We start from the raw sequence: 56,996 nt of genomic DNA, 5'->3' as shown, positions 1-56,996 counted from the left end.
GCGACCGGCGACGGCATCACCGCCGATCCGGTGCAGAACTTCTTCCTGGAGCGCTATGCCGCCGCCTATCGGCTGGAACTGGCCGCCTTCATCGCGGCGGCGACGGGCCAGGGCGCGCCGAAGCCCGATCTCGAGGACGGGTTGCGCGCCCAGCGCCTGGCCGACGCGGCCACCGAGGCGGTTCGAACCGGCCTGCCCGTCCGCCTTTGAAACGCGCAACGGTCGCGCCATGAAAAAGGCCCCGGCGAGGATCCGCCGGGGCCTTATTTTTTGTCATGGCCACATTGAAGGCGCTCGCAATTCCGTGCTTCAGGTGTCGCCGCGTCGCAGCTCGGCCGCCGCGACGCACAGCGCCATCGCCAGGCACAGCGTGCCCGACAGCGAGCGGAACGCGCCGAGATCCGCCTCCACCACCTCGATCACCGCCTTCGCCGACTGAATCAGCGGGGAGAAGGGCGAGTCCGTGACGGCAAGCACCGGCACGCCCCGCGCCGCCGCCTGGTTGGCCACATCCACCGTCAGCGCCGTATAGGGCGTGAAGCTGACCACGATCACCAGGTCTTGCGGCCCGGCCGCATGGGCCTGCTCGGGACCGAGCGAGGCAAGATTGTCGACAAGGACCGCCGGCATGCCGAGCTTCGACAGCGCATAGGCCATGTAGGAACTCACCGGGAATGCCCGGCGCTGGCCGACCAGGTAGATCACCCGCGCCCCCGCCATCAGCCGCGCCGCCTTGTCCATCGCCTCCGGCGACAGCGTGTTGCGCAAGCGCAGCAGAGAGGCGACCGCCGTGTCGACGAAATCGGAAAACAGCGCCTGGGCATCGTGATTGTCGCCGGACCTCCGGCGCAACACCTCGAGCCGCTCGTCGTAATCCGGCCAGCGCTCGCGCAGCCGGGCGCGGAACACGTCCTGGAATTCCGAGAACCCCTGGAAGCCGAGCGACTGGGCAAAGCGCACCAGCGTCGAGGGCTGCACGTCGGCCTGTTCGGCGATCACCGCCACCGTTCCGAAGGTGACATCGTCCGGCCTGTCCACCGCGAAGGCGGCGACCTGCGCCAGCCGCTTGGGCATCGACGGCCGGCGCTCGATGAGAAGCGCCCTCAGGCTGTCATAGTCGCGCGGCGGTCCTGCATCCTCGCTCATCGAGCATTCCTTCCGGTCGATGGACACATGCCGGGAGCGCCCGCGTTCAGCGGCCCGGCCTCCAGTTCAAGGGTGCGTGCGGCCGCGTCACGCGACAACAGACCGGCGCCACCCGATTTCAGCTTGACATTGCCTTGCTGTAAATGGAATAAAAATTCCATATATAAATTTTTGGAACATGTCATTCTGAATTTTCCGGACCGACAGCGCGGCCTCCCCGGGAGAGGGGGCGGATGCCGGTCAGAGGAGGACAGTCGACCGCGACGAATGCCGCGGCGATGAAACACCCGCCTGGAGGAACAGGGGCGGGAAGACCCGCGTCCGGCCCGCCGGGCGTGGCGACAATCGGACATTGGGAGGAAGATCATGAAGCGTTTGTTCACCAGCATGCTCACCGCCGCCGCGGCGGTCGGGTTCATCGCCGCTGCCGGCACCGCGCCGGCCGCAGCCCAGGACGACATCAATATCATTGTCGTCAGCCACGGTCAGGCCTCCGATCCGTTCTGGTCGGTCGTCAAGAACGGCGTCGCCCAGGCCGGCAAGGACATGGGCGTTTCCGTCGACTACCGCGCGCCGGAGACCTTCGACATGGTGGCGATGGCCCAGCTCATCGACGCCGCCGTCAATCAGGAGCCGGCCGGTCTCGTCGTCTCCATTCCCGATGCGGACGCGCTTGGCGATTCGATCCGCAAGGCGGTCTCCGCCGGCATTCCGGTCATCTCGATGAATTCCGGCTCGGATGTCTCCGCCGGCCTCGGCGCGGCGCTTCACGTCGGGCAGGAGGAATATGATGCCGGCAAGAAGGCTGGCGAGAAGCTGAAGGAGATGGGTGGCAAGAAGGCGGTCTGCGTCAATCACGAGGTCGGCAACGTCTCGCTCGATCAGCGCTGCGAAGGCTTTGCGGAAGGCTTCGGCGGGGCGGTCAGCGTGCTGCCCACGACCAATGATCCGGCCGAGATCCTGTCCAAGGTGAAGGCGGCGCTCGCCTCCGACGGCGACATCGACACGGTCATGGCGCTCGGCGCCGGTCTCGCCGGCGAGCCGGCGGTGCAGGCGGTCAAGGACAGCGGCCTCGTCGGCAAGGTCAATGTCGCCACCTTCGACCTTTCGGCCAACTTCCTGCAGTCCGTCGCCGACGGCGACGCAGCCTTCGCCATCGATCAGCAGCAGTACCTGCAGGGTTATCTGCCCGTCGTCTTCCTGGCGAACAACGCCCGCTACGGCCTCATGCCCGGCGGCAACGTGCCTTCCGGCCCGAACCTGATCACCAAGGACAAGGCCGCCCAGGTCGTCGAGCTTTCGGCCAAGGGCATCCGCTGACGACAGCCTTGCGAAGCGGGTGCGCGCTGCCATGCGCGCGCCCGCCGCATTGCGAGACAGGCGGCCGGCGGCAACGCCACGCGCGCTCCGCCGGCACGCCCCCAGCTCCACAATCGTGAAAGGCACGTCGTCATGAGCGACGGACTGACGCAAGACCCGCCGCGCCGAGAGACCGCCGACGAGCGGCTCCGGCAAACGGGCCTGATCACGCGGCTGCTGCGCCGCCCCGAACTTGGCGCCCTGGCCGGCCTCGTTCTTGTCACCCTGTTCTTCATGCTGACGGCAAGCCCGGCGATGTTCTCGCTGGCCGGAGTGATGAACTTCATGGCTCCCGCCGCCCAGCTCGGCATTCTCGCCATCGGCGCCGCCCTGCTCATGGTCGGCGGCGAGTTCGACCTGTCAGTCGGCTCCATGGTCGCCTTCGCCGGCCTGGCCTTCGGCACGGTGCTCGTCACCTGGGATATGCCGCTCATCGTCGCCATCTTCGCGACGCTGGTCTTCGCCGCCGGCATCGGTGCGATCAACGGCCAGATCGTGCTGCGCACCGGCCTGCCGTCCTTCATCGTGACGCTGGCCTTCCTGTTCATCCTGCGCGGTCTCACCCTCGTCGGCCTGAAATGGGCGACCGGCGGGGCGACCCAGTTGCGCGGCATCAAGGACGCCGCCGGCGACGGCTTCGTCATGGAGCTGTTTTCCGGCGAGGCTTTCGAAGGGCTCTTCGCCCGGCTGGCCGAGGCCGGCTGGATCGACACCTTCAAGAACGGGACACCCAAGGTCACCGGCGTTCCGGTGGAAATCCTCTGGTTCACCGGAATCGCGCTGATCGCCACCTGGGTGCTTTTGCGCACCCGCTTCGGCAACTGGATCTTCGCCTCCGGTGGCGATGCCAATTCGGCGCGCAACTCCGGCGTTCCCGTCAAGAGGGTGAAGACGATCCTGTTCATGACGACGGCGATGTGCGCCGGGCTCGTCGCCATCCTCACCGTTCTCGACGCCGGCTCGACCGATGCCCGGCGGGGGTTCCAGAAGGAGTTCGAGGCGATCATCGCCGCGGTGATCGGCGGTTGCCTGCTCACCGGTGGCTACGGCTCCGCCATCGGCGCCTTCCTCGGCGCGATCATTTTCGGCATGGTGCTCATCGGCCTCACCTACACACAGATCGACCAGGACTGGTATCTCGTCTTCCTTGGCGGGATGCTGCTCATCGCCGTGCTCTTCAACAACTTCATCCGCAAGCGCGCAACGGGGGAGCGGTGACCATGGCACAGGCAGCAACCAGCCCCGAGGCCGCCGCCCCGCTCATCGAGGTGCGCGATCTCGTCAAGCACTTCGGCTCGGTCATCGCTCTTGGCGGCGTGTCGATGAAGGTCCACGCCGGCGAGGTCCTGTGCCTGCTCGGCGACAATGGCGCCGGCAAGTCGACGCTGATCAAGACGCTGTCGGGCGTCCATAGCCCGAGCGACGGCGCGTTCCTCGTCGAAGGGCGCCCGGTTTCGTTTTCGAGCCCCCGCGACGCACTCGATGCGGGCATCGCCACAGTCTATCAGGATCTGGCGATGATCCCGCTGATGTCGATCACCCGCAACTTCTTCATGGGGCGTGAGCCATTGAAGGGCTTCCCGCCGTTCCGCCACATGGACATGACCCACGCGGACGCGGTGACACGCGAGGAAATGCACCGCATCGGCATCGATGTGCGCGACCCCCAGCAGGCGGTGGGAACCCTGTCGGGCGGCGAACGCCAGTGCGTCGCCATCGCCCGCGCGGTCTATTTCGGCGCCAAGGTGCTGATCCTTGACGAGCCGACGTCGGCGCTTGGCGTTGCCCAGACATCGATGGTGCTGAAGTACATAGGCCAGGTGCGGGCCAAGGGTCTGGGGGTGATCTTCATCACCCACAACGTCCGCCATGCCTATGCGGTCGGCAACCGCTTCACCGTGCTCAACCGTGGCAGGACGCTCGGCACCCACGCCAAGGGCGAGATCACCATCGACGAACTGCAAAACCTGATGGCAGGCGGCAAGGAGCTGCAGGATCTCGGCACGGAGCTTGGCGGCACCGTCTGAGGCACACGGGTTTCAACGTCAAACGGCCCGGGCTGACTGTCCGGGCCGTTTCATTTTCGCGCCGCGCAGGGCGGCGTCAGTCCGCCCAATAGACGCCGGTCAGGTCGTTCGCCTGGATCGGCGCGTTGACCCACATGCCCTTGAGCTTGGCGTTCCACACGCCCGCCTTGGCAAGCTGGAAAAGATAGACGTTCACCGCGTCATCGGTGATGAGCCGCTGCGCCGCGCCAAAGAGCTGGTAGCGCGCCTTGGTGTCGGTGGTCGCTGCGAGTTCGTCCATCACACGCCCGAAGTCGGCGCCGTCATACTGGAAATAATAGTCCTTGCGGCCATAGATACCGATGTCCATAGGCTCTGTGTGGGACACGATGGTGAAATCGAAGTCCTTGCCCTTGAACACTTCCGTCAGCCACTGCGCCCATTCGAGTGGAACGATCTCCAACTCGATGCCGATCTTCTTGAGATCGGAGGCGATGAGCTCCCCGCCCCGGCGCGCGTAGGTCGGCGGCGGCAGCTTCAGCGTTGCCTTGAAGCCGTTCGGATATCCCGCCTCCGCCAGCAGCGCCTTCGCCTTCTTCAGGTCCAGCGGATAGCGGCCGGTCAGATCCACATAGGCGGGATGATGCGGAGCGAAATGCGTGCCGATCGGCGTGCCGTTGCCGAACATCGCCCCGTCGATGATCGCCTGCCGGTCGACCGCGTGCGAGATCGCCCGCCGCACCCGCACATCCGCGAGCGGACCGGCCTTGTTGTTCATGGCCAGGATCGTCTCGCCCTCGGTGGTGCCCACCGCCACGGTAAAGCGCGGGTCGGCCTCCAGAATCGGCAGGTTCTCGGTCGCCTGGAAATTCGGAAAGGCGTCGATGTCCTCTGCCATCAGCGCGGCCAGCTCGGCCGCCGGATCGGCGATGAACTTGATCGTTGCCGTCTCGAGGTGCGCCGGCGTTCCCCAGTAGCCGGGATAGCGCGCCATCTCGACCCTGTCGCCCCGCACCCAGCGGGAGAAGGCGAAGGGGCCGGTGCCGACCGGCTCGGACTTGTTGGTGTCCGCGCTCTCCGGCGCCACGATTGCCGCGTCGCCCCAGCCGAGATTGAAGAGGAATGCGCCGTCGGGCTGCTTCAACGTCACCTTCAGCGTCGCCGGATCGACCGCCTCGACACTGTCGATATGCGCGAACAGCGGCTTCTGCGCATTGGTGCTGCCCTCGCCACGTGCCCGGTCGAGCGAGAATTTCGCGTCGCTCGCCTCGAAGCTTGTGCCGTCATGGAAGGTGACACCGCTGCGCAGCTTGAAGGTGTAGACCAGCCCGTCCTCGGAGACAGACCAGCTTTCGGCCAGCCATGGCTGGACCGCGCCTGTCGAATCGATCCGCGTCAGGCCTTCGAAAATATTGGCATAGGTGATCTCGTCGATCGCCGCCGCCGCGCCCGCCGTCGGGTCGAGATGCGGCGGCTCAAGCCGCACGCCGATCCTGACGTCCGTGCGTGCCGCCGCGGCCGGGCCGACGTTTCCAAGCGACAGGCCAACGACCGCCAGCATCGCGCCGGCGGCCAGCACGCCGCGTCGGTTCCAGTGTCCGAACATGTTTGAGGACCTCCCCCTTTTCGAGATCGCCTGCCGATCCGGCCAGTGCCGTCCGACCTACCGCTGCCCTCCCTCGGGCGCGATTTGAGGAGAGCCTAGCCGCTGGCGCGCGCGAGCGCCACATGTCACCCCGCACATGGTGCGCGCCGGCGAAAGGCGCGCCAAGCCGGCGTCGTCATGTTAGGACTGCCGCGCTGAACACGCGCGTAGGGAAAGGAAGCGAGGTGGCACCGGAACGACCAGGCGGCAAGGCCGGCCTCCCCGGGCGGTCGGGCGGTGCGAGGACGCAGCCCGGCCCCGGCGCGCCCGCGCTTGCCGGCATCGCCGGCCGCCAGCGCCTTGTCAGGCGCGCGCGTCTCGCCGTGCCGCTGCTGCTCGTGGCCGCCGCCCTGGCCGGTGCCGTCATCGTCGCGCTGGAAGAGCCCCCCTCGCCGCCGCCCGCGGCCCCGGCTCTTCCGCCAGACCCGATGGCGGCGCTGACGCCCGCGGCCCGCGACACCCTGCTTGCCCCGACCCTTGAAAAGCCGGCGCGCTTCAGGCGCGTCTACGGCGGCCACCCCCGCGCGCTGTGCGAGGCAATCACCGGCCTCGGCATCCCGATGTCCGACTGGCGACCCGATCCCTTCGTCGCCGGAAGCTGGTACTGCGCCAGCGAACTGGTCACCATCGGGCGCACCGGCGCGGACGGTTCCCGCTCGACGCTCTTCGTCAACCTGCGCGGCCCGGGCGAAACGGAGCTCGGCACAGTGCGGATCAAGCTCAACGGCGAGAACCCGCAAAGCGTTCCGGCAGCGCGCGCCTCGCTGCTGCGCATTCTCGACGCCGTCGGGCGACGTTACGGCTGGCCCTGGCCGCCCTCGCTGCGCGCGGCCATCGAACGCAACACTGCGGCGGAAGCCGTGCAATACGGCATGGTCTCCCGCGTCCTGCCAGAGGACGCCGGCCTGACCGGCGACGGCACGAACACCGTGCGTCTCAATGTCATCGTCGATTTCCCGACCGGTGATTTCGTCGCCCCGGCGGAGATGTTCGCGCCCTTCCCCTGGGACCCGGAAGAGCCGCCCCGCCGTCGCAACATACCGACCGGCGGGGCGACGCTTAATCCCGTCAGGCCCCCGGAAGCGGAATGAAGTCCTCCGCGTCGCCCGGCACCGTGTCAAAGCGCATCCGCTTCCAGTCTTCCTTGGCCTGCTCGATCCGCTCCTTCGAGGAGGAAACGAAATTCCACCAGATGTGGCGCGGTCCGTCCATCGGCTCGCCACCGAGGATGAGGAAGCGCGCCGCCCCCGGCCCTTCGGCCGTCACGGTGATGCGGTCGCCGGGGCGGAAGACGAGAAGCTGACCCGCCTCGAACCGCTCGCCGGAGATCTCGACCGTGCCGCTGACGGTGAAGATACCCCGTTCCTCATGGGTCGCATCGACCGGAAAGCGCCGGCCCGGCTCCAGCGAGACGTCGGCGTAGATCGTCTCCGAGGCAGTGGCCACCGGTGAACGGGCACCGTAGAGCTCGCCGGCTATCACGCGCACGCTGACGCCGTCGTCGCGCAGCATCGGCAGGTCGCCACGCCCGACGTGCTCGAACACCGGCGACTGCTCCTCCTTGTCCTTCGGCAGCGCCACCCAGCTCTGGATGCCGAACAGCTTGCGCGCCATCGCCTTGCGCGCCGGATCCTCGCGCTCGGAATGGACGATGCCCGAGCCCGCCGTCATCCAGTTGAGATCGCCCGGATGGATCGCCAGATCCGACCCCAGGCTGTCGCGATGATGGATCTCGCCCTCGAAGAGATAGGTCACCGTGGCAAGGCCGATATGGGGATGCGGACGCACGTCGATGCCGCCGGTGTGCAGGAACTCAGCCGGGCCCATCTGGTCGAAGAAGATGAAGGGGCCGACCATCTGGCGCTTGGGCGAGGGCAGCGCCCGGCGCACCTCGAAACCGCCGAGATCGCGCGCCCTCGGCACGATCACCATGTCGATGAGATCGCAGGCGCCGGCATCGCCGGGCTGCGGGTCGAGATCTGGCATCCAGGTCATGGCTGGCCTCGCTCCGTTTTCGCCGCCGCGGCGGCCGCGCGCTCGGCGCAGGTGGAATCTTGCGGACAATCCCGCCCGCCTGGCAAGCCGCCCGCCCGGTGTCGCGCCCTTGTCATTGAAAGACGTGACCGTCCCCGACAAGATAAGCCACAAGCCGCCGCCCGCCAGTGATCTCCGCGCGACGGTGCGTTTCCGCCTCCGCAACAATCGGCAGAGCGGGGGCGCAATGTCAGCCCAGTCCGGCGCGACAGAAACGCGCCGGATCAGACATGATGTCAGGTAAAGCGATCCATGCTCAACGTCCTTCTCATCACCGCCGACCAGTGGCGTGGCGACTGTCTCGGCCTTGCGGGCCACCCCGTGGTGAAGACCCCGAACATTGACGCGCTGGGTCGCGAAGCTGTCTGGTTCTCGCGCCACTATTGCCAGGCGGCCCCCTGCTCGCCGGCGCGGGCCTGCCTCTACACCGGGCTCTACCAGATGACCAACCGGGTGGTGCGCAACGGCACGCCGCTCGACGCCCGCCACGACACCATCGCACTCGCCGCCCGGCGTGCCGGTTACGATCCGACGCTCTTCGGCTACACCGACCAGTCCGTCGATCCGCGCACCGTCACCGGCGACGATCCCTGGCTCAGGACCTACGAGGGCATTCTGCCCGGCATGAGCGTGCGCGTGCGCGTGCCGGAGGACCACGCCCCCTGGCTTTCCTGGCTCGCCGCCCGCGGCCACCGGCTGCCTTCCCCACCGCAGGACATCTGGCTGCCGGTCGACGGCCCGGCCGACCCTCCCTCCGCCCGCCCCGCCCGCTACGGCAAGGATGAAACGGAGACCGCCTTCCTGGTCGACGAGTTCCTGCGTTGGCTCGACGAAATGGAAAGCGCCCCGCCCTCTCGGGCGAAGGCCGGTGCGCGGCCCTGGTTCGCACATCTGAGCTTCATCCGGCCGCATCCGCCCTTCATCGCGCCCGAGCCTTATGCCTCCATGTACGATCCGGGCGAGGGGCCGGACTTCCTCGGCGCGGCAACGCCGGAGGAGGCCGCCGCGCTTCACCCGTTCCTGGCCTATTCCCTCGAGCGCCTCGACAAGGCCGACCTCGTCTGGGGCGCGCGAGGGCGGGCCCGCGACTGGAGCGAGGCGGACCGCCGGCGCATCCGCGCCACCTATTGGGGCATGGTCTCGGAGGTCGACGCGCAGATCGGTCGCATCGTCGATGGGCTGAAGGCGAAGGGAGAGTGGGAGAACACGCTGATCGTGCTGACCGCCGACCACGGCGAGATGATGGGCGACCACCAGCTTTTCTCCAAGCTCGGCTTCTACGATCAGGCCTACCACATCCCACTCATCGTCCGCGATCCACGCCGGCCCGCCGGCCACGGGCGCAAGGTCTCCGCCTTCACGGAATCCGTCGATGTCATGCCCAGCGTTCTGGAGGCAATCGGCGCCGAGTGTCCGAACTGGCTCGACGGCGCACCGCTGACGCCGTTCCTGGAAGGCGGGGCACCAGCCGAATGGCGCGATGCGGTGCACTGGGAATACGATTTCCGCGAGGTCGCGACCCGTGAGGCGGAGGAAGGCCTGGGCGTGCCGCTCGATGCCTCGGCCATGAGCGTCATCCGCGACGAGGACGTGAAATACGTCCATTTCGCCGGCCTGCCGCCGTTGCTCTTCGACCTTGCGGCCGACCCGCATGAAGCCCGCAACGTCGCCGACGATCCGGCCTACACCTCGCTTCGCCTGCACTATGCGGAAAAGATGCTCTCCTGGCGCGCGCGCCACCTCGACCGGCGGTTGACCGGGCTGGAGCTGACCGAGAACGGTCCCGTCGACGGACGGGCCCGCTGAGGCCCGCCCGCCTTCAGACGAAGAGCAGCACCGCGCCGCCGGCGACGAGGGCGGCGCGCAGCAGCACATTGAACGGAGCGATGACGCCGAAGGAGATCGCCGACAGCGCCGCGCCCACCTTGACCGCCGCGACAAGCGCGTGGCCGGGCTCCGCCGCGAGCCCGATCAGCGCCGGATTGGCGATCATGCCGAGCGGCACCAGATAGAGCCCGAGGCCAAGCGCCATCGCCGACATCGCGACCTTCAGCCAGTTTTCCCCGACCATGCCGGCGGCAATGAAGACCGCTCCGCAGACCGGCGGCGTGATCGTCGACAGCAGCGCGTACCAGAACACGAAGAGATGGGCGAGAAGCGGCGGCAGGCCGAGGTGCGACAGCGCCGGCCCGGCGACGGAAACGCAGATCACATAGGCCGCCGTCGTCGGCACCTCCATGCCCAGGATCAGGCAGGCAATCGCCGTCAGCACCAGCGCCGGCCACAGGTAGCCACCCGAACCGGAGAGAATGAGCGAGGTGATCTTCACCCCGAGGCCGGTGAGGCCGAGCACGCCGACGATGATCGACGCGCACAGGATGATCGAGGCAATGGTCGCGATCTGCCGGCCGGCGTTGGTGCAGGCCTCCTCGAGCCGACGCGCCGTACGCCGGACGTCGAAGGTCAGCCGGCCATCGAGCAACAGCAGCAGCGCACCGGCGAGGATCGCCAGCGAGGCGGCGTATTGCGGTGTCACCTTCAGCCAGAACATGCCCCACAGCAGAATCGTGAAGGGAACGAGAAAGAAGGCCGAGGTGATGGCCACCGCGCGCGCCGCCGGCCGATCCTCCGGCGCAAGCCCCTTCAGCGCATAGCGCAGCGAATAAGCGTCGATGCCAACCCACACGGCGACGAAATAGAGCAGCGCCGGCAGGATCGCCGCCATCATGATGTCGGAATAGGGCGTGCCGGTCAGCTCCACCATGACGAAGGCCCCCGCCCCCATCAGCGGCGGCATGATCTGCCCGCCCGAGGACGCCACCGCCTCCACCGCGCCGGCAAGCGCGCGCGGATAGCCGAGCCTGGTCATCGCCGGCAGCGTGATCGCCCCTGTCGAGGCGACATTGGCGGAGGCTGAGCCGGAGATCGAGCCGAACAGCGCCGAGGACAGCACCGCGACCTTGGCGGCCCCGCCGCGCAGCCGGCCGGCGGCGGCCGCCGCCACGTTCATGAAGCCCTGCCCGGCCTCACCCGCGTTCAGCACCGCGCCGAAGATGACGAAGATCGCGACAACGGAGACCGAAACGCCGGTGAGCTTGCCCCAAAGCCCGCCCTCGGCAATCGTCAGCGTGCCGAAGAGGCTCGCCATGGGAAGCCCGGGATGACCGAACTCGCCCGGAATACCCTGCCCCCAGACCGCATAGGCAAGCGCAAGTGCGGCAACGAGCGGCAGCGGCCAGCCGATGGCCCGCCTGGCCATCTCCAGCGTCACCGCGATCAGCACCAGCGCCACGCCCATCTGGAAATCGCTGGACAGATAGCCGTACTGGTCGCCCAGCGCCTCGGCGTTCCACGCAACCCAGCCGGCTGCGGCGATCCCGAGAACGGCGATCGGCGGCCCGCTCCAGCGCTCGAAGGCGGACTTCGGCGCGAACAGCAGCACGAAAGGCACCGCCAGCGCCATATGCAGCGGCCGGCTGACGAGATTGGGGACGAGGCCGGAGAACACGAGCCACAGGTGAAACGCGATCGACACCGCGCCAAGCGCGGTCCAGATCAGTCGGGCTTTCAGGGTCATTCAGGCCTCGACAGCAGAGTCAGGAAACAGGAAATGCGCCCGGACGCGGGGCTCCGCAGGGGGGAGGATGGCTCCCTTGCGCGGGACAAGCTGAAGAACCGGCGCAGGCCTGCGGCCCGCGCCGGACAAAAGCTTGATCACGGAAGCCTTTACTTGGCCGCCTCGCCAACGGCGATGCCCTTTTCCGTGTAGTAGCGCAGCGCGCCGGGATGAACCTTGCCCGGAATCGCGGCCACCATCTCCGGCGTCACGCCCTTCCACCACGGCGCGTCATCCGCCATCTTCGCCTTCTCATCCCAGAAGGTCTTCGTAAGCTCATAGGCGGTGTCGTCGTCCATCGCCGTGGTTGCGAAGGCGATCACATCGAGCGACGTGGTGGCGACAGGCGCGTCCTGCCCCGGATAGGTGCCGGCGGGAATGACCAGCCTGGTGCGCTTGGTCTCGGCGATCTGCGCGTCCGAGAGCGGGAGAAGGACAATGCCGGTGCCGGCGGCCGCCTCGATGACGTTCGGCGCCGGATAGGAGCCGGCGGTGACGAAGCCGTCGATCTGGCCGTTCTTCAGCGCCGCGCCCGCGTTGGACAGCTCCACGTTGGCGAGGTTCACCTTGTCCTTGAGGCCGAAGAGGTCGAGATACTTGGCCCCTTCCGTCGCGCCGAAGCTGCCCTTGCCGACGAGGATGGTCTTGCCTTCCATGCCGGCGAAATCGGTCACGCCGGTGTCGGCGCGCATGACGAAATGCATGGTCAGCGAGGGGATCGGGAACAGCGCGCGGATCTCGTCGAACTTCGGGTTTCCCTTGCCCTCGAACATCGCCTTGCCGCCTTGCGCCAGGCGCACGAGCGCCGGCGGCGAGGTGAAGACATAGTTGCCCGGGCGCACCGCCGCTTCCATGACGTTCTGCACCGACCCCTGGCTTTCCTCGAGCGTCAGGATGATGCCGCCATTGGTGCCGGCCTTGATCGCCTCCGCGATCTGCACCCCCATCTGGTAGTAGGACGATCCGGCCGAGGCCGACTTGTAGGTCACGCGGGTCTCGGCGGCGGCCGAGGAAAGCGGAATGAGCGCGGCAAGTCCAGCCACCGCGATTTTGCTCCAGAACGTCATGATACCTCCCCGACTGTTCTTCCTGCGTGCCGGCGCGGCGGATCCTCCGTCCGCCCGGCCTTCGTCTTTCCGGGTCAGCGCCCGGCTGCCGGCTCCAGCGAGTCCCCGGCGGGAGGCAGAGATTAATCCGCCTGTCCGCAGCTTGCACGCCCGAAGATTACGGAAAATTGCGGAGGGACGGCGGCAACCGGTGCAACCGGCAAACCGCTCGGGAAGCAGCGGGCCGCCGGACGGCGCATCGCTCCCCCTGCTCTGCCCCCTTTCCCACTCCGCCCTTCCCCTATAGCCTTGCGGCGACAATGCAGATTCCCTCCGGAGCCCCTTGCCGCCGATGCTGGTTCTTGCCGCCAAACGCCTCGCCAGCCTCGTCGCGACGCTGATCGTCGCGAGCTTCGTCATCTTCTTCGTGCTGGAGATCCTGCCGGGCGACCCGGCCGAGGTGATGCTCGGCATCAACGCCCAGGAAGACACGCTCGCCGCGCTTCGCTCGGAGTTCGGCCTCGACCGGCCGCCGCTGGAGCGCTACGCCGACTGGCTTGCCGGGTTTGCCAGCGGCGATCTCGGCCAGAGCTACACCTACGCCGTGCCGGTTTCAGAGCTCATCGCCGGGCGCATCGCCGTCTCGCTTCCACTCGCGCTGCTGGCGCTGGCCCTGTCGACGGCGATCGCCTTTCCCGTCGGGGTCTACGCGGCGGCGCGGCGCGGACGCTGGCAGGACGGCGGCATCATGGCGCTCACACAGATCGGCATCGCCGTGCCGAACTTCTGGTTCGCCATGCTGCTCGTCTATGTCTTCGCCGTGGTGTTGCGGATGGTTCCATCGGGCGGCTTCCCCGGTTGGGAGGCGGGCCTCGCCCCGGCGCTGACCGCCCTGGCGCTTCCCGCCATCGCCCTGGCCCTGCCGCAGGCGGCGATCCTCGCCCGTGTCATGCGCTCGGCGCTGATCGACGCGCTGCACGAGGACTATGTACGCACCGCAAGGGCCAAGGGGCTGACACGCACGGCCGTGCTGTGGCGCCACGCCCTGCGCAATGCCCTGATCCCCGTGCTGACGATCCTCGGCCTGCAGTTTTCCTTTCTGATCGCCGGCACCATCATCATCGAGAATGTCTTCTACCTGCCCGGCCTCGGGCGGCTGGTCTTCCAGGCCATCGGCCAACGCGACCTGATCGTGGTCAGAAGCGTCGTCCTGCTGCTGGTGGCGACCGTCATCGCCGTCACCTTCCTGGTCGACATGACCTACGCGCTGGCAGATCCACGGCTGCGGAGGAAACCGCGATGAACACCGAGACCCCCGGCACGGCCCGCAAGGGACCGCTCGCGCGCGTGCTGGCCCATCGCGCGCTCGTCACCGGCGGCGCCATCGTCGCGCTGGTGACCTTCGCCGCGCTGCTGTCGCTGGTCTGGACGCCCTATCCCATCGACGTCCTGTCCGTGCCCGACCGGCTGCAGGGACCGTCGATGGCGCACCCTCTGGGCACCGACCAGTTCGGCCGCGACATGCTCTCCATGCTGATGGTGGGGGCGCGCACCTCCATCGCCGTCGCGCTCGTCGCCGTCGGCATCGGCATCGCCGTCGGCGTCCCGCTTGGGCTTCTCGCCGCCTCGCGCGGCGGCCTGCTCGACGAGGCGCTGATGCGGGCAAATGACCTCGTCTTCGCCTTCCCCGCCCTGCTTTCGGCGGTGATGATCACCGCCATCCTCGGTCCCGGTGCCATGAACGCGGTGATCGCCATTGGCATCTTCAACGTGCCGGTCTTCGCCCGTGTCGCCCGCGGCGGGGCGCTGTCGCTGAAGTCGCGCGAGTTCATTCTCGCCGCCAGGGTCGCCGGCAAGGGCGAGACCCGCATCCTCGCCGAACACGTCCTGCCGAATATCGCCAACCTGCTGATCGTGCAGGGCACGATCCAGTTCTCCCTCGGCATCCTCGCGGAAGCCGGATTGTCCTATGTCGGCCTCGGCGCGCAACCGCCGCTCGCCTCCTGGGGGCGGATGCTGAACGAGGCGCAGACCATGATGGCGCTCGCCCCCTCGCTTGCCCTCTATCCGGGGCTGGCCATCGTCGTCACCGTGCTCGGACTCAACCTGATGGGCGACGGATTGCGCGACCTGCTCGACCCCCGGCTGAAACGGCGGGTGGCATGACCATGCTTCTCAAGGCAGAAAACCTCGCCCTTTCGATCCACGGCACACCGATCCTGAAGGGCGTCAGCTTCGAGATCGCCCGGGGCGAGACGCTCGGCCTCGTCGGCGAGAGCGGCTCGGGCAAGTCGATGACGGCGCTCGCCGCCATGCAGCTGCTCCCGCAGGGGACGACAGCCTCCGGTCGCCTGGCGCTCGACGGCACGGACGTGCTCACGCTGCCCGAAGCGGCACTCTGCCGCCTGCGCGGCCGCCGCGTCGGCATGGTGTTTCAGGAACCGATGACGGCGCTCAATCCGGTGAAGACCATCGGCGAGCAGATCGCCGAGGGCCTCGTCTGGCACCTTCGCCTGTCGAAGCAGGAGGCCGGCCGGCGCGTCGCCCGCCTGCTTGACCGGGTCGGCCTCGCGGGCGCGGGCGTCACCTCCAGCCGTTTTCCGCACCAGCTTTCGGGCGGCCAGCGCCAGCGCGTGGTCATCGCCATGGCGATTGCCTGCGAGCCCGACCTGCTCATCGCCGACGAGCCCACGACCGCGCTCGACGTCACCATCCAGGCGCAGATCCTGGCGTTGATTGCAGAAATCGCGGCCGAGCGGAAAATGGGCTGTCTGCTCATCAGCCACGACCTTGCCGTCGTCGCGCAGATGGCAGACCGGGTCGCGATCATGAAGGATGGCGCACTGGTGGAGAGCGGGCCGACGGCGGCGCTCTTCGCCAATCTTCGCCATCCCTATTCGCTGGCGCTGATGGAAGCGTCCTCCCACGTGCCCGAACGGCCGGCAACGCCGGAGCGCGACGAAAGCGCTGCGCCGCTGGTCAGCGTCCGGGCGCTCGTGCGCCGCTACGCCCGGCCGCGCGAAAGCCTGTTCGCCCGCCCCGGCACCTTCACCGCCGTTGATGGCGTCAGCTTCGACATCCACCCCGGCGAAAGCATCGGCCTGGTCGGGGAATCGGGCTGCGGCAAATCCACCCTTGCCCGCGCGCTGCTTGGCCTCGAGCCACCCGACGGCGGCGAGATCCGCGTGGAGGGAGCCGATCCGCATCGCGTCCGCGGCCCGGCGGCACGGGCGCTTCGACGCTCGATCCAGGTCGTTTTCCAGGATCCCTATGGCAGCTTCGATCCACGCCACCGCGTCGGGCGCATCGTCGGCGAGCCGTTGCATCTGCTGCGAGAGGACCTCTCGCGGGCCGAACGCGCAGGGCGGGTGCGGCAAGCGCTGACCGAGGTCGGCCTGGCGGGGGACGATGCGGAGAAGTTCCCGCACGAATTTTCCGGGGGCCAGCGCCAGCGCATCGCCATTGCCCGCGCGCTGGTGACCCGCCCCCGCCTGATCGTCGCCGACGAGCCGGTCTCCGCGCTCGACGTGTCGATCCGCGCCCAGGTTCTCGACCTCCTCGCCGACCTGCGCGCCCGCCACGGCCTCGCCTATCTCTTCATCAGCCACGATCTCGGCGTGGTGCGCGCCATCACCGACGAGGTGCTGGTGATGAACGGCGGCAAGATCGTCGAGCGCGGCCGCACGTCCGATGTGCTGGACCATCCGCGCCATCCCTACACGCGCATGCTGGTGGCCGCCGCCCCCAGCCTTTCCTCCGCCCTTGCCGCAAGGGCCCGGCGCGAGGCGGAGCCGTGAACGAAACAAGGCCGGGAAGGTCGCCCCTCCCGGCCTGTCCGCAAGCCTCCGACCGGCTTAGAAGCTGATCGCCAGCCGTGCCTTCACCGTGCTCTGCGAAAGCCCCGAGCCGAACTGTCCTGCGTAGGAGAGCCCCGCCCTCGCCCGGCTGCCGATCAGCGCGTCGGCGCCGATCTCGACAAGGCCGACATCGCCGGCCACCGGCGTACCCGTGACATCGAAGGCACCGCCGCCGGCAAACGCCATGCGCGCTGTCGGCGAGACATCGCCGAAGGCATGCTGCCAGCCGACCATGCCGCGGGCCATCAGGTCGAGATCGCCGAAGGAGAGCGGCGTCGAAGCGCGCAGGCCGACGGTGGTGAAGGTGACGCTGTCGTTCGCACCGGCAACGCTCAGCGCCGCCGATCCGCCGGTTTCGGAGAAGCCGTCGGTGCGCATCTGCACGAAGGCGAGATTGGCGAAGGGCTCGAACACCGCCGCCTCGACACGCGCCTCATAGGCAAGTTCTCCGAAGGCCTGGAACGTGCGGGCCGAGTGGTCCGCGCTCAGCGTCTCGACAAGGCCCGGTGCGACGACCGAACGGCTGGACTTCATCGTGTGCCAGCTGAAGGCGGCACCGCCGCGCAGCGCCGCGCCGTTCCACATACCGCCGCCGTAGACGCCGACATGCGCCGTCTCGGTGTTGCCGCTCGACGAGCGCGCGGAAACATCGAAGGTCGAGCGGGTGAAGCCGCCCATCACACCGATCCGCAGGCTGTCGCTCACCTCGCCGTCGATGCCGGCGACGAACCCGCCCGTGGTCTGCGTCATCCGCGCGGCGTTGCCGTTGGCGGAGGTGGACGACCAGCCGCCGAGCGCCGTGCCCCACAGACCGGACCCCGCACGGGCCGGCGTTGCCGCCGCGCCATGGGTGGCAACAACCGCGTTCGGCGCGGAGGTTTCGGCGAAGGCCGCGCGGATGCGGTCATTGGCGGCAGAGCGCAACAGCAGGCTGTCGTTGATCAGCGCCGTGCGGACGGAGGCGTGCATCTCGCCCGACAGTGCGTCAAACGTTGCCCGCGCCGAGGTGTCGCTCGCCTGGCGGGCAACCGCGTCGTAGACCACATTGCCGACGCCCAGAGCCTCGACCGCATTGGCCGTCCGCTGCTGATTGCCGGTCGCCGCGATGCTGTCGAAGGAGGCCGTGTTGCGCAGCACGTCCAGATGCACCGCGTTCGGATCATAGGCAAGCGTGAGGTCAAGGAACGGCAGGTTCTGCGTCAGGTTGCCGAAGGTTCCGGACACGCCGCCCGTCGCCGTCAGGATCGTGTAGCGCTGGCCCACGCCATAGCTGCCCACGGCCTTGGTGATGTCGACGGTCGCCCCGCCAAGGGTCGCGGCTCCGCCGACCTCGACCCGGTCCCCCGCGCCGGTAGCGTCGATCTCGACCTTGAAAATCGAGCCGGAGGAGAAGGAAAGATCACCGGCGACCTTGAGCGTGCCGATGGAGTTGCCCGGCGCCAGAACGGCGCCATTGTCGAGCGCCAGCGCACCCAGCGTTCCCGCGCCGCCGATCTGACCACCGGAACCGAGCAACACGGTGCCGGCAAGGCTTGCGCTTGCGTGATCCGCATCGCCCACGACCAGCCAACCACCGTCGACGCGGGTGGTTCCCGTGTAGGTGTTCTGCCCGTTGAGGACCAGAGCACCGGTGCCGGACTTTGTGAGCCCGCCCGTGCCGGAGATCACGCCATCGAAGCGGGTGTTCGCGGACTGGTCGACGCCGAGCGAGGACCCGCCCAGCGCGATCGCCCCGCCGGTGCCCGAAAGCCGCGACGCCGCAAGATCGAAGCCGCCAAGATCCAGAGTGCCGCCATTGACCTCATAGGCGGTGTTCTGCACGAAGCCGCCGGCAAGCGTACGCGTGAGGCGTCCCGCCTCCACCACGGTGCCGCCGGCGTAGCTGTTCGCAGCCTCAAGGGAGAGCGTGCCCGCCCCTTCCTTGACGAGAACGCCCACGCCCGAAATGCCCTGCGCGAGCGACACGGTGTTCGCCGCCTCCTCGACCTCGATCCGGCCAACGGCGTCGAGGCCCACCTTGCGATCGAGTTCGGTCATGGCCGTGCCGGCGATCCGCAGCCGGCCGTTGACCAGCCGCAGGTCCGCCGAGGCAAGGCCGAGCGCCGCGTCCTCATCGACGATCACGGTGCCGTTGTCGCTGACCACGGTCTCGCCGATGAAGGTGTGATCGTCGATGCAGTACTCCTGGATCGACGCTTGCAGCCCCGCATCCTGGCTCGAGCAGTCGAGCAGGGTCTTCTTCTCCGCCTCGCTGAGGCCGGTGAGGATCGGGTTGCCGTCCGCGTCCGAAATCTGCCCGAGGTAGACGTCCGTGCGCCTGTTGTTGCGGGTCAGGTGAAACACCCCACCCGCCTCGTCGAACGTGTTGGCCGCGGCTCCCCAGATGATGCGCTTCTTCGCGCCGTCCGGCGTGAGATCCTGCAGCACCGGACCGACCCAACGCACCGTGTGGGCGACGAGTTCATGATCGGAAAGCTGACGCGAGCCGTCGTTGCTGAAGGCCGTTTCGGTCAGGACGCCGGTGTAGGAATCGTTCGGATCGTCGTCGAGCACCATCCACTTGCCGAACGGCCGCGCGGCGATGAAATGATCGATCTTGACGTGATCCCAGCTCGTCCAGGTGTTGGTGTGATCCTCGCCCTTGGAGGTCCATGTGGTGCGCCCGTCGCCAGCCTCGATGGGCTGAAACAGCTCCCGCTCACTCTCGTTCTGAAGCAGGATGTAGTCCTTCTTCAGAACATTCATGGTCACGGGCAGGTTGGCGTCGACCGCATATGTCTCGTCTTCGAAGGTCAGGCCCTTGCCGGCCATGTCCTTGGCGATGATCTCTTCCCATTGACGCCAGCTCAGCTGCCCCGCATCGCTGGCACCGGGATAGTCCGCGCGATGCGCGTCGAAATAGTCGGCGATCACCTGGCGGTACTTCTCGGACCCGCTCGCCCCGCTCCGCATGTCGGCGACATAAGCCTGAAACTCGGCCTCGCGGCCCTCGGGCGTGTACTGCCCGGCCAGGTCCTTCCAAAGCTGGGAACTGCCACCGTCCATCAGGACGCGGGCAAACAGATAGGAAGCCTGCTCGGCCGAGTGCAAGCCGCGCTCCGAGACGTCGCCGGCATTGAAATCACCTACGATCAGCAAAGGATTCGTCACGCCCTTGGCGATCGCGTTCAACCCCTTGGCCTCGGCAACACGCACCGCCGGCTCGTCGTGATAGTCGAAATGGACGGAGCCGACCCCCATCTTCGGCATGCCCTTTTGCGCATCCAGCGCCGCATAGCCGATGAAGCGGTCGTATCCGCTGCCAGGCACGAGATCCTTCAAGGATCCGACGCTGCCCTGAAGTCGGGACAGAACGGAGGCATCGTCACGCTGGCTGGCGTCGTAGGTGCCAAGGCCGAGGCTTGGCAGCAGCGCCAGGAGCGCGCTGCGATAGGCACCCGACGTGCTCTCCTGGAGGCCGATCACATCATAGTCGCCGTTCAGGAAGAAGTCAGACATCCGGGTCGGGTCAGCACGCAGGCCGCTGTTGGACCCATCCCCCCAGGTATTGAAGGTCAGGACGCGAATGCCGTCCTTCTGCGCGTCCTGGGCACCGGCCGCACCACTCAGTGCGCCGAGAACGGCGACGCTGCACAAGAGATGCGCCATGGCGGCACGCAGCACCCGCCCGCCGTTGCCGTTGCGGCGCGCAACAACCATACCGCGTTCAGTTTCGATTGATTTTCCAGCACCACGCAAACGCCTCGTCTCACCCAGGTTACTCATAACTACGCCTTCCCGATTATGTCTGCCTCACAACAAAAAATGTTGCTTTACGGACATTATTGAAGGCTCTTGTCAGTTTGATAACAATTTCGACGAGACATCGGACAAAAAAAATGCGACAGTACATAACGCCCATAAAAGAAGATGACGCCCGGATTATTCGATATGGATACGCAACGTAAGTACCGAACAGAAGGAAACAAAAAGGAGAATAGAAAATCATTCATCGAACAATACATTGAAGAAAATGGATTCATCTCGGTGGATGAGATAACGAAATTGTTCTCGGTCACAACTCAAACAGCACGCCGTGACATCATGGCGCTTGAGGCACTGGGGAAGGTACGCAGGCTCCATGGCGGAGCGGCACTCGCGGCCCCCGTGACGCCCCTAACACTACGGGAAAGGCGCCTGCAGCAGGCCCCCCAGAAACTGAAGATCGCCGCGAGCATCGCGGAGCTGGTGCCGGACGGCGCCGCCATCTTCATCGACACCGGCACCACCTGCGAGGCGGTCGCCCAGGCGCTTCTGGTGCGTCGCGACCTTCGTGTGGTGACCTACAGCCTGCGCGTGGCCTCGATCCTGAGCGAAAACTCGGACTTCGCGCTTGCCATCCCCGGCGGCTTCGTGCGCCCGGTGGACGGCGGGCTGTTCCAGGAAAACACCGACGAATTCATCCGCCAGTTCCGGTTTGATCACGCGGTGGTCTCCGTGAGCGGCATCGATGCGGAAGGCAATCTCTATGATGACGATCAGGCCGAGGTCGCGGCCGTCGCGGCCGCCCTTGGTCGCTCGGATCATCGCATCCTCGCCGTCGACAGCAGCAAGTTCGGCAAGCGCGCGCTCGTGCGCCTCGGCAGCCTCGACATGGTGACCACGCTTGTCACTGACAAATGGCCTGATGACGCTCTGCGCCGGCGTGCGCGTGCGTCCGGCGTAGCGGTTCTAGCCTGAAGTCGCCTTTCCCGTATCCCGATCACCGGACAGCACGCATGACGCAACCGCAGGCACTTCCCCTTCGTCTCGGCATCGACTGGGGCGGCACCAAGATGGAGGTGATCGCGCTCGACGCCGCTTCCGGCCGGGAGCTCTTCCGCAAGCGCGTCGCCACCCCGCGCGACGATTATCCCGGCTGTATCAGTGTCGTGCGCGATCTCGTGGCGGCCGCGGAATCCGCGATCGGAACAACCGGCACCCTTGGCCTCGGCATACCGGGATCGCTGTCTCCCGCGACCGGCCTCGTCAAGAACGCCAATTCCACCTGGATGAACGGCAAGCCGCTGGACCGCGATCTCGAGCAGGCCCTCGCCCGTCCGGTGCGCATCCAGAACGATGCCAATTGCCTCGCCGTTTCCGAGGCGACCGACGGCGCCGGCGCCGGCGCCCATCTGGTTCACGCCATCATCATCGGCACGGGTTGCGGCTCGGGGATCGCCATCGACGGGCGCGCCCATCGCGGCGCCAATGGCATCGGCGGGGAATGGGGCAACATTCCCCTGCCCTGGATGCGCGAGGACGAATTTCCCGGGCCCGACTGCTGGACCGGCCATCGCGGCACCATCGACCGGCTGTGTTCGGGCTCCGGCTTCCAGTGGGATTACACGCAGGCAAGCGGCGAGACGCTGACCGGCCGCGAGATCGTGGCGCTGGCGCGCGACGGCAACGTCCAGGCAGCCGCAAGCCTGGCGCGCTACATCTCCCGCCTCGGCCGCGCCATGGCCATGGCCGCCAACCTGATCGACCCGGATGTCTTCGTGCTGGGCGGAGGCATGTCCAACGTGGACGAGCTTTACGAGCGCCTGCCCGCGGCGATGGCGCCCTTCATCTTTTCCGACCGCTACGAGGTGCCGATCCGCAAGGCCGCCCATGGCGACAGCTCCGGCGTACGCGGCGCGGCCTGGCTCTGGAACGACTGAGCGCACCTCGCCGAGCGCCGCGCGGAGCCTATATTCCAGGAGCGAACAGGGTTTCATCCATCATGGGAGGACACCGTGCCAAGCCCGCTCCTTCGCCGTTTCGCCGGACCGCGCCGCATGCTGCTTGCCGCCGCAGCACTCTTCGCCCTCGCAGCCCCGGCGCAGGCTGAGCCGCGCGACTACCGCATTGATCCGGAGCATTTCTCCATCGTCTTCAATGCCGTGCATATCGGCTACGCGCCGACCTGGGGCCTGTTCCTGAAGGGGGCGGGCACCTTCACCTTCGACGAGGAGACAAGGACACTCTCCAGGCTGAAGGTCGAGATCGAGACCGGCAGCGTCTTTTCCAACAACCAGGCGCGCGACGAGCACCTGCGCTCACCCGATTTCCTCGACGCCAAGGCCCATCCGCTCGCGACCTTCGTCATGAGCGAGGCCCGTCCCACCGGCGAACGCACCGGCAAGGTCACTGGCGATCTGACCCTGCGCGGGGTGACGAAGCCGGTCACGCTGGATGTCACCTGGAACAAGTCCGGCCCCTACCCGTTTGGCGGCACCTATGTGACAGGCATCAGCGCCCGCACCGCGATCAAACGCTCCGACTTCGGCTCGACCTACGCGCTGGAGAACGATCTCGTCGGCGACGAGGTGGAGATCCGCATCGATCTGGAGGCAATCCGGCAATAGTCCCGCCACCCGCCAGTCGGCGGGAGACGGGGCCGGTTGCTCATCACACCCGGTTGAGCAGGCGAGCGCGGATGGTGCCGGGAAGCTCGCGGATCGCCTCCAGAAGTTCCACCGCATTTGCGACGGGACCGTCCGCATCGAGAACCACGTAGCCGATCTCGCCGTCGGTCTGGTAATGCTGCGCGGCGATGTTGATCTTGTAGCGTGCGAACAGGTCGTTGAGCTTGCCCAGTTCACCTGGCAGGTTGCGCTGAACCTGGATGAAGCGGGTGTTGTTGGTGCCCTTGGGAAGCTGCACCTGGGGCACATTCACCGCGCCGATGGTCGAGCCGACGTCCGAATACTCGATCAGCCGGCGCGCCACCTCCTCCCCGATGCGCTCCTGCGCCTCTTCGGTCGAGCCGCCGATATGCGGCGTCAGGATGACATTGTCGAGACCGCGCAGCGGCGAGACGAATTCCTCGTCGTTGGACTTCGGCTCCTTCGGGAAGACGTCGACCGCCGCGCCCGCCAGATGCCCCGACTTCAGCGCCGCCGCCAGCGCGTCGATGTCGAGCACCGTGCCGCGCGCGTTGTTGATCAGATAGGCACCCTTCTTCATCGCCGCGATCTCGGCCGCACCGATCATGCCGCGCGTCTCCGGGGTCTGCGGCAGGTGCAGCGACACCACGTCAGAGGCCGCCAGCAGGTCGTGCAGCGAGCCGGTCGGCTCGGCGTTGCCGTGACGCAGCTTGTCGGTGTGATCGTAGTAGATGACCTTCAGCCCCATCGCCTCGGCAAGCACGGCAAGCTGCGAACCGATGTTGCCGTAGCCGACGATTCCGAGCGTCTTGCCGCGCACCTCGTTGCTGCCCGAGGCCGTCTTCAGCCATCGGCCGGTCTGATGCGCCGCCATCGACTTGGTGAAGGCCCCGCGCATCAGCATGACGATCTCGGCCATGGTGAGCTCGGCGACGCTGCGGGTGTTGGAGAAGGGAGCGTTGAAGATCGGAACCCCGCGCCGGTTGGCGCCAACAAGATCCACCTGGTTGGTGCCAACGGAAAAGCAGCCGACGGCGACCAGTGTGCCGGCCGCCTCCAGGATCGCCTCGTCCACCTGCGTGCGCGAGCGGATGCCGAGGATATGAACCCCGTGCAGAGCCTCGATCAGCGCATCGCGGTCGAGCGCCGTCTTCAGCGTGGTAACGTTGGAATAGCCGGCCTGCTCGAGCAGGGACGTTGCGGTCGGGCTGATGCCCTCCAGCAGCAGCCAGCGGATTTGGTTCTTCGGACGCGACAGGCCGGTGTTCATTGTGCGTTTCCGTGGTCGGGACGAGGGAGGCGGGCGCGGGGCCGGAAGGAGGCCCCACGTTTCCGTCGTTGCGTTCTGGTGCCCTGTCCGGCGGGAAAATTCAACAGTCTCGCGGGGGAATTTCGTTCTACCGTGCTGCGACCCAATCCCGCATGGCGGCGAGAAATGCCGTCAGCCGTGTCCGCGTCTCCTCGAAACGCGGCGATTTCACAAAGGTTTCGACATCCATGTAGAGCGCCCGGTTGACCTCGACCTGCACCGAATGAGTGCCGGCAGCCGGATTGCCATGGCGGCGCAGGATCTCCGCCCCCTTGAACGGATCGTTGAGCGCGACGGAAAACCCGAGGCTCTCGAGCGCCGCCCGCGCGGCATGGAGGAACGCCGGCCCCGAACTCGTTCCCTCGCGGTCGGAAAGCACGATGTCGGGGCGACGCGAACCGCTCGCGTCCTCATGCATCGCATTGGCGACCGGCTGCATCGAGTGCAGGTCGAGGTGATGGACGACACCGGCCGCCTTGCGGGCGTCGTCGAGAAGGCCGGCCAGCGCCGCGTGATAGGGCCGCCAGCAGCGCGACAGCCGGCGCTCGTAGTCGGCGCGCCGCACGGGGGCGGCAAGCAGCGGCGCCCCGTCCGGAGGCGTCGCCGTCCAGATCACCCCCTTGCCGAGGCGGGCCTTGGCGGACGGGGCAAGCGCCATCCCCGCCGCATCATCCAGCGTGCCGGGCGCGAGGTCGTCCGCGGCCCTGTTCACGTCGCAATAGATCCGCCCGAAACGCGCCGCAAGCAGCGGCAGACCAAGGCCGGGACCCGCCGAAAACAGCTCGTCCACATACATGTCCTCCGCCCGGCGGTAGCGCGCGGGCGGCACGGCGGCGTTGAAGTCGTTCGGGTAGAGCGTCCCCGAGTGCGGACTGTCGAGCACCAGCGCCACCGCCGGTCCGGCCGGCAGCTCGATCGCGATCATCCCCGTGTCCTCAGCGCCCGCCATCGCTGCCCTCACCTGTCGTTGAGATGGCAGGAGGAAAGCCGGCCCGGTGCGATCTCGCGCAACGCCGGCGCTTCCACCTTGCAGCGGGCGAAGGCGCGCGGGCAGCGCGGATGGAAATGGCACCCCGGCGGCGGTGACAGCGGCGAGGGAATTTCCCCCTTCACCGGCTGGAACACGCGCCGGCGCGCATCGATCCTCGGCACCTCGTCGAGCAGCGCGCGGGCATAAGGGTGGTTCGGCTGGGCGAACAGTTCCTCCGCCGGGGCGCTTTCCACCACCCGGCCGAGATACATGATCACCACCCGGTCGGCGAGATGCTCGACCACGCCGAGATCGTGACTGATGAAGAGATAGGTGAGGTTCAGCTCTTGCTTCAGATCCATGAAGAGATTGAGAACCTGCGCCTGGATCGACACGTCGAGCGCGGCGATGCTCTCGTCGCAGACGAGGAACTCCGGGCGGACCGCCAGCGCGCGGGCGATGCCGATGCGCTGGCGCTGACCGCCGGAGAACTGGTGCGGATAGCGGGTCTTGAAGTCAGGATCGAGACCGACGCGGATCAGCATCTGGTCCACATAGTCGGAGACCTCCGCCGTCCCGATCAGCCCATGCACGCGCGGCGCCTCGCCGATGATGTCGCGCACCCGCATGCGCGGATTGAGCGAGGACATCGGGTCCTGGAAGATCATCTGGATCTTCAGCGTCGCCTCGCGCCGGTCCGCGCCCGACAGCTTCGCCACGTCGCGGCCGCGCCAGAAGACCCGGCCTTCGCTTGGCCCGTGCACGCCGGCAACAACCCGCCCGAGCGTCGACTTTCCACAACCCGATTCCCCGACGAGGCCGACCACCTCTCCCTCGCCGATGGCCAGCGACACGTCATCGACCGCGTGCACCACTTCCTCGCGGCGGTTGCCGCCGAACAGATTGACGACGCGCTCGGCCGCGTCGAGCCGTCGCACGAAGCGCTTGGAAACGCCCTCCAGGCGCAGAAGCGGTTCGCCGCTCATGCGGAACCTCCGGAGCTGGCGACCTCGGCCGCGTGGGGGTAGTGACAGCGCACAAGGCGGGCGGGGCCGACGCCGACAAGCTCGGGCATCGTTCGGCAGGCCGCATCGACGCGCGGGCAACGGGCGGCAAAGCTGCACCCCTGCGGCAGCGCCAGCAGCGACGGCGCCATGCCCGGGATCTGGGTCAGCCGCTCGCCGCGCCGGTTCTGGCTTGGCACCGAGCCGACAAGACCATGGGTATAGGGATGGGCCGGGGCGTCGAGCACCGGATCGACCGGCCCTTCCTCGACGATGCGGCCGGCGTACATCACCGCCACCCGGTCGGCGAGGCCGCCGACGACGGCAAGGTCATGGGTGATCCAGATCATCGCCAGCCCGCTTTCGGCACACAGTTTCTGCACCTCGTAGAGGATCTGCGCCTGGATGGTGACATCGAGCGCGGTGGTCGGCTCGTCCGCGACGATCACCTCCGGCTCGTTGAGCAGCGCGATGGCGATGGCCACGCGCTGGCGCATACCCCCGGAGAACTGGTGCGGATAGGCGGCAAGCCGCTCGTCGGGGGCGGGAATGCCGACGCGCACCAGCGCCGCGCGCGCCCGCTCGCGCGCCGCCTCCTTCGAGATAGACTCATGCGCCCGGATCGCCTCGATCATCTGCGTATCTACCCGCAGCACCGGATTGAGCGTCATCATGGGATCCTGGAAGATCATGGCGATGCGCTTGCCGCGCAGGCTCCGCCATTCCTCTTCCCGCCGGCCGACGAGTTCCTGGCCGGCAAGGCGGATCGAGCCGCCGACGATCCGCCCCGGCGCGTCGACGAGCCCCATCAGCGAGAAGCCGGTGACGGTCTTGCCCGAGCCGCTTTCGCCGACCAGGCCCAGCACCTCGCCCCGCTTCAGTTTGAAGGACACTCCGTCGACAGCGCGCGCGACGCCGGCCTTTGTGAAGAAATGGGTCTTGAGGTTTTCGACCTCGAGCACGGTTTCGCCGGTCATCGGCCTCACCTCCTCAGGCGCGGGTTGAGCACGTCGCGCAACTGGTCGCCGACCATGTTGATCGAGACGATGGTGATGAGCAGCGCCAGTCCGGGAAAGACCGCGATCCAGTATCTGCCGGAGAGCATGTATTCGAACCCGTTGGAGATCAGCAGCCCGAGCGAGGGCTCCGTCTGTGGCAGGCCGACGCCGAGGAACGACAGCGTCGCCTCCAGCGCGATGGCGTGGGCGGTCTGCACCGTAGCGACGACGATCAGCGGCGCGACGCAGTTCGGCAGGATGTGGCGGAAGACGATGCGCGCATGCGACAGGCCGAGGCAGGCGGCTGCCTCCACATATTCGCGTCGCCGCTCGCTCAGCGCCGAGGCGCGCACCGTGCGGGCGTAATAGGCCCATTGGGCGATCACCAGCGCGATGATGATCTTGTCGACGCCCTTGCCCAGGATCGCGAGCAGCATCAGCGCGATGAGCACGGCCGGCAGCGACAGCTGGATGTCGACGACGCGCATGATCAGCGTCTCGGTGCGCCCGCCCGCATAGGCGGCGATGAGCCCGACCGTCATGCCGACGACAACGGCAATCACCGCCGAGGCAACGCCGACCGACAGCGAGATCCGCAAGCCGTAGATGATCGCCGAAAGCAGGTCGCGCCCCGCTCCGTCGGTGCCGAGCCAGAAGGTGTAGCCGTCCATGCTCTGCGCGCCCGGCGGCTGGCGCGCGTCGAAGATCGAGACGGTGGCGAGGTCATAGGGATCCTGCGGCGCGATCCAGGGCGCGGCCAGGGCGACGACCACGATCGCCAGCAGCACCAGGAAGGCGAGCACCGCGATCCGGCTCTCGCAATAGTCCGACAGAAGGCGGCGAAACGCGTTCTCCGGCGGCGTCACGGCCGGCGCGGCAAGGGAGGCGCCGTCGCCTGCGGGGTCGGTCACGGTCATCGCGCCCTCACTGTCCGCGCTCGCCGAGCCGCACGCGCGGATCGAGGAGCGAATAGAGAATGTCGACCACCAGGTTGATGACCACGAAGAGGAACACGATCATCATCAGGTAGGCGACGATCACCGGCCGGTCGAGCTGCTGGATCGAGGAGATCAGCAGCTTGCCCATGCCGGGCCATGCGAAGATCGTTTCGGTCACCACCGAGAAGGCGATGAGCGAGCCGAACTCGAGGCCGAGCACGGTGACCACCGGGATCAGGATGTTCTTCAGCAGATGCACCCCGACGATGCGTGAGCGCGACAGCCCCTTGGCGCGGGCGAACTTGATGTAGTCCTGCAGCATCGCCTCGCGCGTGCCGGCGCGGGTCAGCCGGATCACCAGCGAGATCTTCAGCAGCGCCAGGTTGAGCGCCGGCAGCGCCAGATGCCGCAAGCCGTCGAGCGTCAGGAAGGACAGCGGCACGCCGAGCACGTCCACCGTCTCGCCTCGCCCGGTCGAGGGCAGCCAGCCGAGCATCACGGCGAAGACCAGCATCATCATGATGCCGACCCAGAAGGTGGGCAGCGAGAAGCCGAGGATCGAGCCGGCCATGATCGTCTTCGCCGCGACGCCATCGGGATAGAGGCCGGCGTAGAGGCCGAGCGGGATGCCGATGACAATCGCCATCAGCAGCGCCGTGAAGGCAAGCTCCAGCGTCGCCGGCATGCGTTCGATGATGAGGCCCAGCGCCGGCTCGCCGAAGACGAAGGACTGCCCCAGATGGCCGGTGACCGCATTGACCATGAAGTACCAGAACTGTTCCCAGATCGGTCGGTCGAGGCCAAGCGCCCGGGTTACCTGTTCGATGTCGGCCTGGTCCATGTCCGGGGTGATGAACATGTAGACCGGGTCGCCGACGAAGTGGACGCCGAAGAACACCAGAACCGCCATCGCCGCCATGACGAGGATGCTCTGGAAAAGGCGTCGGAGGATAAAGACGCTCATGTGCGGATTCCGGACCGGGGGAGGAGGCCCCGTTGACGGGTGCCCGGCCCGCGGGCAAAGCCTGCGGGCCGGGTCGGTCGCTTTGGCGCGCGCGGCGCCGGCAGGACTATTCCTTCACCACGCCGTAGCCGACGGTGTATTCGTCGGTGCGCGGGATGTGGCGCAGGCCCTTGCGGCTCGCCCAGGTGTTGACCTGATAGTGGATCGGGATGATCGCCTGATCCTCGCCGATGGAAAGCTCCGTCGCCTTGGCGAGCAGCTCGGCGCGCTTGGGGTCGTCGACTTCGGCGAGGGCTTCCTCGATCAGCTTGTCGACCTCCGCGTTGGCGTAGCGGCCACGGTTGGCGGTGCCCATGCCCTTTTCCTTGTCGAAGGACGCGATGAGCGCGCGCAGCGGCGAGGAGGCCTCACCCGAGCCGGCGCCCCAGCCGACCAGGATCAGCGAGAACTCCGGCAGCCCCTCCGCGCCCGTCGATGCCCGGCTGAAGTAGACCGAGCGCGGCATCGTCTCGACCTGGGTCTTGATGCCCGCCCGCGTCAGCATCTGGGCGATGGCTTCGGCGATCTTGGCGTCGTTCAGATAGCGGTCGTTCGGCCCGTGGATGGTCAGTTCGAAGCCGTCCGGCAGGCCCGCCTCCTTGAGCAGCTCCTTGGCGCCGGCGACATCGTAGTCGTCCGGCTTCAGGTTCTCCGACACGCCGAAGAAACCTTCGGGAAGGAGCTGGCCGGCGGGGATGGAAAGCCCTTCCATCACCCGGTCGCGGATGAGATCGCGCGAGATCGCCTTGGAGATCGCCTTGCGCACCCGCACGTCGAGCAGCGGGTTCTTGATGTCGCCGCCGCCATTGGCCTTGACGAAGGGCGAGGCCTCGCGGAACTGGTCGACATGCAGGTAGATGACGCGGTTGGAAACGCCCTGAGACAGGGTCACGTCGTCCCGCCCCTTCAGCATGCCGATGTCGGTGGTCGGCACGCCGTTGATCACGTCGACGTCGCCGGCGAGCAGCGCCGCGACCCGCGAGGGACCCGACTTGATCGGCTTCAGCGTCACCTTGTCCCAGATCGGCTTGTCACCCCAGTAATCCGGATTGGCCTCGAGCACGATCCGGTCGCCCGGCACGTATTCGGAAAACTTGAACGGCCCCGTTCCCGCCGCCGCCTTGCCGGAGTTGAAGTCCTCCGTCGAACCGTCGCAGCCGCCCTCGCTGGAGACGATGGCGACATTGCCGAGGTCGTTGACCATCACCGGATAGGGCGCGTCGGTCTTCACGTGGATCGTGTAGTCATCGACCTTGATGAAGGTCTTGCCCTTCACGTAGGTGCCGAAGCCGGCGGGCGAGTTCGGCACGTTCGGCGCGCGCTCGAAAGTGCAGATCACGTCGTCGGCGTTGAAGTCCGACCCGTCGTGGAACTTCACGCCCTTTCGCAGCTTGAATTCCCAGGTGGTGTTGTCGATGGGCTTCCAGCTTTCGGCCAGCCCCGGCTTGAAGTTCTGCCGCTCGTCCGGATTTGCCAGCCGGTCGAAGATCATGAAGCCGAGCTGGTTGTTCGGGCCGAGATTGTGGAAATGCGGATCGATGGAGGTTGCCTCGGAATCGAGGCCGATCACCAGGTCGTCGGCAAGCGCCGGACCGGCGAAGGCAAGCGTCGAGCACGCGGCAGCAAGCAGCGCGCGCCGAAGCGGCGTTTTCACGGAATGCATCAACTGTCTCCCCTCCGGACCCCTGGAAGGATTTTTTCGGTCGGGGCGAGATCCGGGAGGTCCCGACCGGTGCCGTTTGCGGATTGGCCTGCGCCATCCACGGCTTGTCGGAAAGGCTATTATGCGATTTAATGATCGACAAATGAAAAACGATACCTTCCACGCATAGACCTATTCTCGTGACAAATACCGAGTATCTTGAGCAGCCCGCGCCGCGTCGCGTGGGCGAGAACTTCCAGCGCGGCGGACTGACCCTCCGGGAGCTTGAGGTGCTGCGCGCGGTGATCAGCGAAGGCAAGACGACCGCCGCCGCCCACCGGCTCGGCATCTCCCAGCCCGCTGTCAGCCGCGCCGTCGCCCAGCTCGAGGCCCGCCTTGGGCGCAAGCTGTTCCTGCGCCATGGCAACCGCATCGAGCCAACGGCCGACGGCCTTGCCCTCAACGAGCAGATCGAGCCGATCTTCGCCACCCTGGCGAGCCTTACGGCGAACGAGACCGACCGGCCCAATCCGCGCCGTCTGCGCATCTGCGCGCCGCCGACCCTGGCCCACCGGCTGGTGACGCGGCTGATCGCCGGCTTCCTGCGCGAGAACCCGGACGCCTCGGTCCATCTGGAGATCGGCATGTCGGCCAATGTCACGGCCGCCGTCGCCGACGAAAACGCGGACCTGGGCATCGGCGACGGGCGTATCCGCCACGACGGGCTGCGCATGTACCCCTTCCGTCAGGCCGTCGCCCATGCCGCCATTCCACACCATCACCGGCTCGCCGGGCGCACCGAGATCGTGCCGGAGGACCTGGCCGGGGAGCCTTTCATCACGCTCACCCGGCGCTTCCATCAGCGCAATCTCTACGACCGGATCTTCTCCGAACGGGGTGTTGAGCGGAACATTCGCGCCGAAACGGCAACCAGCATCGCCGTGTGCGAGCTGGTGCGAGAGGGGGTCGGCATCGGCCTGGTCAACCCGTTCCCGGTCAACCTGCGCCCGGTCGAAGGCGTCGTCTTTCGCCCCTTCACCCCCCGCATCGACTATCTGACGCAGTTTTTCACACCTGCCGGCCCGGTGACGCCGATCGCGCAGAGTTTCATCGAGTACGCGCGCCGGACGGTCCCCGCCGACGCCTATTCGCAGCCCGCCTGATGTTGACCTGACAGAGACGAACCCGCCTTGAAACCACCCGCCCGCAAGGGGCAAGAGGACACTCCATGTTGCAGAACGCCGCGCCGAAATCAGCCCAGATCCTGAAAGAGCTGGTTGCCTTCGACACCACCAGCCGGGGATCGAACCTCGCGCTCATCGCCCATGTGGAGGCCTTTCTCCATGCCCGTGGCGTGAAGACCGCCCGCGTTCTGGACGAGACCGGCGAAAAGGCCAACCTCCTGGCGACCGTCGGTCCCGCCGATGTGCCGGGCTATGTTCTCTCGGGCCACACCGACGTGGTTCCCGTCGACGGGCAGGAGTGGACCAGCCCGCCCTTCGAGCTGACGCTGCGCGACGACAAGCTCTACGGGCGCGGCTCCTGCGACATGAAAGGCTTCCTCGCCTGCTGCCTCGCCCGTGTGGACGACATGCTGGCCGCCCCGCTCAAGGCTCCCATCCACCTCGCCTTCTCCTATGACGAGGAGGTAGGCTGCAAGGGCGTTCCGAGCCTGATCGAGAAGATGATCGAAACGCTGCCGCGCCCGCGCGCCTGTTTCGTCGGCGAGCCGACCGAGATGCAGGTGGTGCTTGGCCACAAGTCGAAGCGCTCCTACCGGGCCATCGTCACCGGCCTGACCTGCCATTCCTCGCTTGCCCCGCACGGCGTCAATGCGGTCGACTATGCCGCGGAGCTGATCCTGAAGATCCGCGACATGGGCCGCGTGCTCGCCGAAGGGGCCTCCGATCCGCTTTACGACGTCGCCGTCAGCACCGCCCACACCGGCATGTGCCATGGCGGCACGGCGCTCAACATCGTGCCGGACCGCTGCGAGATCGCCTTCGAGTTCCGCGTCCTGCCCTCGCAGGATGCCGACGCGCTGGTTGACGAGATCATGCGCTACGCCCGCGAGGAGATCGAGCCGGCGATGCAGGAGCGCTCCCCCGGGACCGGCATTGCCTTCGAACAGATTTCCAGCTTCCCCGGCCTCGACACGGCGCCGGACGCGGAGGTCACGGTGCTGGCCAAGCGCCTTGCCGGGCGCAACGATCACGCCAAGGTCGCCTTTGGCACCGAGGGCGGCCTCTTCCAGGAGATCGGCGCGATTCCGACCGTGGTCATCGGCCCGGGCAACATCGAGCAGGCGCACAAGGCCGACGAGTTCATCAAGGTCAGCGAGCTGGAGAAATGCGAGGCCTTCATCGGCAAGCTGATCGAGGAGGCCTGCGCATGACCGGCCTTCCGACCGCAGGCAGCATCCCGCTCGAACTCGAGAAGACGGACATTTCCGCCTATCTCACCGGCAACACCGGTATTCGTGGCGTCACCACCTTCGACAGCGGCAAGCCCGGCCCCCATGTGGCGATCACGGCGGTCGTCCATGGCAACGAGCTGTGCGGCCCTATCGCGCTCGACTGGCTGTTCCGCCAGCAGGTGCGCCCGCTCGCCGGCCGGCTCTCCCTCGCCTTCGTCAATCTCGACGCCTACGAGCTCTACGATCCGGCCGATCCCTTCGCCTCGCGCTGGGCGGATGAGGACATGAACCGCCTTTGGCAGGCCGAGACGCTGGACGACGACAGCACCCGCGAGCGCCGCCGCGCCCGCGAGCTGCGGCCCTTCGTGGACACGGTCGATTTGCTGCTCGACCTTCACTCGATGCAGAACGCGACCGACCCGCTGACCCTCTCCGGTCCCCTGGAAAAGGGCCGAGAGCTTGCCCGCGCCGTCGGCTATCCCGCTCTCGTGGTCACCGACAAGGGCCACGCCGCCGGCAAGCGCATGCGCGACTACGCCGGCTTCTCCGATCCGCAAAGCCCGAAGAACGCGCTGCTGGTGGAATGCGGCCAGCACTGGGAGAAGTCGAGCGCGGATGTCGCCCTCGCGACCTCGATCCGCTTTCTCCGTGCGACCGGCGTCGTGGATGCCGCCTTCGGAGCGGCGGAGCTTGCACGCATCGGCGCGCCCGCGCCGCAGAGTTTCATCGAGATTGTCGAGCCTGTCACGATCATGACCGACGACTTCCGCTTCGAGGGCGATTTCCTCGGCCAGGAGGTGATCGAGAAGGCCGGCACCGTAATCGCCCGCGACGGCGACAAGCCGATTGTCGCGCCGCACGACCGCACCGTCCTGATCATGCCGAGCAAGCGGCTTACGAAGGGCATGACCGCGGTGCGTCTCGGGCGTTTCGTCGAATGAGCCGCCGGGCGGCGCGCGGCTGACGCGGATTCCGCGTTGCGCGCGCCGCCCGCTTGCGCTAGTGAAAATGCCATGAGCACGATGATTGTCACGAACAGCGGTTGGTGGTGGCGCCTTTCATAAAGGGCGGCAACCGACAACGCGTGACCAGTCGTCACTCGAAAGATGAGGAAAGCCGCCGCGGGGTCCCGCCGGCGGCTTTGTCATTTCTGACCGCTGCAACAGCGGGTCCGGCGGCCGGATGAAGGAAGGCGGACAATGCAGCTGGGACGTGAAGAAACCTTCGTGACGAAGGGCGGTATCGGGGTGACGGTGACGGCGCGCGCCGCCGACTATTCCAAGGGCACGTCCCCCTGGATCGACCGGCTCGACGCCGAACGTGGCGCCGTCTTTTCCTCCTCCTACGAATATCCCGGGCGGTACACCCGCTGGGACATGGCGTTGGTCAATCCGCCGCTGGTGATCGAATCCCGCGCCCGCGACGTCAGCGTCACCGCGCTCAACGACCGCGGCCGGCTGCTGCTTCCCGCGATCCGCAAGACGCTCGACGCCCTGCCCGAGCTGGAGCGGCTCTCCGGCGACGACACCCGCCTGGAGATGCGGATCGCACCGGCCACCCGCGCCTTCTCGGAGGAGGAGCGCTCGCGTCAGCCCTCCGTCTTTTCGGTGATCCGCGCCGTCAATGCGCTGTTTTCCTGCGACGACGCGCACCTCGGCCTCTATGGCGCCTTCGGCTACGATCTCGCCTTTCAGTTCGAGCCCATCGAGCTTGCGATGGAACGGCCCGACGACCAGCGCGACGTCGTCCTCTACCTTCCCGACGAGATCCTTCTGGTCGATCACTACGGCCGCAAGGCCCATGTGCTTGCCTATGAATTCTCCGTCGAGGGTAAGAGCACCGATGGCCTGCCGCGCGACGGCGCCAGCAACGTCTATCGCCCGGCCAACGAGGACCCCGGCCGGGGCGACCACCAGCCCGGCGAATACGCCCGGCTGGTCGACGAGGCGAAGGCCTATTTCCGCCGCGGCGATCTGTTCGAGACCGTGCCCGGGCAGGTCTTTTACGAGGCCTGCCCGGCGGCGCCCTCGGCCGTCTCCCGCCGCCTGCAGGACATCAACCCCTCCCCTTACGGCTTCTTCATCAACCTCGGCAACGCGGAGTATCTCGTCGGCGCCAGCCCGGAAATGTATGTTCGCGTCTCCGGCGGTCGCCGGGTCGAGACCTGCCCGATCTCGGGCACAATCCGGCGCGGGCGCAACGCCATCGAGGACGAGGCGCAGATCCGCAAGCTCCTCAATTCCGCCAAGGACGAGGCGGAGCTCACCATGTGCTCCGACGTCGACCGCAACGACAAGAGCCGCATCTGCGTGCCCGGCTCGGTGCGCGTCATCGGCCGGCGGCAGATCGAGCTCTACTCGCGCCTGATCCACACCGTCGACCACATCGAGGGCACGCTACGGGAAGACCTCGACGCGCTCGACGCCTTCCTGTCGCACACCTGGGCGGTGACGGTGACCGGCGCTCCCAAACGCTGGGCGATGGACTTCATCGAACGCCACGAGAAGAGCCCCCGCGCCTGGTATGGCGGCGCGATCGGCGCCATCCTCTTCAATGGCGACATGAACACCGGCCTGACGCTGCGCACCGTGCGCATCAAGGATGGCGTCGCCCAGATCCGGGCCGGCGCGACGCTGCTCTTCGACAGCGTGCCGGAAGACGAGGAGGCGGAGACCGAACTCAAGGCCGAGGCCATGCGCGCCGCCGTGCGCGAGGCCGGTCAGGGACGCGCCGCCGAAGCACTCGCGCGCGCCGAGGAGCCCGGCAAGGGACTGAAGATCCTGCTTGTCGATCACGAGGACAGCTTCGTCCACACGCTTGCCAACTACTTCCGCCAGACCGGCGCGGACGTTGTCACCTACCGCTCGCCGGTGGCCGACAGCGTCTTCCACGATGTCGCGCCCGACCTCGTCGTGCTCTCGCCCGGCCCCGGCAACCCGAAGGATTTCGACTGCGCCGCCACCATCGGCCGGGCCCGCGCCCGCGGCCTGCCGATCTTCGGCGTCTGCCTCGGCCTCCAGGCGCTCGCCGAGGGTCTCGGCGGCCGGCTCGCCCAGCTCGATATCCCGATGCACGGCAAACCCTCGCCGGTGCGCTTCACGCCCGACAGCCTGCTCTTCGCCGGCCTTTCCTCGCCGGTGACCGTCGGGCGCTATCATTCGCTGCACGCGGTCCGCGACGCCCTGCCAGCGGGCTTCCGCGTCACGGCGGAGACGGAAGACGGCATCGTCATGGCCATCGAGCATGAGGCGGAGCCCATCGCAGCCGTGCAGTTCCACCCGGAATCGATCATGTCCCTCGACCAGGAGGCAGGTCACCGCATCATCGTCAACGTGATCGAGCGCCTTCTCGACCGCCAGCAAGCACCACGCGCGGCCAACGGCTGAAGACACCGCGAATCGTTCATCGACGATGAGCGCAATGACACGAAAAAAGGCCCGGCAGAGCCACTGCCGGGCCTTTTTGCATGGATGGCGGCTGCCCTGTCAGACCGGCACGATGGCCGTGCCCTCGATCTCGACCATGGCCTCGCGCTCGACCAGCGCCAGCACCTGCACGACAGCCATGGCCGGATAGTTCCGCCCCATGACGGCGCGATAGGCAGGGCCCAGTTCCTTCAGGCAGTTGCGATAGGCCTCGATGTCGGTGACATACCAGGTCAGCCGGGCGATGTGCTCCGGCCCGCCTCCGGCCGCACGCACCACGGCGACGACGTTTTCCAGCGTCTGGTGGATCTGGCCGACGAAATCCGTCGGAAAGGTCCCGTCGGGACGCCAGCCGATCTGGCCGCCTGTCAGCACATAGCGCCCCTCGCCCGCCATGCCGTTGGCATAGCCTCTCGGGATAGGCCAGCCCTCGGGCTGGAGCGGCGTCAGCGGCGAGGACGCAGGCTCGGCCACGGCGGCGGCGGTTTCGGCGGTCTTGGTCATTCGTTCATCCAGATCGTTGGCCCGGCCGATATCACGATGCGGCCTTGGCGTGAAGGGCGTCCTCGCCGTCCCGGGCGGCGATGTCGCGAAGGGCAAAGCGCTGCAGCTTGCCGGTTTCGGTGCGCGGCAGGCTGTCGACGAACTCGACAGCGCGCGGGTACTTGTAGGGAGCAAGCTCGGCCTTGATGTAATCCTGCAGCGCCTTCGCCAGCGCCGCATCCCCCTGGACGCCGGGCTTGAGCACCACATAGGCCTTGACGATGCGCCCGCGATCGGGATCCGGCGCGCCGACGACGCCGCATTCGGCGACCGCCGGATGGGCCAGCAGCGTGCCCTCGACCTCGGGTCCGGCGATGTTGTAGCCAGCCGACACGATCATGTCGTCGGAGCGCGCCTGATACCAGAAATAGCCATCGGCATCGCGGATATAGGTGTCGCCGGTGACGTTCCAGCCGTTGACGGCATAGACGGCCTGGCGGTCGTCGGCGAGATAGCGGCAGCCCGTCGGCCCGCGCACGGCAAGCTTCCCCGGCGTGCCGTCGGGCACCTCCTCGCCATCGGGTCCGATCACCTTGGCCTCATAGCCCGGCACCGGCTTGCCGGTCGCCCCGGGGCGCACCTCGTCCTCGCGCGCGGCGATGAAGATATGCAGCATCTCCGTCGCGCCGATGCCGTCAAGGATCTTGATCCCGGTCGCCGCCAGCCAGTCGTCCCAGGTCGCCTTGGGCAGCGCTTCGCCAGCCGACACGCATTTGCGCAGCGACGAGAGATCCGCATCCCCCTTCTTGGCCAGGATCGCGCGATAGGCCGTCGGCGCGGTGAAGACGACGGTCGGCCGGAGTTCGGGTATCGCCTTCAGCAGTTCGTCCGGCCCGGCACGCTCCAGCAGGATCGCGCTTGCCCCGACGCGGAAGGGAAACAGAACCAGCCCGCCGAGGCCGAAGGTGAAGGCCAGCGGTGGCGAGCCGATGAAGACGTCGCTCTCCTGCGGCCTCAGCACTTCGCGCGCGTAGCAGTCGCAGATCGTCAGCATGTCGCGGTGAAAGTGCATGGTCGCCTTCGGCACGCCCGTCGTGCCGGAGGTGAAACCAAGCAGGCAGACATCGTCGGCCGCCGTGTCGCAGGCGCTGAACTCGGGCGAGGCATCGGCCATCAGCGCCTCGAGGCTGTCGGCGCTTCCCGACCCCGAATAGACAATGGTCTCAAGCCTTTCGGTGCGCGCCCGCGTCATCTCCATCTCGTCGGCAAGACGGTGGTCGCAGACGGCCAGCGAAAGCTCGGACTTGTCGACGATGACCGACAGCTCCTTGGCCCGCAGCAGCGGCATGGTGGCGACAACGATGCCGCCGGCCTTCAGGACGGCGAAATAGACAGCCACCATGGTCGGCGTGTTGGGAAAGCGCAGGAGCACGCGGTTGCCCGGCGCGAGAGCGAATTTCTCGACAAGCACATTGGCCATCCGGTTCACCTTCTCGGCGAGCTCGGCATAGGTCCAGCGTTCGTTGGGGCCGATCAGGGCGAGCTTGTCGCCGCGCCCCTCCTCGACATTGCGGTCGATCAGTTCGACCGCGCAGTTCATCCGCTCCGGATAGCCGAGGCGGTCGAGATTGATGAGGTCGGGCCACTGGTCGCGGGGCGGGAGGTTGTCCGCCGCGAAGGTATCGACATGAGCTGAGCGGGCCATCAGGCACTCCTTCTGGAAGGATCCGTCGGCCGGTTCTGCGCCGGCTCTGACGGGAAGTTCGTTACTCCGCCGTCACAGCGGCGGAGCAGCGGGCTGCGTGGTCGGCCACCGCCTGACGGGCGATGACGACCTTCTGGATTTCCGTTGCGCCCTCGTAGATGCGCAACGCGCGCACGTCGCGGTAAAGCTCCTCCACCTTTGTGCCCGTGCGCACACCGTGACCGCCGTGCAGCTGCACGGCGCGGTCGACGACCTTCTGGGCGTTCTCGGTCGCCACCATCTTGGCAAGTGCCGCCTCGCGGGTGACGCGGGCCGCCCCCATGTCCTTGGTCCACGCGGCGCGGTAGACGAGAAGGGCCGCCGCATCCACGTCGGCGACCATCTCGGCGAGCGAGGCTTGCGTCATCTGCAGATCGGAAAGCGGCGCGCCGAAAAGCTGGCGCGTCGTCGTGTGCCGGAGCGTCTCGTCAAGCGCGCGGCGGGCGAAACCGAGCGCCGCCGCCCCGACTGTCGAGCGGAAGATGTCGAGCGTCGCCATGGCGACCTTGAAGCCCTCGCCGCCTCTGCCGAGCCGTGCCGAGACCGGCACGCGCACGCCATCGAAGGCGAGCGTCGCAAGCGGATGCGGCGCGGTGGTCTCGATGCGCTCCTTCACGCGGAACCCGGGCACGTCCGCGTCGACCACGAAGGCGGAGAGCCCCCGCGCGCCCGCCGCCTCGCCGGTGCGGGCGAAGACGATGTAGTGATCGGCGATGCCGCCGTTGGAGATCCAGGTCTTCTCTCCGGTGATGCGCACATGGTCCGGCCCGTCCGGCTCGGCAACGGTCGCAAGGGCGGCCACGTCCGAGCCCGCCTCGGGTTCCGAAAGCGCGAAGGCGGCGATCTTCTCGCCGCGGGCGACCGGAGGCAGGTAGCGCGCCTTGATCTCCTCGGATCCCGCAAGCGAGATCGAGCCGGTGCCGAGCCCCTGCATGGCGAAGGCGAAATCGGCAAGCCCATGATGGCGGGCCAGCGTCTCGCGGGCAATGCACAGGCTGCGCACGTCGAGCCGCTCGTGCAGGCCGCCGAAGGCCGCCGGCACGGCCGCCCGCAACAACCCGGCGCGGCCGAGCGCCGCGACCAGCTTGCGGCAGGACCCGTCGACATCGTGATGGTCGGCCAGTCCGGCGACCTCGGCCGCGGCGAAGGCTTCCACCTCGTCGGCGAAGGCCCTGTGCCCCGCGTCGAAGAACGGCCAGTCGAGAAAGCTCTTGTCCGTCATGGCCGCTCCTCAGTTCCCCTCGAAGACGGGCTTGCGCTTGGCGGCGAAGGCCTCGAATGCACGGCGATAGTCCTCGGTCTTCATGCACACGGCCTGGGCCATGGCTTCAGCCTCGATCGCTTGGTCGATGGACATGTCCCACTCCATGTGGAGCATCCGCTTGGTGACGGAGTTGGCGAAGGTCGGACCGGCGGACAGCGTGTCGGCGAGCGCCCGCGCATCGCCAAGCACCTCCTCCGGTGTCGACAGCCGGTTGAAGAAGCCCCAGCGCTCGCCTTCCTCTCCGCTCATCACCCGGCCTGTGTAGAGCAGCTCGGAAGCCCGCCCCTGGCCGATGATGCGCGGCAGGATGGCGCAAGCGCCCATGTCGCAGCCGGCAAGGCCGACCTTGTTGAACAGAAAGGCGACCTTGGCGCCCGCCGTCGCCACCCGCAGGTCGGAGGCCATGGCAATGATCGCGCCGGCGCCAACGCAGACGCCGTCGACCGCCGCCACGATCGGCTGCGGGCAGGCGCGCATCGCCTTGACCAGCTCACCGGTCATGCGCGTGAACTGCATGATGCCCGGCATGTCGCGGGACAGAAGCGGCTCGATGATCTCGAACACATCGCCGCCGGAGCAGAAATTGCCGCCGGCACCGGTGATCACCACCGTCTTGACCTCCTCGTCGAACTGAAGCGCGCGGAACAGGTCGCGCAGCTCCGCGTAGGACTGGAAGGTCAGCGGGTTCTTGCGCTCCGGACGGTTGAGCGTGATCAGCGCGGTCTTGCCCTCCACCTCAAGCTTGAAGTGCACGGGCACATAGTCACGCACCGGTAGCGTGATGGCGTAAGTTTCCTGCGGCGCGGGCGCAGATGCGGTCAGGGCGTCAGCCATTCGGTGTTTCCTCGTCCCCTCGGGTGTCCTGCGTCACCGTGGCCGGCTTCAGTGCCGCAGCCATCGCCGACGCCTTTGTCTTTGCCAGAAGCCGCATGAGCGCCTCCATGTCGGCCGGCTCCAGCCCGGCGAAGATCTCTCCGATCCAGTCGCCATGGGCATGCGCCATGCCCTCGAAGCTCGCGCGCCCCGCCGCCGTCAGGCTGACCAGCGCCGAGCGCCGGTCGCCGGGGGCCGGGCGACGCTCCACCAGCCCGTCCTGGACGAGCCGCTCCACGAGGCCCGTGACATTGCCCGCCGACACCATCATGCGTCGCGAAAGCTCGCCCAGCGTCAGGCCGTCCTGGGTGCGCTCGAGCTGCGCCATCAGGTCAAACCGCGGCAAGGTCACGTCGAATTCGGCGCGAAGCTGCGAGCGGATATCCGTCTCGATCAGGTTGGCGCAGGTCAGAAGCCTCAGCCACAGGCGAAGCTCCGTCTGGTGATCGCCGTCGCCATGAAGGCGGGTCTCGGCGTCGAGCGTCACGCCCGCAGGGGCAAGCGCGCCTGCCTCGGAAACTGGGGTCCGTTCATCCATCGCCAGGCCTCACATCACTTCGCCGCCGGCGACTGCCAGCGACTGGCCGGTCACCGAACGCGCCCGCGCGCCGACAAGCCATGCCACCGCGTCCGCCACCTCGTCCGGGTCGACAAGCCGCTTTTGCGGGTTGTCGCGCACCATGTCGGCGATGATCGCCGCCTCGTCCCGGCCCGTCTTCTCACGGATCTTCGCCACGCTGTCGCGCACCAGGTCGGTGTCGGCGAAGCCCGGGCAGACCGCGTTGACCGTCACCCCGGTTTCCGCCGTCTCCAGCGCCAGCGCCCGCGTCAGCCCGACGACCGCATGTTTCGCCGCCACATAGGCGGAAACATAGCGATAGCCCTTGAGGCCCGCCGTCGAGGCAACATTGACGATCCGCCCCTCTCCCGCGTCGATCATGCCGGGAAGCACCGCCTGGCAGGCGGTGACGACGCTGTCGAGGTTGACCGAGATCATGCGCGAGAAACGCTCGGGCGAGGTTTTCAGGAAGGGCGCGCTTTCCGCCTGCCCGGCATTGTTGACGAGGATCGCCACCGGACCGAGACGGCTTTCCGCCTGCCGGATCGCGCCGGTCAGCCCGTCGCGATCGGTCACATCGGCGCCCGCGAAACCAGCGGCGCCGATCTCGCGCGCCATCGCTTCCGCCCGCCCCGCGTCGCGTCCGAGGATCGTCACGCTGGCGCCCTCGGCCACCAGGCGACGGGCAATCGCAAGCCCGATGCCGCGCGTGCCGCCGGTCACGAAGGCGTGACGGCCATGAAGCGAAGCCTGTGCCAACCTGTCTCTCCCGCTTGCCGGGCCATGATGCGCCGGCTGCCCGCCTGCCGCTTCGTTGCGGATCCCGAAAGCGATCCAGAACGGCATTGCGCGTCGAATTATTTTAAGCTTAAAATATCTCCGACGGGGACGCAAGCATGTCCATCGCGAGGGCGGCCGCCAGAGGGAACCTTCCGGGGAACCCGGCGCGGCCGGGACATGGCACGGCGACAACGAACCGGCGCCGGAGCACGGGACAACCGGGCACGGACGCCAGAGGGGACGAGCCAGGCAGGCCGGAAGGGCCGCCATGGCCACGGAAGGAAAATGCCATGCGGATCGAAATCATCGGCGGAGGCCCGGCCGGCCTCTATTTCGCAATCCTGATGAAAAAGGCGCAGCCGGGCGCGCGGATCACTGTCCACGAGCGCAACCGCGCCGACGACACCTTCGGCTTCGGCGTCGTCTTCTCAGACCAGACGCTTGAGACCTTCGAGCGCTACGACAGCGAAAGCTACCGGGCGATCACCGAGAATTTCGCCTATTGGGACGACATCTCGATCAACTACAAGGGCGCCTCCTACCGCGTCGGCGGCAACGGCTTTTGCGGCTGCTCGCGTCGCACGCTGCTGCTTCTCCTCCAGGAGCGGGCCCGGGCGCTTGGCGTCGAGATGCACTTCGAGGCCGATGTCAGCGATCTCGGCCAGTTTGCCGGCGCCGACCTGATCGTTGCCGCGGACGGCATCAACTCGGCCATCCGCGAGGCCAACCGCGATCATTTTCAGCCCTCCGTCGACCTGCGTCCCAACAAGTTCACCTGGATGGGCTCGACCAAGCCGCTCGACGCCTTCACCTTCCATTTCAAGGAAACGGAACACGGCATCTTCATCGCCCACGCCTACCAGTATGAGCCCGGCCGCTCGACCTGGGTGCTGGAGACCGATCCGCAGACCTTCGAGAATGCCGGCATCGGTGCGATGAGCGAGCAGGAGTCCGCGGACTTCCTCGAAGAGGTCTTCGCCGAGGAACTCGACGGCCACAAGCTGCTCATCAACCGCTCCATGTGGCGCAACTTCCCGATGATCCGCAACGCCCGCTCGACGATGGACAATGTCGTGCTGCTGGGCGACGCCAAGTCGACGGCGCATTTCTCCATCGGCTCCGGCACCAAGCTTGCCATGGAAGACGCCATCGCCCTCTACGAGAGCCTGCGCCGGACCTCCACGGTCGCCGGAGCGCTCGCCGACTTCGAGGACACCCGCCGCGAGGAGGTCGAGAAGACCCAGCATGCCGCCGACGTGTCGCTCGTCTGGTTCGAGCATGTGAAACGCTACTGGCACATGGACCCGGTCACCTTCGCCTTCGGCGTGATGACCCGCTCCAAGGCGATCACCTATGACAATCTCGAGCTGCGCGCTCCCGGCTTCGTCGCCGACGCCACCCGCGCCTTCGCCGAGAAGGTCCGCGCCTCCGGCCTCGACGTCGATACGAAGAACCCGGTCGTTCCCGCCTTCCAGCCACTGCGGTTGCGCGACATGCAGGTGGCCAACCGCCTCGTCGTCTCGCCCATGTGCATGTATTCCGCCGTCGACGGCGTGCCGCAGGACTTTCACCTCGTCCACTATGGCGCCCGCGCCATCGGCGGCGCCGGCCTCATCTTCACCGAGATGACCTGCGTCTCGCCGACCGCGCGCATCACGCCGGGCTGCACCGGCCTTTGGAACGACGATCAGGAAGCCGCCTGGACCCGCATCGTCGACTTCATCCACGGCCAGTCCGCCGCGAAGGTCTGCCTGCAGCTCGGCCACGCCGGCCGCAAGGGCGCCTCGAAGCTGATGTGGGAGGGCATGGACCGCCCGCTTCCCGCCGAGGAAGCGTGGCCGATCCTCTCCGCCTCCGCCCTGCCCTACTATCCCGAGAGCCAGGTGCCGAAGGCGATGGAACGGGCCGACATGGACGCGGTGAAGGCGGATTTCGTCGCCTCCGTCGAGCGCGCCATCCGCTGCGGCTTCGACATGATCGAGCTGCACTGCGCCCACGGCTACCTGCTCGCCAGCTTCCTGTCGCCGGTCACCAACGAGCGCACGGATGAATACGGCGGCGCGCTGGAGAACCGCCTGCGCTTCCCGCTCGAGGTCTTCGACGCGATGCGCGCCGCCTGGCCGAAGGAGAAGCCGATGTCGGTGCGCGTCTCGGCCACCGACTGGATCGAGGGCGGCATCAGCGCCGACGACAGCGTCGGGATCGCACGCGCCTTCGCCGCGGCGGGCGCCGATCTGGTCGACGTCTCCACCGGCCAGACCAGCCCGAAGAGCGCGCCGGTCTACGGCCGCATGTTCCAGACCTCCTTCGCCGACCAGATTCGCAACGAGGCGGAGGTTGCGACCATGGCGGTCGGGGCCATCACCACGGCCGACCAGGCGAATACGATCCTCGCCGCGGGGCGCGCCGATCTCGTCGCCCTTGGCCGCCCGCATCTGGCCGACCCGGCGTTCGCGTTGCGCGCCGCCGGCGACTATGGCGCGGGCGAGATCTTCGCGCCGAAACAGTACCAGCCGGGCAAGTTCCAGCTCATGCGCAACGCCGAACGCGCCCGCGAGGAGCTGAAGGAACTGAAGATCAAGGCCAAGCCCAAGACCCACAACCCCGCCTTCCGCGAGGCGGCCGAGTAACTCTTGGCGTCAGGCACGGGCGGCTCGCAAATCGGGTCGCCCGCGCGCTGCTCTCCTCCTAGGCCTCCTGAGTTCCCCCGGGCACCAACAGGAGACCTCACATGACCGACATCCGCTTCGTCGCCCTCGACAGCGCCACCGCCGCCCGCTACCGCGACGGCGCCTTCGATGCCAACGGCCAGGCGCCGGAGCGGCGCATCTGCGCGGAAGGCGGCCTGCCCTGCCGCCACTGTCTGCGCCACATTCCGATCGGCGCGCCGTACCTGATCCTGGCACTGCGCCCCTTCACCACGCTTCAGCCCTATGCGGAACTCGGGCCGATCTTCCTCTGCGCGGCCCCTTGCGAGCGCCACACGGATACGGCCGAGTTGCCGGAGATGTTCGCGCGCGGCGACCGCTACATGCTGCGCGGCTATTCCGCCGACGAGCGGATCATCTATGGCACGGGGGATGTGGTGGAGGTTCCGGCGATCGCGGCGCGCGCGGCCGAGTTGCTCGCCCGCGACGACGTCGCCTTCGTGCACATGCGCTCGGCGCGCAACAACTGCTATCAGGCCCGCATCGACAGGGCGTAACGCCCCGCCGCCTGCCTCACACGTTGGCAAGCACCCAGGCGGCAAGCTCGGAGAGCACGCCGTCGGCGGCCGCGTTCATCGCCTTGACCGCATCTCCGACGGCCACGCCGGAGGCGGGAACCTCGGCACGGAAAACGCGGCTCGCCTTGGTGCGGCCATTGCGGTCGTTGACGAGGCGGGCCATCAGCTCGACCACCGCCCGGTCCTGCCCGTCGACGTGAAGCTCGAAGGAGCGCAGGTCCGTCTGCAGCTGGTAATCGATCAGCAGCCCCTCGCCGGGCAGGCCGACGCCGCGCAGCCCGCGCGTATTCTCGAGCGTCTGGACGATCTTCGCCTGCAGCACCTTGGGCAGCGTGTCGGTCCAGGCGGCCTTTGGGAAATAGGTGTAGACCGGACCCGTATCGACGACGGCGATGGAGACCGTGTCGAGCGCCTGCAGCGCGCGCGGCGGCGGCACCAGGAGCTGGATGGACCGCCCGCCGGACCGGCTCGCGACATCGCTCGCCGCCGGCGCCGTCAGCCCGTAAAAGGCATCCGGCGCGGAACTGGAGGCGCAGCCGCCGAGCACAACGGCAAGGGCCAGTGCGCCAATCCGCCAGGCATGCGCAGCCCTGCTCCCGCTTCGCATCGCCCGCCCCGTCATCTCCAACTCCAGCCCCGCCCTGCTCATCGCCGTTGCGCCCCGTTGAAGGTCGGCTTGTCCGACCCGCCGAAGATCACCCGCTGCGGATCGCGGTTGATGCTCTCGACCGTGCGCTGGATCTCCACCAGCGTCCGGTTCAGCTGCGCCATGGCATTTCCGAAATCGGCCGCGCCGCGCGTCGTGAAGCGCTCCAGGCCGGATGTGATCGGGCCGACCCGCTCGGCCAGCACGTCCGCCACCTTGCGGATCGCGGCCGCTGCCTTGGTGGCTTCCTTGATCAGCCCTTCGCCGTCGCCGTCGACCATCGTGTCGACCTTGTCGACCATCGCCTGCAGGCGCGTGCCGGTGGCGTTGAGCTTGGAGGCAAGCTCGCGCGCGTCGCGCATGATCTGGTCGACCTCCGGCCCGCGCCCCTTCAGGCTCTGCGAGAATTCGCTGACGTTGGCGATTGCCTCGCCGGCCCGGTCGATGGCCGTCGTCACCGTGTCGGTGCGCGTCGACAGGCCCTCGGTGAACGTCTCGACCGAGGAAACCACCTTGGACACCCGCTGCGGATCGATCGCCGCGATCACCTGGTCGACCTTGTCGACGGCGGAGTTCAGCCGGGTCGCGAGCGCCCGCGCCTCGGTGATGATCTCGCCGATGTCCTCGCGCCTGTCGGCGGCGACCTGGCTGACGCTCTCGATGTTGTCCATCGTCCTGGTCGTGGAAACGACCAGCCTGTCGAGGTCGTCGCTGCGCGCCTTCAGCATGTTGGTGAAGCTCGCCACCCCGTCGACGATGTCCTGCACCGCCTTGGGCTGAACGCTTGCCACAAGCTTGTCGACCTTGGCGAGGCTTTCCGAAAGCCCGGCGGCGAAGCTCTGCAACTCCGCGGCCGCCTTCTCCGCATCGTCCATCAGTCCGACGAGGCCGTCGGAGGCCTTGGCCACCTTGGAGGTCACCTCGGAGGCATCGTTGATGATCTGGGCCACCTTGTCGCGCGGCACCGCGTCGACGATCTCGGTCGCGCTGTCGACCAGCCCTTCCAGGCGGCCCGAAAGCTTGGTCAGCGCGTCGCCGGTCGCCGCGACGCTCGTCATGAAGGTGTCGACGCCGTCGGCGTTGGCCGCCAGCGAGTCGGAGAAGATCCGCGCATTGTGGATGATCTGATTGATATCGCCGCGGTTGTCGTTGACCACGTTCTCGATCGAGGCCAGCGTCGTGTCCGCCCGGGTGAGAATGTCGCGCGCGCCCTCGACGATGTCCTCGAAGGCGGAGCGCTCGGCCTGGATCACCGGGATGGTGTCGGAATTGGGATCGAGCAGCAGCGGTGCTGTGTTGCTGCCGCCGGACAGATCCACATAGGCGATGCCGGAGAGCGTCTGGAACCCGAGTGTCGCCTTCACGTCCTTGCGCAGCGGCGTGGTCGGGTTGACGCGAATGGTGGCGATGACGACCGAAGGGTCCTTGGAATCGAAGCCCAGCGCGCCGACGTCACCCACCTTGATGCCGTTGAAATTGACCGCGCCTCCCACGGAAAGCCCGGTCACCGCGCCGTTGAACACCACCTTGACCGGCAGCGCGCGCGGCCCCTCGGAACGCGCCCCAAGCCAGTAGATGAAGACAAAGCCGACGAACAGCGTGATAAAGACGAACGCGCCGATAATGATATAGTTCGCGCGGGTTTCCATGCTGAATTCGAATCCCCGATCTAAACCCGCCGCAACGCGCGCTCGCCATTGAAATACGATTGCACCCAGGCATTATCGAAATGCATGAGCTCATCAATCGTACCGGCGCGCAGCACCTTCTTCTCCCCTAATACAGCGACACGGTCGCAAATGGAATGCAGACTGTCGAGATCGTGGGTCACCATGTAAACGGTAAGCCCCAACGTATCGCGCAGACGGCTCACCAGGTCGTCGAAAGCGGCAGCGCCAATGGGATCGAGGCCGGAGGTCGGCTCGTCCAGAAAGACCAGATCCGGGTCGAGCGACAGCGCCCTGGCCAGGCTCGCGCGCTTGATCATGCCACCCGACAATTCGGAGGGAAACTTCTCCGCCGCGCTGCGCGGCAGGCCCACCATCTCGATCTTCAGCAGCGCCAGTTCGTCCATCAGCCGCTGCGACATGTTCATGTGCTCGATCATCGGCACCTGCACGTTCTGGCGGACCGTCAGCGACGAAAACAGCGCACCCTGCTGGAAAAGCACGCCCCAGCGCCGCTCGATGGCATTGCGCTCGTCCGCGCTTGCCTGGTCGAGATCCGTGCCGAACACCTCGATGGTGCCGGCCTGGCGCGGTGTCAGGCCGAGGATCGCGCGCATCAGCACCGACTTGCCCGTTCCCGAACCGCCGACAAAGCCGAGAATCTCGCTCCGGTAGACGTCGAGATCGAGGTCCTTGAGGATGATCGCCTTGCCGAAGCCCACGGTGACGCCGCGCGCCCGCAGGATGACCTCCCGCTCGCCGGAGGTCGCGTCACCGGATACCGCTGTTGTGTCCCCGTCCGTCATGTCAGATCCCGATCGAGGAGAAGAAGATGGCGAACAGCCCGTCGACGACAATCACCATGAAGATCGCCTTCACCACCGAGAGCGTGGTGTGCTGCCCGAGCGATTCGGCCGATCCCGAGACCTTGAACCCCTCGACGCAGGCCACCAGCCCGATGATCAGCGCCATGAAGGGCGCCTTGACCAGACCGACGACCAGCGTGTCGACGGTGACGGCCTCCTGCATCAGCTTGATGAACACCGGCGGCGCGATGTCGAGATAGAACCAGCTCACGAGACCCGCGCCGAACAGCGCCGCCAGATCGGACAGGAACGTCAGGATCGGCAGGGCAATGATCAGCGCCAGAAGGCGCGGCATCACCAGCACTTCCGTCACCCGCAGGCCGATGACATGCAGCGCGTCGATCTCCTCGCGCATCTTCATCGAGCCGATCTCGGCGGTGAAGGCTGATCCCGAGCGGCCCGCGACCATGATCGCGGTGAGAATCACGCCGATCTCGCGCAGCACCAGCACGCCGGCGAGATCGACGACATAAACGTCCGCGCCAAACTGACGCAGGTAGAAGCCGCCCTGCTGGGAAATGATGGCGCCGATCAGGAAGCTCATCAGCATGACGATGGGCACCGCGCCGATGCACACCCGCTCAAACTGCGTGGCGAGCGACGGCAGGCGGATGCACTTGGGCCGCACGAAGACACGCGCCAGCACCGACGCCAGCGAGCCGACGATATGCAGCACCGACTTGCAGTCTTTCAGGATCTCGACGACCTGTCGCCCGGTCCGCTCGAAGACGCCAAACAGGGAGAGGGGGTGGTGTTCCGGCTCCCAGGGCGGCGGATGCAGCCGCTCGACCTCGTCCATCAGCGCCGCATGCGCCCCCTCCACGCCGTCCAGATCGACGCGCACGCCCTTGAACTCGAGGTCGCCGCGGACGCGGTGCAGCAGCCAGGCGCCGGCGGTGTCCAGTCCGGTGATGCGCGACAGATCCATGCGCAGATGCGAGCTGCGCTCGACCGGCAGGTCGCTCAGCAGGCGCTCCATGAGCTCGCTGTTGCCGATCTTCCAGGTGCCTTCGACGACGAGTCGGGCCGCGTCGCCATCCCGCTCGAGGGTCAGGCGAGGAACATCCTTTGCCACATGGGTCGTCATCTGCGCCTGTCGCCGTCCCGTTCCGCCGCCGCCCGGTTCGACCGGCCAGTCGATGCGCGGCCCTTGCCGAGCATCCCGTCGCAAACGTATACCTTGGCGGCAACGTCAGCGTCCAGCCGGCCCGCGACCTCCCGATGTGGAAGACGGCGGACCGGTGCACGCGCACAACGCCGCTCGCCGGCACGCCAACGCTTCGCCGGCAGAGTCCGGCGCCCGCATGTTCTAAGGAGTTTTCGATGGAAATCGCCCATCCCTACCTGCTGTTCCTCGGCGACGTGCCGGATGCGCTTGCCGCCAAGACCGGGCTTGGCATCGTCGACTGGCGCCGCGACTGGTGCATCGGCCAGCATCGCCTCGAGGGTTGCCAGGCGGATGCGAAGCTGCCCGACATGTCCCCGGCCGAGGCCGCGAGCGCTGGCGCGCGCACCATGATCGTCGGTGCGGTGAACGCCGGCGGCGTGCTGCCCGAGCACTGGGTCTCCTCCATCGTCGCCGCGCTCGACGCGGGCATGGACGTCGCCAGCGGTCTTCACATGCGCCTGCGCGATGTGCCGGAGATCCTCGCCGCCGCCGAACGCAACGGACGCCATCTGCGCGACGTGCGCCATTCGGACATCCGCTTCGACACCGGCAAGGGCCACAAGCGCACCGGCAAGCGCCTGCTCACCGTCGGCACCGACTGCTCGGTCGGCAAGAAGTACACCGTGCTGGCGCTCGAGAAGGTGATGCGTGACCGCGGCTTCGACGCCGACTTCCGCGCCACCGGCCAGACCGGCGTGTTCATTTCCGGGCGCGGCGTCGCGCTCGACGCGGTCATCGCCGACTTCATCTCGGGCGCGGCCGAGTGGGTGTCGCCGGCCGGCGAGCCCGATCACTGGGATCTGGTCGAGGGCCAGGGCTCGCTGTTCCACCCCTCCTTCGCCGGTGTCACGCTGGGTCTTCTGCACGGGTCCCAGCCCGACGCCTTCGTCGTCTGCCACGAGCCGACCCGCACCAACATGCGCGGCGTGAAGACGCCGCTGCCGACCATCCAGCAGGTCATCGACCTGACCACGGTCTGCGGCCGCCTCACCAACCCCGAGATCCGTTGCGTCGGCATCTGCGTCAACACAGCCGCCCTCGACGAGGCCGACGCCAAGGTGCTGCTCTCCGACATCGCCGCCGAGCACGGCCTGCCGGCGACCGATCCGGTCCGCTTCGGCTGCGAGGAGATCGTCGACCGCATCGAGAGCGAGTTCGGCAAGCCATGACCGTCACGCTCGAGGTCGCAACCGACAGCTGGCCGATCGAGGGTGGGTTCACCATCGCGCGCGGCAGCCGCACCCACGCAAATGTGGTGGTGGCGACCCTGCGCGAGGGGGCCCATGCCGGTCGCGGCGAATGCGTGCCCTATGCCCGCTACGGCGAGACCGTCGAGGGCGTCATGGATGACATCGCCCGCCTCGCCCCGGAGATCGCGCGCGGGCTCGACCGCGCCGGTCTCCAGCAGGCGATGCCGGCGGGCGCGGCGCGCAACGCGCTCGATTCCGCCTTCTGGGATCTTGAGGCGAAACGCGGCGGCACCACCGCCGCCGCGCTCGCCGGGCTCGCGGAGCCCAGGGCACAGATCACCGCCTTCACCATCAGCCTCGGCACGCCGGAAAAGATGGCGGCGGATGCCGCGAAGGCCGCGTCCCGCCCGCTGTTGAAGGTGAAACTCGGCGGCGAGGGCGACGACGCGCGCATTGCCGCCGTTCGTGCCGCCGCCCCCCAGGCCCGTCTCATCGTCGATGCCAACGAGGCATGGACCGAGGCGCTCTTCGCCCGCAACATGGCCGCCTGCCAGGAGGCCGGCGTCGAGCTTATCGAGCAGCCACTGCCCTCGAGCGCCGATGGCGCGCTCGCCACGCTCGAGCGGCCGATCCCGGTCTGTGCCGACGAGAGCCTGCACACCTCCGCCGATCTGGAGAGGCTGGCCCCGCTCTATGACGCGGTCAACATCAAGCTCGACAAGACCGGCGGTCTCACCGAGGCGCTGGTGCTTGCCCGCAAGGCGCGCGCCATGGACTTCCGCGTCATGGTCGGCTGCATGCTCGGCACCTCGCTTGCCATGGCTCCGGCCGTGCTGGTGGCGCAGGAGGCCGATTACGTCGACCTCGACGCGCCGCTTCTGCTCGCGCAGGATCGCGAGCCGGGCCTTGCCTTCGAGGGCAGCCTGCTCATCCCCCCCGGCCCCGCCCTTTGGGGCTGAGCCGGCAGGGGATCAGCCCTCGCGTCGCGTCGCCGCGGCCCTGAGACGCAGGGCCCCGGCGGCGAGCATCGCACAGCCGACCCCGGCGATCGCCGCCATGGCGAGAAACGCCGGCGTCGGGCCGATGCCATAGAGCGCGCCGGCCAGCGCCGAGGCGAGCGCCGTGCAAAGCCCGATCACCATCGAAAGCAATCCCTGCGAAAGGCCTGCCCAGCGGCGCGGCGCGCGCGCCGCCACGAAGGCGACCGCCCCGAGATGCGTCGCGCCGAAGCTGAAGCCGTGCAGCAACTGGACCAGTCCGGTGGCCAGCGGATCGACCACAAAGGGAAAAAGCAGCCAGCGCAGGATGGCCGCCGCAGCCCCGATCCCCAGGATCCCGAGCGCCCCGATGCGCGCCCCCACCGCCCCCGCATAGGCGAAGAGCACGATCTCCGTGGTCACGCCGAGCCCCCAAAGGATGCCGATGGAGAGCCCTGAAAAGCCGGCGTCCTCCCAGAACAGCGCGCTGAACGCGTAATAGGCGGCATGGCTGCCCTGCAGGACGCCCGCCCCCACCACGACGAGCAGGAAGCCGATATCCGGCAGGCCGCGGCCTTTTTCGACCGCCGCCCCGGCCCGCTCCCGCTCCGGCTCTGCCTCCGGCTCCATGTCCGCCGACGAGCGGGCCTGCGGGACCGTGAGCCGCAGGCCGATGGCGAGAGAAACCAGCATGCCGCCGACGATCCCGCCGATCACCACCGCCTGCGCATGCACCCCGGCCGCCGCCCCGCCGACGAGATTGGCGGCGATGAAGGCGACCGATCCCCACAGCCGCATCCGCCCGTATTGCCCCCTGCCCTCCCGGTCGAGGCGAGCCGCGAGCGCATCCTCGATGGGCACGAGAGGCGACCAGACGAGGGCGGCCGCAAGGAGCAGCGCGGCAATGGGCCAGAAGCCGGAGACAACGAAGAGGCCAGCGAAGGCGAGTGCGGCGAGGCCGGAGAGCACGGCGATGGCGGTGCCCGGACGCGCGTAGCGGTCGGCGAGCCCGCCGACGAGGGGATTCGCGGCCAGCCGCACGATCATCGGCACCGCAAGCAGCGTCCCGATCTCCGCCGCCGTCAGGCCCGTGTCACGCAGCACCACCGGAAAGAACGGAAGGAACAGCCCGAATCCGAAGAAGTAGGCCGCGAACAGGCCCGAGACCAGATAACCTTGCGGCATTTTGCGGGGTCCGTTTGGCGCTGAAGCCGGCCTTCTATACCGATTTTAAGGATTTGGCGATTAAACATCATCCTTGCGCGAGAGTGCCGGCGGCGCGATCCGGTTTGACGAAACGACAGGTTGCGGACGAGGAACATGGTTGAGATGGCGACGCCGGGAACGATCAGGGAAGACGACTTCGAAGCGATTCTCGTCGCCCTGTCCGAGACCGAACGCGGACGCTCGTTCCTATCGGAATACATACGCCGCCAGCAGAAACCCGACACGCAGGTCGTGCTCGAGGCCATCGCCCGGCTCGAGAAGACGATGACGCGCGAGCGCGCGATCCCGAGCATCGACCGCATCCGCCTCGACATCGCCGACATGCAGGAAGCCATCGAGCGCACCAAGCGCGAGATCGCCAACATCAAGCACGAATCGGACGACGGAAACCGCTTCGTCGAGGCCTCCAACGAACTCGACGCCATCGTCACCAAGACGGAAGCCGCCACCCAGGAGATCCTCGCCGCCGCCGAGGCGATCCAGGAACACGCCTGGACCCTGCGCGAGGCCGGCGCGGACGAGGCCGCCTGCGACGACATCGACGCCCGCGCCACTGAGATCTTCATGGCCTGTTCCTTCCAGGACCTCACCGGCCAGCGCACCCAGAAGATCGTCAACGTTCTCCAGTACCTCGAATCGCGCATCAACATGATGATCTCGATCTGGGGCATCGAGGGCAGCAATGCCGACGAGGGCGCCTATCTCGAGGACAGCCGTCCCGACGCCCACCTTCTGAACGGCCCCCAGCTCGACGGGCGTGGCGTCAGCCAGAACACGGTCGACGAAATGTTCGGCCCCACCGACGGGGACCAGACGGAAGACACCGATGGCGCGGCGCAGGAGAGCGCCGGCGACTTCGCCGGAACCACCGCCTCGGCCGACGAGATCGACGCCCTGTTCGCGGAAGATGACGCCGACGCGCAGGACGCCGGCAGCGAGCCGATGAACGAGGACGACATCAGCGCCCTCTTCGATGCCGACACACCGGCAACCGTCGAGGCCGACGACTTCGACGATCTCGTCATGATCGACAGTCCGGCCGTGGACGATGTCGCCTTCGTCGATGCGGAGGACGCCGACGAAGCCGCCGACGATGAGGAAATGGACATGGAGGCGCTGATGGCCTCCTTCGACGCCCCCGCCGACGGCGGCGAGGACGACATGGCGGCCGCGATGGCCGCCGACAACGAGACTGAGACCGAAACGGAGACGGAGACGGAAACCGAAGTCGAGCCCGAGGCGAAGGCCACGGCGGACAACGACACCGTCGCCGACGCCGTGTCGCGCCAGCTGTCGCGGATGGACGACGAGGTCGACGGCGATGACCCGCTCGAGGAGCTCTCGGCCGGCGAACGCCAGGCCCTGTTCAGCTAATCTTTCGCTTCAGGGCCTTCGCCCTGTAATTTTCTTCTTTTATTTCTTATACTTGTCGCGTGGGACAATTGAGCCCGCACAGCCGTCACAGCCCTTGCGCAGCCGCGCCGGGAAGATCACACTGCGACGGCATCGAGGCTGGCGCGTGCCGCCATCTACGCATTTTTAACATGACAGGGCGTATCCTTTCCGATGCGCTCGCGCAGGGCGCACCACCGGGCGGGCGCCGCTCCCTTGCGGAGGCGCGTGGAGACTGCCGAGGGGATTGGAAGCGGGGGCATGATCAGGCAGCAGCTGGAGGAATTGGCACGGATCCGCGAGCCGTCGGCCCGCTCCGAACTCGTCCGTCTGCTGAGCGCGCAATATGCCGACAAGCTCGAGCGCGAACCAAGCGAGGTCGAACGGACGCTGTTCTCCAGCCTGGTGCTCGACGTCTTCGACCAGCTTGACCATTCCGTGCGCCTGGACATCGTTGTCCGCCTTGCCCGCACCGACCGCATCACCTCCCCGCTGGCCGACCGGCTTGCCGAGGAATCCTTCGATCTCAGCGAACCTGTGCTCCAGCATTCGCCTGTCATCTCCGAGGAAAAGCTGGTCGAGGTCGCCCGACACCGCAGCGACCGTCACCGCCTGGCGATCGCCCGCCGCCAAAACGTGCCCAACCGCATTTCCGACACGCTGGTCGCGCGCGGCGGGTTTCAGGTCATCAACGCGTTGCTGCACAACGACGGGGCCGCTTTCAACGTGCGCGCCCTGCTTGCCTTGCTGATCCAGTCGAACTCCGACCCGCGCCTTCTGGCGGCCCTTGCCCGTCGCTGCGCCGGCGACGATCTTTTCCGCGAGGAGCTGCGGATGATTGGCGAGGCCGATTGCCCGCTGATGCCGCCGGAGCTGGAAAAGGCGCTCGACGACCCCGACCGGCTCAGGCAGATCGCCGACCGCGCGGTCACCGACAAGCGCGAGGCCGAGATGGAGGTCGATGGCGAGACCCTGTCCAAACACGAGGTGCGCATCCAGATCGCGGCCGGAGAATTAAGCTTCGAGACCATTCTGCTGACCTTGATCGAGCGTCAGGACATGGACGCCATCATCTGGCTTGTGGCGCGCCACCTGAGCCTGCGCGAGAGCACCGTGCGCGACACCTTCGCCTCACAGGCCGACGGCGCGGTGGCGCTGCTGATGAAGGAAACCGGCATCCGCCCCAAGTCCTACGGCGCGTTCCTGCGCTTCCGCTGCGCCTGGCTCGGCGTCGGCACCTCGAGCGTCGCCCGGGACGTCTACCTGTTCCGCACCATGCGCCACCCCGGCTCGCCACGCGCCTTCAACTAACGCCGCCAGCGCCAGCCCCCGCCGTTCCCCGGGGGGAAGCCCCCAGGACGTCGCCCCCTCTCCTGCGTCACCCCGGGCTTGACCCGGGGCCCAATCCACGCCCCCGCGCGCACCGCCCCGGCCAGGGCACCAACCCTGGCCGATGACGGGTGTCTTAGCCGGCGAGTGCGCGGGCGAGCATGGCGCCGTCGATGTTGCCGCCCGAAAGCGTCAGCGCCACCGTGCGCCCTTTCACCGGCAGCTTGCCACTCAGCACGGCGGCGAGCGTCACCGCACCGCCGGGCTCGACCACAAGCTTCAGCTCCCGGAACGCGAAGGCAACGGCGGCGAGGGCTTCCTCGTCGGTGACCGCGAGCGCGCGCTTTGCGCGGCGTCGGGTGATCTCGAAGCCGATTTCGCCCGGCATCGGCGTCAGCAGTGCATCGCAAATCGAGCCGCTGGAGCGCGCGTTGGCGACCCGTTCGCCGGCGGCGAGCGAGCGGCCGTAGTCGTCGAATTCGGCAGGCTCCACTGGCAGGAACTCGCAATCGGGCGCCAGCGCCTCAAGCGCCAGCGCGATGCCGCCGGTCATGCCGCCGCCGCCGGCGCAGGTCAGCATCGCCTCGACGGCCAGGCCGCGCTCGGCCGCCTGTTCCACCACCTCGACGCCAATGGTGCCCTGCCCGGCAATGACGCCCAGGTCGTTGTAGGGATGCACCAGCGTTGCCTGCTTCTCCGCGGCAAGCGCCTGGGTGATCGCGTCGCGGTCCTCGCTGGCCCGGTCATAGGTCACGATCTCCGCTCCAGAACGGCGCGTGCGGAAAAGCTTTGCCTCCGGCGC

General features: G+C 67.5%; 47 protein-coding genes (2 of these 47 running past the window's edge). 22 read left to right on the top strand and 25 right to left on the bottom strand.

Annotation, left to right across the window (positions count from 1 at the left end):
* Positions 1-210, top strand: the final stretch of a protein-coding gene (iolG, locus tag ACSLUQ_RS02485; RefSeq protein ID WP_461807614.1) for an inositol 2-dehydrogenase. 789 nt of this gene lie to the left of the window's left edge; 210 of the gene's 999 nt are visible here — the last part of the coding sequence; the start codon falls outside the window, past its left edge; it ends in the stop codon at positions 208-210.
* 99 nt (positions 211-309) lie between these two features.
* Here iolG and ACSLUQ_RS02480 read toward each other — a convergent pair whose 3' ends face one another.
* Complete coding sequence (locus ACSLUQ_RS02480) at positions 310-1,146, bottom strand: MurR/RpiR family transcriptional regulator (protein WP_417770911.1); 837 nt, start codon at positions 1,144-1,146, stop codon at positions 310-312.
* Positions 1,147-1,512: 366 nt separating this feature from the next.
* Between ACSLUQ_RS02480 and ACSLUQ_RS02475 the strand changes: the two genes are divergently transcribed.
* From ACSLUQ_RS02475 to ACSLUQ_RS02465, 3 genes are all read left to right on the top strand, one after another.
* A complete protein-coding gene (locus tag ACSLUQ_RS02475; protein ID WP_461807613.1) occupies positions 1,513-2,466 on the top strand; it encodes a sugar ABC transporter substrate-binding protein in 954 nt (317 codons plus the stop codon).
* Positions 2,467-2,598: 132 nt separating this feature from the next.
* Positions 2,599-3,723: an ABC transporter permease gene (locus ACSLUQ_RS02470; RefSeq protein WP_417770913.1), complete on the top strand. Its 1,125-nt coding sequence runs from the start codon at positions 2,599-2,601 to the stop codon at positions 3,721-3,723.
* 2 nt (positions 3,724-3,725) lie between these two features.
* The gene (locus ACSLUQ_RS02465; RefSeq protein ID WP_461807612.1) at positions 3,726-4,532 is read left to right on the top strand and encodes an ATP-binding cassette domain-containing protein; all 807 of its coding nucleotides are present in this window, start codon (positions 3,726-3,728) and stop codon (positions 4,530-4,532) included.
* Positions 4,533-4,608: 76 nt separating this feature from the next.
* Here ACSLUQ_RS02465 and ACSLUQ_RS02460 read toward each other — a convergent pair whose 3' ends face one another.
* The gene (locus tag ACSLUQ_RS02460) at positions 4,609-6,117 is read right to left on the bottom strand and encodes an ABC transporter substrate-binding protein (RefSeq protein WP_461807611.1); all 1,509 of its coding nucleotides are present in this window, start codon (positions 6,115-6,117) and stop codon (positions 4,609-4,611) included.
* Positions 6,118-6,341: 224 nt separating this feature from the next.
* Between ACSLUQ_RS02460 and ACSLUQ_RS02455 the strand changes: the two genes are divergently transcribed.
* Entirely contained in the window at positions 6,342-7,247 is a 906-nt protein-coding gene (locus tag ACSLUQ_RS02455; protein ID WP_461807610.1) for a DUF6030 family protein, read from the top strand.
* On the opposite strand, the gene ACSLUQ_RS02450 is transcribed toward ACSLUQ_RS02455, so the two are convergent.
* Positions 7,225-8,151 (bottom strand): pirin family protein, encoded by a 927-nt coding sequence (locus ACSLUQ_RS02450; protein ID WP_461807609.1) that lies wholly within the window; start codon positions 8,149-8,151, stop codon positions 7,225-7,227. The two genes, ACSLUQ_RS02455 and ACSLUQ_RS02450, sit on opposite strands and share 23 nt — an antisense overlap.
* Positions 8,152-8,442: 291 nt before the next feature.
* On the opposite strand from ACSLUQ_RS02450, the gene ACSLUQ_RS02445 reads away from it, so the two are divergent.
* Positions 8,443-9,996 carry an alkaline phosphatase family protein gene (locus ACSLUQ_RS02445; protein ID WP_461807608.1) on the top strand — a complete coding sequence of 518 codons (1,554 nt, stop codon included), beginning with the start codon at positions 8,443-8,445 and terminating at the stop codon, positions 9,994-9,996.
* Positions 9,997-10,009: 13 nt separating this feature from the next.
* Here ACSLUQ_RS02445 and ACSLUQ_RS02440 read toward each other — a convergent pair whose 3' ends face one another.
* Positions 10,010-11,767, bottom strand: coding sequence for a TRAP transporter permease (locus ACSLUQ_RS02440; RefSeq protein ID WP_461807607.1), 1,758 nt, complete (start codon positions 11,765-11,767; stop codon positions 10,010-10,012).
* A 149-nt stretch (positions 11,768-11,916) separates the two neighbouring features.
* Complete coding sequence (locus tag ACSLUQ_RS02435; protein WP_461807606.1) at positions 11,917-12,873, bottom strand: TAXI family TRAP transporter solute-binding subunit; 957 nt, start codon at positions 12,871-12,873, stop codon at positions 11,917-11,919.
* Between the two features lie 331 nt (positions 12,874-13,204).
* Here ACSLUQ_RS02435 and ACSLUQ_RS02430 point away from each other — a divergent pair, with 331 nt between their 5' ends.
* The 3 genes from ACSLUQ_RS02430 to ACSLUQ_RS02420 are packed head-to-tail and all read left to right on the top strand — an operon-like array spanning position 13,205 to position 16,649.
* Positions 13,205-14,155: an ABC transporter permease gene (locus ACSLUQ_RS02430; RefSeq protein ID WP_461807605.1), complete on the top strand. Its 951-nt coding sequence runs from the start codon at positions 13,205-13,207 to the stop codon at positions 14,153-14,155.
* A complete protein-coding gene (locus ACSLUQ_RS02425) occupies positions 14,152-15,018 on the top strand; it encodes an ABC transporter permease (RefSeq protein WP_461807604.1) in 867 nt (288 codons plus the stop codon). The genes ACSLUQ_RS02430 and ACSLUQ_RS02425 overlap by 4 nt, the downstream gene beginning before the upstream one ends.
* Positions 15,015-16,649: an ABC transporter ATP-binding protein gene (locus ACSLUQ_RS02420; RefSeq protein WP_461807603.1), complete on the top strand. Its 1,635-nt coding sequence runs from the start codon at positions 15,015-15,017 to the stop codon at positions 16,647-16,649. Before ACSLUQ_RS02425 ends, ACSLUQ_RS02420 begins: the two co-directional genes overlap by 4 nt.
* Before the next feature lie 57 nt (positions 16,650-16,706).
* On the opposite strand, the gene ACSLUQ_RS02415 is transcribed toward ACSLUQ_RS02420, so the two are convergent.
* A complete protein-coding gene (locus tag ACSLUQ_RS02415) occupies positions 16,707-20,408 on the bottom strand; it encodes an autotransporter domain-containing protein (RefSeq protein WP_461807602.1) in 3,702 nt (1,233 codons plus the stop codon).
* A 231-nt stretch (positions 20,409-20,639) separates the two neighbouring features.
* Here ACSLUQ_RS02415 and ACSLUQ_RS02410 point away from each other — a divergent pair, with 231 nt between their 5' ends.
* The 3 genes from ACSLUQ_RS02410 (at position 20,640) to ACSLUQ_RS02400 (ending at position 23,077) form a co-directional block, all read left to right on the top strand.
* The gene (locus ACSLUQ_RS02410; RefSeq protein ID WP_417770925.1) at positions 20,640-21,428 is read left to right on the top strand and encodes a DeoR/GlpR family DNA-binding transcription regulator; all 789 of its coding nucleotides are present in this window, start codon (positions 20,640-20,642) and stop codon (positions 21,426-21,428) included.
* A 38-nt stretch (positions 21,429-21,466) separates the two neighbouring features.
* Positions 21,467-22,390 carry an ROK family protein gene (locus tag ACSLUQ_RS02405; protein ID WP_461807601.1) on the top strand — a complete coding sequence of 308 codons (924 nt, stop codon included), beginning with the start codon at positions 21,467-21,469 and terminating at the stop codon, positions 22,388-22,390.
* 75 nt (positions 22,391-22,465) lie between these two features.
* The gene (locus ACSLUQ_RS02400; RefSeq protein ID WP_461807600.1) at positions 22,466-23,077 is read left to right on the top strand and encodes a YceI family protein; all 612 of its coding nucleotides are present in this window, start codon (positions 22,466-22,468) and stop codon (positions 23,075-23,077) included.
* A gap of 43 nt (positions 23,078-23,120) precedes the next feature.
* Here the strand turns inward: ACSLUQ_RS02400 and serA are convergent, their stop codons facing one another.
* From serA to ACSLUQ_RS02365, 7 genes are all read right to left on the bottom strand, one after another.
* Positions 23,121-24,368 carry a phosphoglycerate dehydrogenase gene (serA, locus tag ACSLUQ_RS02395; RefSeq protein WP_417770928.1) on the bottom strand — a complete coding sequence of 416 codons (1,248 nt, stop codon included), beginning with the start codon at positions 24,366-24,368 and terminating at the stop codon, positions 23,121-23,123.
* Between the two features lie 127 nt (positions 24,369-24,495).
* On the bottom strand, positions 24,496-25,332 hold the full coding sequence (locus ACSLUQ_RS02390) for an N-formylglutamate amidohydrolase (RefSeq protein WP_461807599.1): 837 nt from the start codon (positions 25,330-25,332) through the stop codon (positions 24,496-24,498).
* Positions 25,333-25,364: 32 nt separating this feature from the next.
* Positions 25,365-26,363, bottom strand: a complete 999-nt coding sequence (locus ACSLUQ_RS02385; protein WP_461807598.1) for an ABC transporter ATP-binding protein — start codon at positions 26,361-26,363, stop codon at positions 25,365-25,367.
* Positions 26,360-27,358, bottom strand: a complete 999-nt coding sequence (locus tag ACSLUQ_RS02380) for an ABC transporter ATP-binding protein (RefSeq protein WP_417770931.1) — start codon at positions 27,356-27,358, stop codon at positions 26,360-26,362. The genes ACSLUQ_RS02385 and ACSLUQ_RS02380 overlap by 4 nt, the downstream gene beginning before the upstream one ends.
* Before the next feature lie 5 nt (positions 27,359-27,363).
* Positions 27,364-28,296: an ABC transporter permease gene (locus ACSLUQ_RS02375; protein ID WP_417770932.1), complete on the bottom strand. Its 933-nt coding sequence runs from the start codon at positions 28,294-28,296 to the stop codon at positions 27,364-27,366.
* A gap of 7 nt (positions 28,297-28,303) precedes the next feature.
* The gene (locus ACSLUQ_RS02370; protein WP_417770933.1) at positions 28,304-29,281 is read right to left on the bottom strand and encodes an ABC transporter permease; all 978 of its coding nucleotides are present in this window, start codon (positions 29,279-29,281) and stop codon (positions 28,304-28,306) included.
* Positions 29,282-29,387: 106 nt separating this feature from the next.
* Positions 29,388-30,983: an ABC transporter substrate-binding protein gene (locus ACSLUQ_RS02365; RefSeq protein ID WP_417770934.1), complete on the bottom strand. Its 1,596-nt coding sequence runs from the start codon at positions 30,981-30,983 to the stop codon at positions 29,388-29,390.
* A 179-nt stretch (positions 30,984-31,162) separates the two neighbouring features.
* Between ACSLUQ_RS02365 and ACSLUQ_RS02360 the strand changes: the two genes are divergently transcribed.
* The 4 genes from ACSLUQ_RS02360 (at position 31,163) to ACSLUQ_RS02345 (ending at position 36,764) form a co-directional block, all read left to right on the top strand.
* Positions 31,163-32,125, top strand: a complete 963-nt coding sequence (locus tag ACSLUQ_RS02360; RefSeq protein ID WP_417770935.1) for a LysR family transcriptional regulator — start codon at positions 31,163-31,165, stop codon at positions 32,123-32,125.
* Between the two features lie 65 nt (positions 32,126-32,190).
* Entirely contained in the window at positions 32,191-33,357 is a 1,167-nt protein-coding gene (argE, locus tag ACSLUQ_RS02355; RefSeq protein WP_461807597.1) for an acetylornithine deacetylase, read from the top strand.
* A complete protein-coding gene (locus ACSLUQ_RS02350) occupies positions 33,354-34,319 on the top strand; it encodes a M14 family metallopeptidase (RefSeq protein WP_461807596.1) in 966 nt (321 codons plus the stop codon). The genes argE and ACSLUQ_RS02350 overlap by 4 nt, the downstream gene beginning before the upstream one ends.
* Before the next feature lie 258 nt (positions 34,320-34,577).
* Positions 34,578-36,764 (top strand): anthranilate synthase, encoded by a 2,187-nt coding sequence (locus ACSLUQ_RS02345; protein ID WP_461807595.1) that lies wholly within the window; start codon positions 34,578-34,580, stop codon positions 36,762-36,764.
* A gap of 99 nt (positions 36,765-36,863) precedes the next feature.
* On the opposite strand, the gene ACSLUQ_RS02340 is transcribed toward ACSLUQ_RS02345, so the two are convergent.
* The 6 genes from ACSLUQ_RS02340 to ACSLUQ_RS02315 form a co-directional block, all read right to left on the bottom strand.
* Entirely contained in the window at positions 36,864-37,307 is a 444-nt protein-coding gene (locus ACSLUQ_RS02340) for a RidA family protein (protein ID WP_417770939.1), read from the bottom strand.
* A 31-nt stretch (positions 37,308-37,338) separates the two neighbouring features.
* Entirely contained in the window at positions 37,339-38,991 is a 1,653-nt protein-coding gene (locus ACSLUQ_RS02335; RefSeq protein ID WP_461807594.1) for a benzoate-CoA ligase family protein, read from the bottom strand.
* A 61-nt stretch (positions 38,992-39,052) separates the two neighbouring features.
* Positions 39,053-40,252, bottom strand: coding sequence for an acyl-CoA dehydrogenase family protein (locus tag ACSLUQ_RS02330; RefSeq protein ID WP_461807593.1), 1,200 nt, complete (start codon positions 40,250-40,252; stop codon positions 39,053-39,055).
* Positions 40,253-40,261: 9 nt separating this feature from the next.
* Complete coding sequence (locus tag ACSLUQ_RS02325; protein WP_461807592.1) at positions 40,262-41,128, bottom strand: enoyl-CoA hydratase family protein; 867 nt, start codon at positions 41,126-41,128, stop codon at positions 40,262-40,264.
* Positions 41,121-41,705, bottom strand: coding sequence for a MarR family winged helix-turn-helix transcriptional regulator (locus tag ACSLUQ_RS02320; protein WP_461807591.1), 585 nt, complete (start codon positions 41,703-41,705; stop codon positions 41,121-41,123). The genes ACSLUQ_RS02325 and ACSLUQ_RS02320 overlap by 8 nt, the downstream gene beginning before the upstream one ends.
* A gap of 9 nt (positions 41,706-41,714) precedes the next feature.
* The gene (locus tag ACSLUQ_RS02315) at positions 41,715-42,485 is read right to left on the bottom strand and encodes an SDR family NAD(P)-dependent oxidoreductase (RefSeq protein WP_417770944.1); all 771 of its coding nucleotides are present in this window, start codon (positions 42,483-42,485) and stop codon (positions 41,715-41,717) included.
* Positions 42,486-42,796: 311 nt separating this feature from the next.
* On the opposite strand from ACSLUQ_RS02315, the gene ACSLUQ_RS02310 reads away from it, so the two are divergent.
* Both ACSLUQ_RS02310 and ACSLUQ_RS02305 read left to right on the top strand, forming a co-directional pair.
* Positions 42,797-45,136, top strand: coding sequence for a bifunctional salicylyl-CoA 5-hydroxylase/oxidoreductase (locus ACSLUQ_RS02310; protein ID WP_461807590.1), 2,340 nt, complete (start codon positions 42,797-42,799; stop codon positions 45,134-45,136).
* A gap of 101 nt (positions 45,137-45,237) precedes the next feature.
* Positions 45,238-45,711 (top strand): DUF1203 domain-containing protein, encoded by a 474-nt coding sequence (locus tag ACSLUQ_RS02305; RefSeq protein WP_461807589.1) that lies wholly within the window; start codon positions 45,238-45,240, stop codon positions 45,709-45,711.
* Positions 45,712-45,727: 16 nt separating this feature from the next.
* Here the strand turns inward: ACSLUQ_RS02305 and ACSLUQ_RS02300 are convergent, their stop codons facing one another.
* Genes ACSLUQ_RS02300 through ACSLUQ_RS02285 form a run of 4 tightly spaced genes read right to left on the bottom strand, consistent with a single transcriptional unit; the run spans position 45,728 to position 49,998 of the window.
* Positions 45,728-46,381: an ABC-type transport auxiliary lipoprotein family protein gene (locus ACSLUQ_RS02300; protein ID WP_461807588.1), complete on the bottom strand. Its 654-nt coding sequence runs from the start codon at positions 46,379-46,381 to the stop codon at positions 45,728-45,730.
* Entirely contained in the window at positions 46,378-48,027 is a 1,650-nt protein-coding gene (locus tag ACSLUQ_RS02295; RefSeq protein ID WP_461807587.1) for an MlaD family protein, read from the bottom strand. Before ACSLUQ_RS02295 ends, ACSLUQ_RS02300 begins: the two co-directional genes overlap by 4 nt.
* 20 nt (positions 48,028-48,047) lie before the next feature.
* Positions 48,048-48,851, bottom strand: a complete 804-nt coding sequence (locus ACSLUQ_RS02290) for an ABC transporter ATP-binding protein (protein WP_417770949.1) — start codon at positions 48,849-48,851, stop codon at positions 48,048-48,050.
* A gap of 1 nt (position 48,852) precedes the next feature.
* Positions 48,853-49,998, bottom strand: a complete 1,146-nt coding sequence (locus tag ACSLUQ_RS02285; protein WP_417770950.1) for an ABC transporter permease — start codon at positions 49,996-49,998, stop codon at positions 48,853-48,855.
* 236 nt (positions 49,999-50,234) lie between these two features.
* Between ACSLUQ_RS02285 and dgcN the strand changes: the two genes are divergently transcribed.
* A complete protein-coding gene (gene dgcN / locus ACSLUQ_RS02280) occupies positions 50,235-51,248 on the top strand; it encodes an N-acetyltransferase DgcN (protein WP_417770951.1) in 1,014 nt (337 codons plus the stop codon).
* Positions 51,245-52,228, top strand: coding sequence for an N-acetyl-D-Glu racemase DgcA (gene dgcA / locus ACSLUQ_RS02275; protein WP_461807586.1), 984 nt, complete (start codon positions 51,245-51,247; stop codon positions 52,226-52,228). Before dgcN ends, dgcA begins: the two co-directional genes overlap by 4 nt.
* A 12-nt stretch (positions 52,229-52,240) precedes the next feature.
* Here dgcA and ACSLUQ_RS02270 read toward each other — a convergent pair whose 3' ends face one another.
* Positions 52,241-53,431 carry an MFS transporter gene (locus tag ACSLUQ_RS02270; protein ID WP_461807585.1) on the bottom strand — a complete coding sequence of 397 codons (1,191 nt, stop codon included), beginning with the start codon at positions 53,429-53,431 and terminating at the stop codon, positions 52,241-52,243.
* Positions 53,432-53,566: 135 nt separating this feature from the next.
* Here ACSLUQ_RS02270 and ACSLUQ_RS02265 point away from each other — a divergent pair, with 135 nt between their 5' ends.
* Both ACSLUQ_RS02265 and ACSLUQ_RS02260 read left to right on the top strand, forming a co-directional pair.
* Positions 53,567-54,847: a protein phosphatase CheZ gene (locus tag ACSLUQ_RS02265; protein WP_461807584.1), complete on the top strand. Its 1,281-nt coding sequence runs from the start codon at positions 53,567-53,569 to the stop codon at positions 54,845-54,847.
* 279 nt (positions 54,848-55,126) lie between these two features.
* A complete protein-coding gene (locus tag ACSLUQ_RS02260) occupies positions 55,127-56,176 on the top strand; it encodes a DUF2336 domain-containing protein (protein WP_461807583.1) in 1,050 nt (349 codons plus the stop codon).
* A gap of 154 nt (positions 56,177-56,330) precedes the next feature.
* On the opposite strand, the gene ACSLUQ_RS02255 is transcribed toward ACSLUQ_RS02260, so the two are convergent.
* Positions 56,331-56,996, bottom strand: the 3' portion of a protein-coding gene (locus tag ACSLUQ_RS02255; protein WP_461807582.1) for a threonine ammonia-lyase. It continues 321 nt past the right edge of the window; the window shows 666 of its 987 coding nt (coding positions 322-987); its start codon lies off the right edge, out of view; it ends in the stop codon at positions 56,331-56,333.

It is taken from the genome of Stappia sp. ICDLI1TA098 (genome assembly GCF_054880955.1).
This window is presented reverse-complemented; position numbering and strand designations above follow the sequence as displayed.

What these genes read in the sequence shown, in the direction of transcription:
- ACSLUQ_RS02480 (WP_417770911.1), bottom strand. Translation starts at nt 1,146, where the DNA reads ATGAGCGAGGATGCAGGACCGCCGCGCGACTATGACAGCCTGAGGGCG.
- ACSLUQ_RS02475 (WP_461807613.1), top strand. Translation starts at nt 1,513, where the DNA reads ATGAAGCGTTTGTTCACCAGCATGCTCACCGCCGCCGCGGCGGTCGGG.
- ACSLUQ_RS02470 (WP_417770913.1), top strand. Translation starts at nt 2,599, where the DNA reads ATGAGCGACGGACTGACGCAAGACCCGCCGCGCCGAGAGACCGCCGAC.
- ACSLUQ_RS02465 (WP_461807612.1), top strand. Translation starts at nt 3,726, where the DNA reads ATGGCACAGGCAGCAACCAGCCCCGAGGCCGCCGCCCCGCTCATCGAG.
- ACSLUQ_RS02460 (WP_461807611.1), bottom strand. Translation starts at nt 6,117, where the DNA reads ATGTTCGGACACTGGAACCGACGCGGCGTGCTGGCCGCCGGCGCGATG.
- ACSLUQ_RS02450 (WP_461807609.1), bottom strand. Translation starts at nt 8,151, where the DNA reads ATGACCTGGATGCCAGATCTCGACCCGCAGCCCGGCGATGCCGGCGCC.
- ACSLUQ_RS02445 (WP_461807608.1), top strand. Translation starts at nt 8,443, where the DNA reads ATGCTCAACGTCCTTCTCATCACCGCCGACCAGTGGCGTGGCGACTGT.
- ACSLUQ_RS02440 (WP_461807607.1), bottom strand. Translation starts at nt 11,767, where the DNA reads ATGACCCTGAAAGCCCGACTGATCTGGACCGCGCTTGGCGCGGTGTCG.
- ACSLUQ_RS02435 (WP_461807606.1), bottom strand. Translation starts at nt 12,873, where the DNA reads ATGACGTTCTGGAGCAAAATCGCGGTGGCTGGACTTGCCGCGCTCATT.
- ACSLUQ_RS02430 (WP_461807605.1), top strand. Translation starts at nt 13,205, where the DNA reads ATGCTGGTTCTTGCCGCCAAACGCCTCGCCAGCCTCGTCGCGACGCTG.
- ACSLUQ_RS02425 (WP_461807604.1), top strand. Translation starts at nt 14,152, where the DNA reads ATGAACACCGAGACCCCCGGCACGGCCCGCAAGGGACCGCTCGCGCGC.
- ACSLUQ_RS02420 (WP_461807603.1), top strand. Translation starts at nt 15,015, where the DNA reads ATGACCATGCTTCTCAAGGCAGAAAACCTCGCCCTTTCGATCCACGGC.
- ACSLUQ_RS02415 (WP_461807602.1), bottom strand. Translation starts at nt 20,408, where the DNA reads ATGGTTGTTGCGCGCCGCAACGGCAACGGCGGGCGGGTGCTGCGTGCC.
- ACSLUQ_RS02410 (WP_417770925.1), top strand. Translation starts at nt 20,640, where the DNA reads ATGGATACGCAACGTAAGTACCGAACAGAAGGAAACAAAAAGGAGAAT.
- ACSLUQ_RS02405 (WP_461807601.1), top strand. Translation starts at nt 21,467, where the DNA reads ATGACGCAACCGCAGGCACTTCCCCTTCGTCTCGGCATCGACTGGGGC.
- serA (WP_417770928.1), bottom strand. Translation starts at nt 24,368, where the DNA reads ATGAACACCGGCCTGTCGCGTCCGAAGAACCAAATCCGCTGGCTGCTG.
- ACSLUQ_RS02390 (WP_461807599.1), bottom strand. Translation starts at nt 25,332, where the DNA reads ATGATCGCGATCGAGCTGCCGGCCGGACCGGCGGTGGCGCTGGTGCTC.
- ACSLUQ_RS02385 (WP_461807598.1), bottom strand. Translation starts at nt 26,363, where the DNA reads ATGAGCGGCGAACCGCTTCTGCGCCTGGAGGGCGTTTCCAAGCGCTTC.
- ACSLUQ_RS02380 (WP_417770931.1), bottom strand. Translation starts at nt 27,358, where the DNA reads ATGACCGGCGAAACCGTGCTCGAGGTCGAAAACCTCAAGACCCATTTC.
- ACSLUQ_RS02375 (WP_417770932.1), bottom strand. Translation starts at nt 28,296, where the DNA reads ATGACCGTGACCGACCCCGCAGGCGACGGCGCCTCCCTTGCCGCGCCG.
- ACSLUQ_RS02370 (WP_417770933.1), bottom strand. Translation starts at nt 29,281, where the DNA reads ATGAGCGTCTTTATCCTCCGACGCCTTTTCCAGAGCATCCTCGTCATG.
- ACSLUQ_RS02365 (WP_417770934.1), bottom strand. Translation starts at nt 30,983, where the DNA reads ATGCATTCCGTGAAAACGCCGCTTCGGCGCGCGCTGCTTGCTGCCGCG.
- argE (WP_461807597.1), top strand. Translation starts at nt 32,191, where the DNA reads ATGTTGCAGAACGCCGCGCCGAAATCAGCCCAGATCCTGAAAGAGCTG.
- ACSLUQ_RS02350 (WP_461807596.1), top strand. Translation starts at nt 33,354, where the DNA reads ATGACCGGCCTTCCGACCGCAGGCAGCATCCCGCTCGAACTCGAGAAG.
- ACSLUQ_RS02345 (WP_461807595.1), top strand. Translation starts at nt 34,578, where the DNA reads ATGCAGCTGGGACGTGAAGAAACCTTCGTGACGAAGGGCGGTATCGGG.
- ACSLUQ_RS02340 (WP_417770939.1), bottom strand. Translation starts at nt 37,307, where the DNA reads ATGACCAAGACCGCCGAAACCGCCGCCGCCGTGGCCGAGCCTGCGTCC.
- ACSLUQ_RS02335 (WP_461807594.1), bottom strand. Translation starts at nt 38,991, where the DNA reads ATGGCCCGCTCAGCTCATGTCGATACCTTCGCGGCGGACAACCTCCCG.
- ACSLUQ_RS02330 (WP_461807593.1), bottom strand. Translation starts at nt 40,252, where the DNA reads ATGACGGACAAGAGCTTTCTCGACTGGCCGTTCTTCGACGCGGGGCAC.
- ACSLUQ_RS02325 (WP_461807592.1), bottom strand. Translation starts at nt 41,128, where the DNA reads ATGGCTGACGCCCTGACCGCATCTGCGCCCGCGCCGCAGGAAACTTAC.
- ACSLUQ_RS02320 (WP_461807591.1), bottom strand. Translation starts at nt 41,705, where the DNA reads ATGGATGAACGGACCCCAGTTTCCGAGGCAGGCGCGCTTGCCCCTGCG.
- ACSLUQ_RS02310 (WP_461807590.1), top strand. Translation starts at nt 42,797, where the DNA reads ATGCGGATCGAAATCATCGGCGGAGGCCCGGCCGGCCTCTATTTCGCA.
- ACSLUQ_RS02305 (WP_461807589.1), top strand. Translation starts at nt 45,238, where the DNA reads ATGACCGACATCCGCTTCGTCGCCCTCGACAGCGCCACCGCCGCCCGC.
- ACSLUQ_RS02300 (WP_461807588.1), bottom strand. Translation starts at nt 46,381, where the DNA reads ATGAGCAGGGCGGGGCTGGAGTTGGAGATGACGGGGCGGGCGATGCGA.
- ACSLUQ_RS02295 (WP_461807587.1), bottom strand. Translation starts at nt 48,027, where the DNA reads ATGGAAACCCGCGCGAACTATATCATTATCGGCGCGTTCGTCTTTATC.
- ACSLUQ_RS02290 (WP_417770949.1), bottom strand. Translation starts at nt 48,851, where the DNA reads ATGACGGACGGGGACACAACAGCGGTATCCGGTGACGCGACCTCCGGC.
- ACSLUQ_RS02285 (WP_417770950.1), bottom strand. Translation starts at nt 49,998, where the DNA reads ATGACGACCCATGTGGCAAAGGATGTTCCTCGCCTGACCCTCGAGCGG.
- dgcN (WP_417770951.1), top strand. Translation starts at nt 50,235, where the DNA reads ATGGAAATCGCCCATCCCTACCTGCTGTTCCTCGGCGACGTGCCGGAT.
- dgcA (WP_461807586.1), top strand. Translation starts at nt 51,245, where the DNA reads ATGACCGTCACGCTCGAGGTCGCAACCGACAGCTGGCCGATCGAGGGT.
- ACSLUQ_RS02270 (WP_461807585.1), bottom strand. Translation starts at nt 53,431, where the DNA reads ATGCCGCAAGGTTATCTGGTCTCGGGCCTGTTCGCGGCCTACTTCTTC.
- ACSLUQ_RS02265 (WP_461807584.1), top strand. Translation starts at nt 53,567, where the DNA reads ATGGTTGAGATGGCGACGCCGGGAACGATCAGGGAAGACGACTTCGAA.
- ACSLUQ_RS02260 (WP_461807583.1), top strand. Translation starts at nt 55,127, where the DNA reads ATGATCAGGCAGCAGCTGGAGGAATTGGCACGGATCCGCGAGCCGTCG.